Below are 57,671 nucleotides of genomic sequence, written 5' to 3'. Positions count from 1 at the left end.
ATATCTTGTGCATTCGCTGAATGTCACCAGTGCTTTCTTTTATCATTGTTGCATTCTCAATACCATCAACCATTTTCAACATGAACTCTGGTGACATGTCAACGCCGCAGGTTGAGGGGTTGTTATAGATCATTATGGGCAGCGGTGTAGAATTCGATACACTCTCGTAGTGAGAGTAGATCTCTTGCTCATTCAGCTTGTAATATGAAAATGGTGAGAGCATGATCACGTCCGCACCAATCTCATACGCATACTTAGCATAGTTGACAGCCTGTTCAGTGGTTAGCTGTGCAACCCCAATTACCACTGGTATTCTTCCATCAACATACTTCACCGTGTACTCGGCTACTTGCTTCCACTCAGATTCACTTAAGTAGGCTGCCTCACCTGCGCTACCTAAGGCGGCAATGGCATCGACCTTGGCTTTTAGTAGCACGTCAATGACTTTGCCTAGCTTGTTTAAGTCAACGCTTTTGTTGTCATGGCTAAAGGGCGTAACCGGATAACCGATAATTCCTGATAAGTTCATAAAATGCTCCTCATATACAGTCAGGGTGGTTTTTTAGGGCTTGTCTTGCGTAGTAAGCAAAATTGACTTTGTTTCGCTTGTCAGTAGAGGTCCAGTCATGCGCTTCTTTCGCTAGTTCCGGTGGTAGTGGTTTGATTTCTCCCACTGACATCGCCAAAACTTGTAGTTTTGCAGCGCGTTCAATCAGGATGGCAAGATTGCAAGCTTCTTCAATCGTTCTACCCGTCACGAGCTGGCCGTGGTGCGCTAGGAAAACCGCGCGGTTATTCCCTAGTGCATTAGAAATCAATTGCCCTTCTTCATTACCAACTGGTACTCCCGGCCAATCCGCTACAAAGGAGCAGTCGTCGTACAATCCACTTGTATCCATGTGAGAAATAACTAGCGGTACTCCCACCATAGATAATGCAGCGACATAGGTTGGATGCGTGTGGATAATGCAGTTAACGTCTGGGTGTTCTTTATAAATCCATGTATGAAAGCGATTTGCGGGATTGGGCATCCCTTCACCATCTATCGGCTTGAGATCTTGATCTACAACGATTAAGTTCTTAGCACTGATCTCATCAAAGCCCAGCCCAAATCTTTGCGTTAAGAAGGTGTTGGGTTTTTCAGCACGACAGGTAATCTGTCCGGCTAAGCCCGAATCATGGCCCTTATCAAATAAAATTCGGCAAGTGAGTGCTAATTTTTCTCTATCCGATAGACCGATGTCCTTTATAAGCTTCTGCATATCGCTCTCAGCGCTTTGTATCAGCTCCAGTTTTGTCTTGTTGGCTGTCTTCATGTGATTTCTCCTCTTAAAGCGGCATTTGACAATATGAGCATGCTATAGATAGACTGGTCCCAAAATAAGGACCAGATTTAATATGTTTAATGGTCCAGTTAGGGGGCGATATGCTTAGACCTTGGGAGACTCAATTTTGGTTGGAGAACAGCCCCGGCAAGACACTCCATTCAAAGCTGCTGAATAAGCTGACGAAAGATATAAAAGATGGCCGCTTAGCTCCAGGCTGCATGCTTCCAGGGTCACGGTCTCTGGCTGAGCAACTAAGCGTCAATCGGAAAACTGTCCAGCAGGTTTACGAAGAATTGGAGGTTCAGGGATGGCTGGTGACTCGCCCTAGATCAGGCACCTATGTTTCAGAGACACTACCCGAACAAGGACTAAAAAGGTCTGACGAAGATTTGGTCAATAGTACGCATAGAACCAAATCTCCGTCAGAGTTGGTTGAAGTGCTTTATCAAGATGCGGTTTGTTCCTATGGCAGTGTAGCCACGGCTAATGACGGTACACCTGACTCGCGACTGATACCTTATGAATTACTTGCAAGAACTTATCGAAGGGTTTGTATCAATTTGAGTCGCCATTCGAAACTTGGATATGGCGATCCCAGGGGTACCATCGAGTTACGCGAATCAGTCAGAAAAATGCTGTCAGGCGATAGGTTTATGAACTGCTCAGTTGAACAAATCTGTATTGTTAGAGACAGTCAAATGGGTATATACCTCGCTTCAAGAGTGTTAGATCCAAGCAAAGGCGCTATCGTGATGGAAGACCTTTGTTATCTACCGGCAAAAGCAGCGTTTGAATCCAATGGTTTTAAGGTCATAACCTGTAAGCTTGACGAACACGGTTTGGATATCAAGAATCTACGAGACATATTGGCCGAGCATACCATCGCTGCTATTTATGTAACGCCCCACCATCAATACCCAACAACTGTATGCTTACCTATGGATAGACGGCTTGCTTTGCTGGAGCTCTCCAAATCGTTCAAGTTCGCGGTGCTTGAAGATGACTATGACCATGAATTCCACTATGAAACCAATCCCATTCCTCCTCTGGCCAGTCTTCCTCATTCGGAAAATGTTGTGCATATCGGGTCTATGTCGAAAGTGTTCGCTCCAGGCTTAAGGCTCGGCTACATTGTGGCGGACTCACAGTTTATTGAAAGAGCAGCACAAGAGATTGTGCTGATCGATAGGCAAGGCAATACTGTCTCTGAAATTGTTCTCTCAGAGCTGATGGAGTCGGGAGAAGTGAGGCGACACATTCGTAAAATTCGCAAGCAATATCAAGCCAGAAGGGATTTTGCAGCTCAGGAGTTTAAGCGAATTTTTGGCGATAAAATTTCTTTTACATTGCCTAGTGGCGGAATGGCTATATGGATTGATATTTCAAAACTCGTTAACGGGAGATCTTTAGAAAAACTCCCTGGCAAAGACTCAACGTTAAGTACGCTCTATACAGATGACCAGATTACACCTACACATCTACGGTTTGGTTTTGGCGCATTACGCGAAACTGAAATTACACGATCAATAGAACAGTTGTCGAAAGCACTGAAGTGATCAATGCGACTTTTTATATACGACCGTGTTGCAGATATCGCTATGCCTAGCGCCAAATTTGCTTGAGCAGGATTTTAGCGCAAAAGGTCAGAACCAGAATGGGTCGGTGACATCATTTACCTGATGAGCAGTGAGGGATGTCTGTATCTGGTGGTAATCATTGGTCTGTATTCGCGTGCGGTGATCGTTCATAGTGATCGCGGCAGCCTATGTTGCTCGCATGATTATCGTGACTTGATTACAACGCACCAATTGGTGCAAAGGATGAGTCGTAAAGGCAACTGCTGGGACACTGTATTGCATGCGCTAGTATAGAAAATCTTTCGATACTTTGTATAGGTAACAAACGCGAAGGCATTAATTCACAAGAGTTTTGAAATTTTACGAGAAGTGATGAATCTAGTGATTGGTGGAGTCTAGGGGGATCGAACCCCTGACCTCAACGCTGCCAGCGTTGCGCTCTCCCAGCTGAGCTAAGACCCCATGTCTCTAGGACGGTGCAAATAATAAAGCGACGCTAAGGCGGTGTCAACACTTTTTATTAATTTTTTATGCTAAAAATCAAATTGTTAAGTGTTAACACCGAAAGGAGACAGTTAAACAGCTTGTGTTAAGTCTGCAAACTCTTTTTCCCAGCGCTTCGCTTCCTTCTTCGAAGGGCCGCCAACGGTATCTAGAGCAAAGCGAACGCGAGCTCGGCTCATGTCTGGCCCTAAGATTTGCATGGCGTCAACAACCGAAACGCTTTGTGCGGTACCAGAAATGGCGACGAACAACGGAAATAAGAAATCGCGGATTTTAATGCCCATGCCATCGGCAAGTGCCTTAAGTCCTTGGAATAAAGTGTCTTTATTCCATTCGCTTTGGCGATCCAGGTACCAGGACGCAAATTGTAAGATCTTTTTAATTTGCTCTTCGTTCAGCGATTTATGCTCGAAGGAGGCAGGCGTGATATTTAGCATTCCTGATAAGAAAAAGGATGCCAGTGGTGCAACGTCCGAAAACTTCTCAACACGAGGTTGGATTAACGGAATGATCTGCTTTAGATAAGTTGGGTTTAGCGCCCATTTCATCATCTCTGCAGCAAAGGTATCTGTATCGAGTTCCTCGCGAATCCACATACCATTGAGCCAGCTGAGTTTGACCTGGTCAAATACAGGGCCGCCAAGAGACACTCTGGATAAATCAAAATGCTCGAACATTTCTGCACGAGAGAATTTTTCGCGCTCATCAGGCATCGACCAGCCCATACGGCCTAGGTAGTTCAGTAGCGCTTCAGGTAAGTAGCCCATGCGCTGATAATAGAGAATGCTGGTTGGGTTCTTACGTTTCGATAGTTTTGACTTATCAGGGTTGCGCAGCAGCGGCATATGGCAAAGTTGCGGCATATCCCAACCAAAGTATTGATACAACAGCTTGTGCTTAGGCGCTGAGTTGATCCATTCCTCACCACGAATAACGTGAGTTATCTTCATTAAATGGTCGTCAACCACATTTGCTAAATGGTAAGTGGGCATACCATCGGATTTCAGCAAAATTTGAGCATCGACCTGACCCCAATCCATTTCAATTGGGCCGCGTAATAAATCATCTATAACGCAGATGCCTTCTTCTGGAACACACATTCTCACAACATATGGCATACCCTGAGCCATACGTGACTCAACTTCTTCAGCAGGGAGAGCAAGATCACTTTGCTTTAAGGCGGTGTGTTTGCCATCAGCCTTACGTAGTTCCCGGAGCTCGTCAAGTTCTTCAGAAGTGCGGAAGCATAAAAACGCATGACCTTCTTCAACCAAGCGCATGGCAAAGTCTTTATACATGTGTTTACGTTCGCTTTGACGGTAAGGGCCGTGCGGGCCACCGATATCCGGGCCTTCGTCCCACTCTAATCCGAGCCAGCGTAATGAGTCCAAAATGGCCTGTTCAGACTCAGGGGTGCTCCGAGTTTGATCGGTATCTTCTATACGAAGAATGAACTCACCACCATGCTGGCGAGCAAATGCAAGATTGAAGAGAGCAATGTATGCGGTTCCAACATGTGGATCTCCCGTTGGAGAGGGCGCGACTCGGGTACGAACTGTCATGGGTGCCTTACTCAAAAAATTAGGTCATTAAAATAGAATTATAACGTGTTTAACTAGGAGGGAGCTATGTTTGTTAACCTTCTCTCTATGAACCATAAATGCACTAATATGGTTCGCATTTATGAGCTAGTGGGATATATTGGTGCAAATGAAGGTGTGTTTTGTTCATTGAGAGTAAAGCTTAAAAATACTATATTATTGATTTTTAAAGGTTATTAAAAGTTGGCATCTTGATTGCTTTATATAAAACATGTATGAAACGATTTAAACCCAGTTTAAATGTGTTTCATAACGTTTTTCGCACTCGAGGGGCACTGCGAGACCGCCGCATTCAATGAATGCGGCGTTTTTTTTTGTTCTTTCTCAGTTATCTAGCGTTATTCCTGTGATTAAAGCATGAGTTTGATGTGCTCTCAATTTCAATATAGGTTAAATGATAGTTTAGCGTTCTTCTAGGGCATGCTAGATTGTTTTTGCCCTATTATGATGCACTGTTCAACGTTGGACGTTAATTCAATAAGTTCAGCTTAGCTTCATCCCCCGATAGTAAACTTAGAAAAAATGGAGGGTGCTATTATGCGTAAATACTTAATGACTGCGATGCTTGTTGTGATTCCTGGCCTGTCTATGTCAGCACAGGCAGATTCATCTGCTTTCAATCAAATCCTTGATGGGTTGGTGCAGTATCGCCTAGCTGAGCAGCAACGTCAGTCACATGTCGATTTGCCCATTGCATTAACATCGAGAGAGCGTGATAGGCTGTTAAACATTCTTTTAAATGATTATATGAGTGATAGAGAGCGATCTGAGCATCGCCATAGCAATCGTCATAACAATTATCGTGATCTGCCACCGGGACTGCAGCGCAAGTTGGCACGTTCTGAACGTCTACCAAGAGGGTGGCAGCGTAAGTTGGTCAGAGGCGAGGTGATGCTACAGGAGTTATATCGTTATGCGACGCCTTTGCCAGCAAATTATCGAACACGAGCAAGAATTGATGACCGCAATACGGAGTTGGTATTGCTAGGTGATAAAGTAGTCCGTCTAGTTGAGGGGCGAGGCACCATTGTTGATGTCATAGATATCGCCAGTATTCTATTGTAAATCTATAAGCCTCTAAGTTTAGAGGCTTATTTCTTTCAACGCTTCTGCTAAGGATTCACTTCGTTACATGAGATAATATTGCGAATCTTTTTGAACCAAACCGAATGGTATCCTTGTACTTTGCATTGGTAGGTTGCACCAAATTTGAGCCTGCCTTGCAAAGTGGATGAGTTGCGCTTAAGTCTTAACAAAGAATTTTGATTGAGAAAAATACCTTCGGAAGTGTAGATTTCGTAACGATCTTCCCCTGAAGAGTCGGCAATTCGGTCTCTTCCCTCCATCACAAACGTAACTTGACTGCGGCTAATGTTCCAGAGGAGTGAGGGTGCAAAGCTATACAGGATAATGGCTGCAATCACCGTATACGTGATGCGTCGTGTGCGTTGGCTAACCCGTTTCGCGAATTGTGTGTCGATAAAACGAATTTTACTTAGCAGCAGGTTAAAAATAACACTTACGCCCTTAAGTTTGAGTTTAAGAATTTTCAAAAAGGTTGAATCAGATTTACTTTCCATAACGAAACACTCCATTAATGTTGATCAGAAAAGCCTTTGCGAGGATCAAAGGCATCTCGTATGGCTTCACCGATAAATATCAGCAAGGTTAACATGATTGACAGACTGAAAAATGCAGTTAATCCTAACCACGGTGCATGAAGATTTTCTTTACCCTGTGCGACCAACTCCCCAAGACTGGGTGAGCCAGGTGGCATGCCAAAGCCTAAAAAATCTAAGGCAGTGAGCGTGACAATTGAGCCGTTAAAGATAAACGGCATAAAGGTGAGTGTTGCAACCATTGCGTTGGGTAATACGTGTCGAAACATGATGAGGCGGTTGCTGAGCCCTAGCGCTCTTGCGGCACGAACATACTCTAAGTTGCGACCACGCAGAAATTCAGCGCGCACAACGTCCACTAGGCTCATCCAAGAGAATAGCAGCATAATGCCGAGCAGCCACCAGAAATTGGGTTCAACGATGCTAGCTAAGATGATTAATAAGAAGAGGACAGGTAAGCCTGACCAAATCTCGATGAAACGCTGAAATAGTAGGTCAACTTTTCCGCCATAATAGCCTTGCACGGCGCCTGCTGCGACGCCGATAACAGAGCTTGCCAGCGTTAAGACTAAAGCAAACAGGACGGAAATTCTGAAGCCGTAGATGACTCTAGCCAGCACATCTCTTCCTTGGTCATCTGTGCCTAGCCAGTTTTGTAGGCTAGGGGGAGAGGGAGCCGGTGAGGGTAGATCGTAGTTGATCGTTTGGTAGTTGTAGCGTAACAAGGGCCAGATCATCCAGCCGTCCGCTTCTGCAATAAGATTTTGAATAAACGGGTCGCGGTAGTCGGTGGCGATGTCGAACTCCCCGCCAAACTCAAGCTCTGAGTAGTCCTTAAAGATAGGAAAGTAGAGCGAGCTATTGAAGCTTACGACAATCGGTTTATTGTTGGCGATCAGTTCCGCACAAAGAGAAAGTGAAAATAATGTTAAAAATATCCAAAAAGACCAATAGCCACGACGGTTTTTTCGGAAAATGGCGAGCCTGCGCTGCATGATAGGTGTCATGATTTAGTTTTCCCTACTCGAAAAATCAATCCGAGGATCAACAAGTGTGTAGGTGATATCGCTTATGAGTTTTAAGAGCAAACCGACAAGCGTAAAGATATAGAGTGTGCCAAAAATGACAGGATAGTCTCTGCGAATAACGGCTTCATAGCCTAGTAAGCCTAAGCCATCGAGGGAGAAAATCACCTCAATCAGCATTGATCCAGTGAAGAATATTCCGATTAGAGCAGCAGGCATACCAGCAATAATGAGCAGCATCGCGTTTCTGAATACATGGTTATAGAGTACTTTATTTTCAGTCAAACCCTTAGCGCGCGCCGTTAAGACATACTGTTTATGTATTTCATCTAAAAATGCATTTTTGGTCAGCATAGTCAGTGTGGCAAAGCTTGAAATCACCGAAGCTAAAACGGGCAGGGTGATATGCCAGAAGTAGTCTCCGATCTTTTGGAGCAGTGTCATTTCATCGAAGTTGGGTGAGGTTAAGCCACGCAGTGGAAACCATTCTAAGTAAGTACCGCCAGCGAATAGAACAATCAGTAAAATCGCAAATAGAAAGTTGGGAATAGCATAGCCAATAATAACCGCTGTGCTTGACCACATATCAAACGCAGTGCCATCTTTAACGGCTTTGCGTATTCCTAAAGGAATGGAGATCAAATAAGTTAGCAGTGTGGTCCAGAGCCCTAATGAGATAGAAACAGGCATTTTTTCGACAATTAACTCAATGACCGTTTTGTTGCTGTAGAAGCTGCTGCCAAAATCAAATCGTAAATAGTTAACCAGCATTTGAAAAAAGCGCTCGTGGGCGGGTTTGTCAAAGCCATACATGCGTTCAATTTCAGCGATTAAAGAAGGGTCTAATCCTTGTCCGCCGCGATAACCGGATGAATCAGACGCTGCCATATCAGTTCTTGCCGAACTGCCAATACGGTCACCGGCATCCACCCCAATACCTTGAAGTTGGGCAATGGTTTGCTCAACAGGGCCTCCAGGGGCGAGTTGTACTATCAAGAAGTTAAGCAGGAGAATCCCAAACAGTGTTGGAATAATCAGCAGTAATCGACGAAGAATATAAGCGCCCATTAAGGTTCAACCCACCAAGTGTCGAAGCCCAGTGCATACTTAGGACGGACTTCCGGAATGCCAAATTTGTTCCAATACGCTACACGGTAAGAGTTAATGTGATACTGCGGAATAACATAGTGATTCCATTGCAGAACACGATCAAGTGCCCGAGCTCTCAATACGAGTGATTCACGATCTGGCGCTTGGATAAGTTGCTCGACTAAATGGTCAACGGCGGGATTTTTAATGCCGATTAAGTTGCGGCTCCCTGGGCGATCAGCACTCTCGGAGTGCCAAAATTCCCTTTGCTCATTACCGGGCGAGTTGGATTGTCCAAAACTGCTCACAATCATATCAAAATCATAGTCCCTCAGACGGTTAATGTACTGAGAAATATCGACAACTCGAATGGTAACGCTGATACCCATGCGCTCAAGGTTGCGTATAAATGGATTCACAATCCGTTCAAACTCACGTTGAATAAGGAGGATTTCAAAACGAAATGGCTCCCCCCGAGCATTGCGCAAAACACCTTTATCAAGAGTCCAGCCTGCATCGGCCAGAAGGTGTAGGCCTTTTCGTACCTGAAGTCTCATCTGGCCATCGCCCTCTGTTTGCGGTGCTTGATACACTTGTTCAAACACTTCCGGTGGAACGAGGTCTCGTATAGGTTCAAGGATCTCTAGTTCTTCTGGTGTGGGTAGTTCTGTGGCTGCCATTTCAGAATTTGAGAAGAAGCTATGGCTGCGACGATAGGCACCATAAAATATAGCGCGGTTTGTCCATTCGAAGTCAAATGCATGTGCTAAGGCATAGCGTACTCTCGGATCGCTGAACTGTGAGCGGCGAGTGTTCATGATAAATGCTTGCATGCCTGTTGGGTTTTCGTGTTCTATTTCTTCACGAATAATCCGGCCTTGATCAAAGGCTGCGCCTGTGTAGCCTGTTGCCCAGTTCTTTGCGGCATGTTCTTGTCTGAAGTCATAGCGGCCCGCTCTGAAGGCTTCAAGCGCGATGGTCGCATCTCGATAGTATTCAAAGGTCCATAGGTCGAAGTTATTGCGTCCTTTGTTTACGGGTAAGTTGACTCCCCAATAATCGGGATTTCGGCGGTAGGTGATAGAGCGACCAGGGTCATAGCTATGAATTAAATAGGGGCCTGATCCGATTGGAATATCTAGGCTTGGCTCGGTAAAGTCACGATTTGCCCAATAGTGTTTAGGAAGTATGGGCACTTCGCCTACGATCAAAGGAAGTTCGCGGTTTTGGGTGTCCGCAAATTCGAATCGTACTGAGCGTTTATCGAGGGCGATGATGTCGGTAATGTCTGCATAGTAAGCTCTGAAAAAAGGGCTCCCTTGCTCTCTTAGCAGCTTAAAGGTATAAACAACGTCTTCTGCCGTAACGGGTAGACCATCGCTAAATTGGGCTTCTTCACGAATATCAAACTCTATCCAGCGTCGATCTTCTGGTAAGCGTATGTGTTTCGCGAGTAGGCCGTATTCCGAAAAGGGTTCATCTTGGGCCTTTGTTGTTAATCCATCGTAGATTAGGCCAATGCCATCTGCGGGTGTGCCTTTGACGATAAATGGATTAAAACTGTCGAAACTTCCCATTGCCGATTGAACAACTCGGCCGCCCTTGGGGGCATTGGGGTTTGTATAGTCAAAATGCGTAAAGTCCACTGGGTATTTAAGATCGCCATGCATAGCGATGCCGTGGACGGAATGGACTTGATTATGGGTTTCACTGTGGACTGGTAAACCCGTTAAAAAACAAATTAAAAGACATCCAACTAAGCGGTAAAGCGAATTTAACATTATAGACTAACTCGACCCAGACTGAATTGACTTTGACGCTAGAGTAGATGATGTTGAAGGAATCAGCAACGTTTGTCCCGCTCGAATCTGCGTATTTTTCAGTTTGTTAGCGTCGATAATGTTTTTTATGGATGTGCTGTGGCGATGAGCAATCCCCCCAAGCGTGTCGCCTGATTTAACCGTATAACTCGCATAGTCTATCCGTTCTTCAATAGGAAGATCGTCTAAAGCACTTTGTAAAATGTCTGCTTGAGTGGTTGGAATTAAAACCCGATGTGGGCCATCTGGAGGGGTGGCGCCTTGGCTTAAGCCTGCATTTAATTGCTCGAGTTCCTGAAGGTCAACCTCCGCTAACTCTGCGGCCTGTTGTAAGCCAATTGGGCTATCAACAATAATTTCAGTGAAGTAGGGTTCTGCAGGAATGTCAGATAAATTTTGTCCCAGATCGTCTGCATCGCGTATCGCACGTGCTGTCGCTAGTAATTTAGGAATATAGCGCATTGTTTCAGCTGGGAGATCTAAAGACCAAAAATCCGTTGGCAGGTTTTTCATTTCATTTTGTTTGATCGCGCGTGCAACGCGACCCTCACCAGCATTGTAAGCCGCAAGCGTGAGCAGCCAGTCCCCATCGAAAAGGTTGTTCAAGTAGTTTAAATAATTTAATGCGGCATCGGTGGATTCGATAATGTCACGACGGCCATCATACCAGCGTGTGCTTTTGAGGCCAAAATTTCGTGCAGTTGTCGGCATAAATTGCCAGTGACCAGCTGCATTTGAGGGGGAGGTTGCTTGAGGGTTGTAGCCGCTTTCGATCATGGGAATTAGCGCAACTTCTGCTGGCATTCCCCGCCCGATCACTTGTTCAAATATGTAGTAGTAGTAAGGTTGGGCTTGTTCGCTAATCTGGCTTAGGTGATTCGGATTACGGGTGAGCCAGTCAAGATGATCTGTGAATTCGGCGATATTAAGATCGAGGTCTAAGCGAAGGTTGTCACGCGTTTGGCCCCAAGCATCATCGGAGTTTTGAATTGCGCTTATACTGCTGCCTTTAAACCCTATGTAGTCTTCATCTGCTAACGGCGGGTGCGTTGCCATGCGTAGCTGGTGTAGCTGCATGCTCCTGGCATCGATACGCGTTTTATAATCAACATATTCAGTGGGCTTGGTTGGCGAGCAACCACTTAAGAGGAGCACTACAGGAATGCCCAGAATCCAGCCATATTTTCTCATATCCTAACCCAAAGCTTAACGTTAACTTAACGGCCTATCATAACAGCTTTATGTTTAGGGTTAAAAGTTGTTTTTCCACTCCCTTAGAGCAGCAAGTACTTCAACAGGCGAATTTAAGACTTTATCTTGGTGGCGAGTTGCCGCATGAACCACACTTGCGTGCAGCGTGCGCATAAAGGGATTAATCGCTTTTTCTAAGCCAATTTTAGAAGGCAAGGTTGGAATTGATGCGTCTCTTAGCGCAATGCATTTTTCTAGCATCATTTTGATATCGGCGTTATCAGGCTCGACCGAGAGTGCAAATGCCAGATTTGCAAGGGTGTATTCGTGTGTGCAGTAAACGCTGGTGTCATCGGGCAGCGTGGCAAAGTAGTTAAGTGCTTTGTGCATTTGTTCTGCTGTGCCTTCAAATAAACGACCGCATCCCGCCATAAATAGAGTGTCGCCACAGAGTAAAATTTGAGCAGAAGGGGAGTAATAGCTGATATGATCAAGGGTGTGAGCCGGAACTTCTTTAATTTCAAAGTCGGTGTCCAATAGGTACACTAAGTCGCCTTCATGGAGCGGTTGCGTGATGCCATCAAATGGGGAGTTGGCAGGTCCATACACTGGGCATTCATAGGTATCATGTAAAACTTTTACCCCTCCCGTGTGGTCATTATGATGATGTGTCAGCAAAATGGCAGTTAGGGTTTTGTTTTGATCAGAAAGCCATGTTTGAGCAGCTTCGGCACTGCCTGGATCAACAAGGATACAACTATTATCAGAGGCATCTTCACTGTAAAGAGCCCAAATATAATTGTCATTAAATGCAGAAATTGGGGTGATGCGTAGCATGCTAATCTCCAGAGAGTTAGGCCGGGAGCCGCTGTTTAAACACTATTACTGACGTGCAGTGTACTAGGCTAAGATTATTTTAAATACCCATAGTAATCAATTTTATAGATCGTTAAGGAGGCAATCATGAAAAAGAAAAGTGTCGTTCAGCCTCAAGAAAGTATCTCGAATTTATGTGATTGGTTTAAAAGCCCTTTGGGTAAAGAGATTGTTGAATGTGAGAAGGCACTGGTCGATGAGTTGGTTCCTTGGTTGTTTGGATATCATCTTGTACAAATTGGCTTTGATGCGTCGATTTGTTTGTTTAAGGCAAGCCCTGTTTCCAATAAAATCATGACAGTACCTTCGCTTACACTGGGCGTTCCGCAAAATAGTGTGATTGCCCAGCCGCATGAGTTGCCATTCTTAACGAATGAAATTGATGTTGTTATTCTCCACCATACCCTTGATTTTGCCGAACAGCCTCATCAGGTCCTTCGAGAAGCAGCAAGGATATTAAGACCTGGAGGTCATTTGATTATTGTTGGCTTCAATCCTGCTAGTTTTTGGGGGATTTGTCGAAGGATTCGTCGTGCGAAATCAGTACCTTGGAGTGCGAGGGGTCTGAGTCATTGGCGCTTGCAAGATTGGTTAAGTTTATTGGAGCTTACCGAAATCAAAGCAAAAAGTGGGTATAATCATCCGCCGTTATCATCGGCACGTTGGCGAAAGCGTTTTTCTTTTCTAGAATCGATTGTCCGAAAAACGCCAACACATAATGGTGTTGTATTAACTGTGCTGGCTCGAAAGGATGTGGTGGGGATGACGCCTTTAAAACCTGCCTGGAAGCGCCGTGCATTGATTACCTTTCCTGTGGCTGAGCCGACAACGCGAGGGTCGTCTGGTAGTCGGTCGATGAATTAATCTGAGTGGAAGCGTTTGTTTTTCATAATTAGGAGTTTGAGTGACAAGTCATTCTAAAGTTGTTGAGATATACACCGACGGTGCCTGTAAAGGGAATCCAGGTCCTGGTGGATGGGGGGCTTTGCTGCGCTATGCCGGGAAAGAAAAAGAATTGTATGGTGGTGCGGCCAACACGACGAATAATCGCATGGAAATGACGGCCGCCGTTGAAGCGCTGAGTCTCCTAAAGCGGCCATGTAAAGTCATTCTTACGACGGATTCAGAATATCTGCGTAAGGGCGTGACAGAGTGGCTGAAAGGCTGGAAAAAGAATGGTTGGAAAACAGCTTCCAAACAACCTGTTAAGAATGCCGATTTATGGAAAGCCTTGGATGAGGTAATTCAGAACCATGAGATCGATTGGCGTTGGGTTAAAGGGCATAGTGGCCATGTTGAAAATGAGCGAGCGGACCAGTTGGCTAATCGCGGCGTTGAAGAATTCGGGCAGTCAAGTTAAAGGGTAATAAAATGCGTCAAATCATTCTGGATACTGAAACGACCGGCATAGATCCTGCACAAGGGCACAATATAATTGAGATAGGCTGTGTGGAGCTGGTTAAGCGTCGTTTAACCAATAATTATTATCACCAGTACGTACGCCCTGATCGTGAGGCTGAGGCCGAAGCGATTGCCGTGCATGGAATCACCAATGAGTTTCTTGCCGATAAGCCCTCCTTTAAACTAATTGCAGATGAATTTATTGAATATGTTCGTGGGGCTGAGCTTATTATTCACAATGCGGCATTCGATATCGGCTTCTTGGATACCGAACTGGCCCGCAATGGTTATGATTTTAAAATCAAGGATATCTGTCCCAAAGTAACCGATACTCTTTTGGTGGCCCGGAAAAAATTCCCGGGTCAGAAAAATAGCCTGGATGCTCTGTGCCGGCGATATGGAATTGAGCATTTTGATCGAGAATTGCACGGCGCACTGTTAGACTCGAAGATCTTGGCCGAAGTCTATCTCATGCTGACGGGTGGCCAGACGGCTTTGCAGTTGGGTAGTGACTTGGATAATTCTGAAGAGGTTAGTGCCGCCATTAAGCCTGTGATTCAGGGTGTCACTTTGCCAGTTATTCAGCCAACTCTGGACGAAATCGAAGCGCATGAGAAAATGCTCGCCTTGTTGGATAAAAAATCAGGTGGGGCTTGTCTCTGGAAACAGTTGGAGGGCGCAGATGCAAATGGATGACGTGCGAACGGCCTTGTCGAATGCGGGCAGTGAAGACGAGTTTTCAGAAATTTCTCGCCAAGTGCAGTTGGAGCGATGGAATCGGCAAGTCACTTTTTGTTCCCTGTGTTCGGCAACCTTGCAGCCTCATGCTGAAGAAGAAATAGCTAAGGAATGTTCTGGCTGTGGTCACGTTCATTACCCGCCAGTTTCACCCTGTATTATCGTTTTAGTAAAGCGAGGCGAGTATTGTCTTCTGGCACACGCCGCTAAATTTAATGCTAAGCGCTACAGTACTTTAGCAGGTTTCATAGAGCCTGGTGAGACGGCTGAGCAGGCTGTGATACGAGAGGTTAAGGAGGAAGTGGGGGTTGACGTCTGTAATATTCGTTACATGGGAAGCCAGTCTTGGCCTTTTCCACATGCGCTTATGTTAGGTTTTTTTGCCGACTATGAATCCGGGGAAATAGTTCCTGATGGCGTTGAGATACTCGAGGCCGATTGGTTTCATCGCAACGCCTTGCCTGATATTCCAGCTCCTGTGTCAATTTCCAGACGTTTAATTGACACGTTCGTCGCAGGCAAGGAATCTTTTAGCGGCTAAAAAGTTTTCCGAGTCGCGTGGCCAGCATCACGTTACCTTCTGCTCGAAGCTGGCCCTTCATAAAAGCACTCATGCCATCTTGCTCGCCGCTAATAACACGAAGAAAGGTGTCTTCGTTGGTAATAATCGTAATATCCGGATCTTCATGTTGACCAAGATGGCTAGTGCAGGATTGGTCTTTAATCGTCAGGTAGAAAGCCTCGGCATCATCAAAGCTAAACTGAAAAATGGCATTCAAGTCAGATGCTTGCTCTGGCCTAAATTTTTGAGGCAGCTTCATCATAACGTTTTCAAGTGTAATATTCTGAGTCATTTGTTACATCCAGCGATCCAAAAACAATCCAATATGGTACATTACCCCGCCGGGAAAACGAACCCGTGCATATTGATACGTAAAAGCGGAGAGCAGAGTGATAGATTTCCTGACACAGTATGGTTTGTTTTTAGCGAAAACCTTAACCCTAGTATTAGCGCTTGTGCTGATTGTCGCTGGTATAGCGGCGATAGCTTCTAGGCGTAGACAGCTCCAGCATGAAGGGCATATTGAAGTTCGTAGCCTGAATGAAAAGTATGAAGACATGCTTCATGCAATGGAAGATGCTGTTCTTGATGAATTGATTATCAAACAAAAAATTAAGGCTGAGCGAAAAAAAGAAAAAGCTGAGCTCAAAGAACGAAAAAAAGCAGCCAAGTTAGGTGAGCTGGATGAAGACGAGGGCAAAAAAGTATTTGTTCTTGATTTTGATGGCGATATTGCGGCATCCGATGTCGATAAGCTACGAGAAGAAATCACTGCAATCTTATGCATCGCTCGTCCTGAAGATGAAGTGGTGTTGCGTTTAGAAAGTGCTGGAGGGATGGTGCATGCCTATGGGTTAGCATCTTCACAGCTAGAAAGGTTGCGTAGAAAAAATATTCCATTGACCATTTGTGTTGATAAAGTCGCTGCCAGTGGTGGATATATGATGGCTTGCATTGCGAATAAATTGCTCGCAGCCCCTTTTGCGGTCGTTGGATCGATTGGTGTTGTGGCTCAGTTGCCCAATTTTCATCGACTTTTGAAAAAAAATGAAATTGATTATGAGATTTTGACCGCCGGAGAGTACAAGCGAACATTGACCATGTTTGGCGAAAATACAGAAAAAGGCCGTGAGAAATTTGTAGAAGAGTTAGAAGAGACACATACCTTATTCAAAGACTTTGTTGTTGAGTATCGTCCAGAGTTAGATATGGCGGTGGTTGCAACAGGTGAAATTTGGTATGGACGTCAAGCAGTTAAGCAAAAGCTTGTAGATGATCTCATGACCAGCGATGAATACTTAGTAGAACAAGCACAGGAAGCTGATGTCTATGAAGTTCGTTATGAAGAGAAAAAGGGTTTGCAGGATCGAATAGGTGAGATGGCGGTAAACTCGTCGGATTCTCTCATGATGCGTTGGTGGCAACGACTTAATAACAGGCATTTTTTCACTCGTTAACCACCACGGCTGACAAAGAGTTGATAATCAGTATAATAGACTTATACATAGTTTCAAACGCTGGTTCATGGAATGGATACACAGGAGATAGTTTATGAAACGTCGTTCTGATACGGCATTGAAAATCATATTGGCAGCGGAAGCCCTCTTTGCAGAGCAGGGCTTTACTGAGACTACGATGCGTCAGATAACGGCCGCCGCTGATGTTAATTTAGCGGCAGTTAATTACCATTTTAGGTCCAAGCAGGGCCTAGTCAATGCCGTATGCGAGCGTTTGATGGAGCCTCTTTGTCAAGAAATAGAATCGGCTCTGGACGATCGTTTGGCCAGTTCAAATCGCATTGACCTTGGTGATTTGATCGAAATATTGATGCGCGCTTTGTTGAATATAAGCCAAATCAATACTCATTCTCTCGCTGTGTTTATGCGTATGCTTGAATTGGCCTACATGAAAAATCAAGAAGAGTTGCGAGAGTTTTTTAAGATGGAATACTCACATCGTCTTGATGCTTTTCTTCGGTATTTGCGCATGGACTCTGCACCGATGGAGGACAGTGAGTTCTTTTGGCGGTTGCACTTCATGTTAGGCTCGGTGGTGTTTACTCTGTCTAACTACCACATGTTGTTAACGTTAGAAAAAGAAAGTCTTAAGAATAACGCTGAAATTGAGCGTGTTTTGCATCGCTTGGTGCCCGTTTTAACTGCAGGTATGCAAGCACGGCCCGAAACTGAGCTTTTTTCACGTATATAATGACGCATATTGAAATATCGATCCCTGCCCAAACCTTGACGTTGAAGACAAGTGACGGAGTCTACCAATATCTTGTCTCTACAGCGCTACGCGGAGTTGGGCAGCAGATAAATACAGGCTGTACGCCTAAAGGTCGGCATTACATACGTGCAAAAATTGGTGCGGAGTTGCCGCTGAATGCGGTGCTGGTGGGTCGACGTCCCACGGGCGAGATCTATTCTCCTGCCTTGGCGGCAGAGTTTCCAAATCGAGACTGGATTCTAACGCGTATTCTATGGCTGTGCGGTTTAGAAAAAGGTCTTAATCGTTTGGGGTCGGTTGATACTCAGCGCCGTTATATTTACATACATGGCACACCGGATTCTGAACCTATGGGAGTTCCGCGCTCCCATGGGTGTATCCGTATGCGAAATGAAGATCTAGTCGATGTGTTTGAAAAGATTCAGGTGGGTTGCCTGGTTGATATTATCGCGAATGAGTAAAAAAGAATGGCGTTAGGAACACTTATGCTTGACCTGGTCGGAACAGAATTGTCGGCCAATGAAGCTTCTTTGCTAAAAAATCCACGTGTGGGTGGATTAATCCTTTTCAGTCGTAATTTTGTTAATCCTGATCAGCTTAAGCAACTTGTCGCGTCAATCAGAGCAGTTGCTCCCAATATTATCATTGCCGTTGATCAAGAGGGGGGGAGGGTTCAGCGATTCAAAGAAGGCTTTACTCGTTTGCCTGCAATGTCGGCTCTTGGAAAAATGTATGATTCGTCTCCAGATGAAGCGATTCATGCGGCGCGTGAGCTAGGGTGGCTGATGGCGCTAGAGCTGAGAGCGTTTGATATAGATATTAGTTTTGCACCCGTCTTGGATTTAGATTGGCAGCAAAGTTCTGTTATTGGTGATCGGGCTTTTTCTACCTCGGCTGAGCGGGTCGCTTTGTTGAGCGGTGAATTTCTAAAAGGCATGCACGAAGCGGGTATGGCCGCTACGGGTAAGCATTTTCCGGGTCATGGTTGGGTGCAAGCAGATTCACACTTAGAGCTTCCCTTTGATGAGCGTCTTGAAAGTGCTATTCGCCAAGATGACTTAAAGCCTTTCGTAGACTTGATTCAAGGTGGGCTGGATGCAATCATGCCGGCGCATGTGGTCTATAGCCAAGTTGATTCAGCCCCGGCGGGTTTTTCCAGCTATTGGTTGAAAGAGGTCTTACGGCAGGAGTTGGGTTTTAATGGGGTCATTTTTAGCGATGATCTCACGATGGAAGGCGCCAGTATTGCGGGTGATTACGCATTGCGTTGCCAGAAAGCCTTGACGGCGGGGTGTGATATGGTATTGGTGTGTAACCAGCCGGAGGCGGCTTTGCAGGTTTTAGATTATTTAGGCACTTTACCTGAGTTGGATAGCCCGCGTATTGCTAAAATGCGTGGTAAGCCTTGTGTAAATCGGGATGCCATTCGAGAGGACGCCGCCAGAGCCATTGCTGCCAAGCTTTGTCAGTAACAGCCAGTCACATTAATTTTGCTCGTTGAGTTTCTACGGAACTGATATATGCAGCCCTTATCACGCGAAGTCGCGCGAGAAAAGTCCAAATGGCTAAAGGCCCTCCTTGGTGAGGATAAAATCTGGTTAAAGCTGAGTGTGCTGGCTGGGTTGGTTGCGGGGCTGATGCTGATTTTACAAGCGCATTTGCTCGCACGTGCAGTTGATGCAACGCTGTTTCATGACGCTAGCATCGCGGATCTTACACCGCTTTTGATTGGTGTTTTTGTTGCGCTGTTGATTCGAAGCGCCATGGCGATATTGCGAGAGTGGGGAGGGCAAAAGGCATCGTCTGGTGTTAGGACGCGTTTGCGGGTTGTGCTACTAAGCCGGCTTGCTGAGTTAGGGCCGTCTTACACGCGCAATCAGCGAGCAGGTGAAATCAGCAGTCTAGTTATTGAGCAAACAGAAGCCTTGGATGGCTTTATCGCCCGCTATCTTCCGCAGATGTCTCTAGCGGCGTTGTTGCCTTTGGTTATTCTTGCATTTGTCTTTCCAATCAATTGGGTTGCAGGTTTGGTGTTTCTTTGTACGGCACCCTTAATACCCTTAGCCATGGCATTGGTTGGCATGAAGGCGGCTGATGCCAACCGTCGAAATTTCAAAGCATTAGCGCTATTAAGTGCATACTTCCTAGATGTTGTGCAGGGGCTAACGACCTTAAAGCTCTTTTCTAAAAGTCGTGAGCAAGGGCAAATTATTGGTAAAAATGCAGAAGAGTTTCGTATTCGAACGATGCAAGTGCTGCGCCTTGCCTTTTTATCATCGGCCGTTTTAGAGTTTTTTGCATCCGTTTCAATCGCTATTTTGGCTGTCTATCTTGGTTTTAGCTTTTTGGGGTTAATCGACGTTGGTACTTGGTCGGGAGGTGTTACCCTTTATCATGCCTTGTTTATATTGATTCTAGCGCCTGAGTTTTATCTGCCCTTAAAAGAGTTGGGCACGCATTATCATGCAAAACAAGAAGCCATTGCAGCCGCTGAGCGTTTGATGGATTTGTTTGATGAGTTAGATCGCGCCGAAATAGGGGGCGATCAAGAGCCGCCCATCGGGGCGCCTAGTATTCACTTGTCCAATATTGGCTTTAGCTACGCAGCGCATTTGGCTCCTGTTTTACAGAATCTTGATTTAACGCTTCGCTCAGGTGAGTGTGTGGCACTGGTGGGTCCCAGTGGCGTTGGTAAGTCAAGTTTGTTGAGTGTCTTGGCAGGTTTTGACCGCCCACAACACGGATCAGTGTTGGTTGAAGGGATTCCACTATCCGCACTCAAGCGCTCATCTTGGATGAAGCGTATTGCGTTGGTAAGTCAGCATACGACCTTATTTCCTGGCAGTATTCGTGATAATTTGCTCATGGCACGGCCTGAGGCTTCCGACTCGCAGATAGATATGGCCTGTGAGCAAGCCGCATTAACAGGCTTTATTGAGCAGCTTCCCAAAGGACTGGATACGCCTGTTGGTGAAGCGGGTCTTGGGTTTTCGGGTGGGCAGATTCAGCGTCTTTCTTTGGCCAGAGCCTTCTTAAAGGATGCGCCGATTTTATTGCTGGACGAGCCTACAGCGAGCCTTGATGCAGAAAGTGAACAAAAAGTATTGGAAAGCTTAAGGCTTCTATGCCGGGGTAGGACAACCTTATTGGTAACGCATCGCCCTGCGTCGATGGCCATTGCAGATCGAGTGTACCGTTTGGTTGATGGGCGTTGCGAAGAAATCAACGAAGTGAATATGGCTAAGGGGGGAGTATGAAGTCTTTGTTACCCTTTATTCGCTTAATGAAGCCTCACCTAGGCTGGGTGGTTTTGGGCAGTACCTTGGGATTGCTGACGCTTTTATCTAGCATAGGTTTATTGGCCCTGTCTGGCTGGTTTATTGCGGCTGCCGCTTTAGCTGGCGTCTCTCTTGCTAGTGCGCAGGCGTTTAATTATTTAACCCCGGGTGCGGGCGTTCGGGCCTTTGCTATGGTCAGAACTGCAGGGCGATATTTCGAACGGATTGCGACGCATGAGGCGACGTTTCGATTATTGGCTCAGTTGCGTGTTTGGTTTTATCAGCACTTAGAGCCACTTAATCCAGCACGTTTGAAACAATATCGTTCCTCGGATTTATTAAATCGTATTATTTCAGATATTAATTCACTCGATAATTTGTATTTAAGAGTGATATCCCCCACCTTGATTGCATTGATCACATCCGTTTTAGTCGCAGGCTTTCTGGCGTGGATTTCACCGGTATTGGGATTGCTGCTGCTAATTTCTTTGTGGGTAGCAGGATTTGTGATTCCGTGGATTGGTTATCGTTTGGCGGCAGGTGTTGGTGAGTCGCAGGTTTTTGCGACGTCTAAGTTGCGTCAACGAGCGATTACCTATGTTCAGGGGATGAGTGAGTTGCATGTGTATTCGGCGCTCAGTACCGAGCAAGAGAAATTTGCGCAGGAACAGCGAGTGTTAACGGATGCACAATTGCGCATGAGTTTAATTTCTGGCTTGACCTCTGGAATGATGTCGTGGGTGGCAGGAGTTGCTACGCTGCTTGCTTTGATTGTTGCGGTCAACATGGTGCAGGCTGAAGTGTTAGCGCCAGCATGGTTGGCTTTAATTATTTTTTGTGTCCTGGCCAGTTTTGAAGCTGTCGCTCCTTTACCCGTTGCTTATCAGTTTTTAGGTAAAACCCGAGCGTCAGCCGCCAATTTGCTTGAAATTTCTCAGCAAACCTCTGATATTAAGTTTGCTGACGCGCAGGTGTCCGTGGTTGAACCTGGAGCTTTTTCTTTTAAGCAGGTTAGCTTCGCCTATGATAATCGTGCTGTTCTTGACGACTTTAGTTTGCATGTTAACGCTGGGGAGCGAGTTGCGATTATGGGCCATACTGGCAGTGGCAAGAGTTCGTTGATTAATTTGTTGGCACGCTTTTGGGAGGCCCAGGCCGGAGAGATTGAGGTAGGGGGTGTCAATCTTCACGCCTATCCTGAGTCACAGTTGCGGGCTCAGTTTTCAGTGCTGTCTCAGCCTGTTCAATTGTTTGCTGGGAGTGTCCGCGATAACTTAAAGCTCTCAGGCGAAGCCGTGAGTGATCAAGACATGTTAGATGTGTTGGAGCGCTTGGGGTTGCTGGAAATGCTGGGTTCTGAAGGGTTGCAGCGCGAAGTTGGTGAAGGTGGTAGTAAGTTGTCGGGTGGTCAGCGTAAGCGATTAGGAGTCGCAAGGGCCTTGCTGCGTTCGGCACCTATTTTGATCTTGGATGAGCCAACTGAAGGGTTGGACGAGGCAACTGAGAAGCAAGTGCTTGAGGTCATATTGACCTATCGCCCCGAGCAAACGCTTCTGATGATTACACATCACGACCTGTTTTTAGATAGATTTGATCAAGTTGTACGAATTGGACCCCCAGTGAATTAGGAGAGTGACAATGTCATTGGACACTTCAAATGATCTACGTGTGACCCTCGTTCAGTGTGATTTGCGTTGGGAAGATCCAGCCACTAATTGTGCTCATATCGATAGGCTTTTGGGTGATTTGGGTGCTGAAGAAACTGATTTGATCCTTTTGCCAGAAATGTTTGCCACTGGCTTTACCATGAATTCGCAGCAAATGGCTGAGAATTGGGGGAGTAGTCCTGTGACAGATTGGATGTTATCGCAGGCACAAAAACGTAAGTGTATTGTCACTGGCAGTGTTGCCATTAAAGACAAGGGGGAGTGCTATAACCGTTTGGTTTGGGCGCTGCCTTCCGGAGACATGCAGATCTATGATAAACGCCATCTTTTTAGAATGGCGGGTGAGCATCTGCGTTATGCGATGGGGCAGGAGCGAATTGTCGTTGAGGTCAAAGGGTTCAAAGTACTCTTGAGTGTTTGTTACGATTTACGTTTTCCCGTTTGGATGAGACAACAGCCCGTGGCAGATGCCGCCACTGAGTATGATGTGATAGTCTGTGTCGCGAACTGGCCCGCGCCTAGACGCACACCTTGGCGAGTGTTGCTGCGTGCACGTGCTGTTGAAAACTTAGCCTATGTTGTGGGTGTGAATCGAGTCGGTGAAGATGCGAAAGGGAACCAATACTCAGGTGACTCTCTGTGTGTTGATTTTAAAGGAGACATCCTGTGCGATCACCCACAAAACACAGCGTTTATTGAAACCTGCACATTGTCTTTGGGTGCGTTACAGTCTTTTCGTGAAGCCTTCCCAGCTTGGCAGGATGCAGATCAGTTCTCACTCCGTTAAGTGCTAAGAAAAAGTGTTCAGCATGTATCAGTTGCTGAACACCTGCTCTCTAATCCCCACTGCGAGCCATGGGGGGTGTGTCACTCCCCTAAATGCTCAATTAATGCCTCCAAGTGCTTGAAGCGCTCTTCCACTGAATTCATGGCTAAGGTGAAGCGCAGTCCTGATGAGCCGTCTAGCTTGAACACCTTCGGTTGGCGTTGAATCATGTTGATTAGCTTCATTGGTTCGACTTTCGGTTCGGCCTCAAATTCAATCTTGCCACCTTTTGCACCTGCCTCAAGCTTTAAAATCCCTAGTTTTTCGGCGCGCAATTTCAGTTCTGTTTGACGAATCAGATGTTTTGTTGGTTCTGGGAGAAGTCCGAAGCGGTCAATCATTTCCACTTGTATTTCGTGCAGTTGATTGGCGTCCTTTGCATTTGAAATTCGTTTGTAAAGCATCAAACGGTTATGTACATCAGGTAAGTATTCATCAGGAATGATGGCCGATAGATTTAAATTGACTTCGCAGCCATGTCGAAGCGGTTTATCCATGTTAGGTGTTTTGCCTTCACGGATCATTTGTACGGCTTGCTCAAGCATTTCCATGTAAAGGCCAAAGCCTATCGTTTGCATTTGGCCGCTTTGCTCTTCCCCGAGTAGCTCGCCAGCACCTCTGATTTCAAGGTCATGGGTTGCGAGAGTGAAGCCTGCGCCTAATGTTGAGGCTTCGCTAATGGCTTCAAGGCGTTTTTTGGCATCCTCTGTCATATTACGTGGGTCTGGCGTCATCAAATAGGCGTAAGCTTGGTGATGCGAGCGACCGACGCGTCCTCGAAGTTGATGCAATTGTGCTAAGCCAAACTTATCCGCCCGTTCAATAATAATGGTGTTGGCATTAGGGATGTCGATACCTGTTTCAATGATGGTTGTACACACCAGTAAGTTAAAACGTTTGTGATAAAAATCACTCATCACTTGCTCAAGCTCTCGTTCACGCATTTGGCCATGACCAACGGCAACTCGCGCTTCGGGAACCATAGCATCCAGTTCCGCAGCCACTTTTTCGATGGTTTTTACTTCATTGTGAAGGTAGTAAACCTGCCCACCCCTTAGTAGTTCACGCAAAATGGCTTCTTTGAGTAGTGCAGGGTCTGATTGGCGCACAAAGGTTTTCACTGAGAGGCGGCGAGCAGGCGGTGTGGCAATGATCGACAGATCGCGCATACCTGACATTGCCATATTGAGCGTTCTGGGAATAGGGGTCGCCGTCAGTGTCAAAATGTCGACTTCTGCACGTAATGCTTTTATTTTCTCTTTTTGTTGAACACCAAAGCGGTGTTCTTCGTCGATGATTAACAGACCTAGGTTTTTAAAACTTAAGCTGCCTTGAATGAGCTTGTGGGTGCCAATTAAAATGTCAACCTGCCCCTCAGCCAACTGCTTGGCGATAAGCGTTTGCTGTTTCGCGCTACGAAAACGAGAGATCAACTCAACATTGACGGGCCAGTCCGCAAAGCGGTCACAAAAATTATCATAGTGCTGTTGAGCCAGTAGAGTTGTTGGCACTAGAACGGCAACTTGCTTGCCCGATTGAGCTGCAATGAATGCGGCGCGCATAGCCACTTCTGTTTTACCGAATCCAACATCCCCGCACACCAAACGATCCATTGGTTTAGAGGCGCGCATATCGCGAATAACGGCTTCAATCGCATTGAATTGATCCGGTGTTTCCTCAAAGGGGAAGGTGGCCGCAAACCGAGCATAATCCTTTTCTGGAAACTCGAATGAAAATCCTTCTCGCGCATCACGTCTCGCGTAAATATCGAGCAGTTCGGCAGCGGTATCTCGAACTTTTTCAGCTGCTTTTTGGCGAGCCTTGCTCCATTGCTCAGTTCCTAAGCGATGCAGAGGGGCTACGTCATCGCTGGCGCCAGTGTAGCGGCTAATTAGCTGCAAGGATGAAACCGGGACATAGAGTTTGGCTTCATTGGCATATTCCAGTGTTAGAAATTCGTTGATCTGACCTTCAACCGAGATGCTTTGCAATCCACGATAGCGACCAACACCATGGTCGATATGCACAACAGGGGCGCCTTCGGTCAACTCAGACAGATGTCGTATGGCTTGGTCGGATTGGTCTTTTTCGCGTTGACGGCGTCGCCTCTGGAAAATCTGGCGGCCAAATAACTGAGTCTCGGTGACTAAATGCAGAACATCTGGGATGGAAATGCCACGATCCAGTGGAAATACCGTTAATCCTAAGGGAGCCGGTGCAGCACAAAAAGCATCCCAAGAGTCAAACTCTTTGGCTTTGAGTTGGCTGCGACGCAATAGATCCGATAGTGCTTCTCGTCGGCCTGCGGATTCTGCGCAAAGAAGAATTGGTGTTGGATCATGCTTCATCAGCTCGATTAGCTTTTCAAGAGGAGATTCGCTGCCATGAACGGAGGTTAGGTCGACCGGAGCGACGCAGGGTAAATTGTCACGCCCTGGTTTAAGGGTTTCAGCGGCTTCTTGAATACGAATGCGAGGGTAGTTGTTTAATGTGCCAAATAAATCATCTGGTAGTAAATAGAGTTCCTGTGGAGAGTGGAGTGGGCGGCGAGTGTCATAGGCACGCTCTTCGTAGCGGACATCAATTTCCTTTTTGAAATGCTGCGCTGCCTCAAAGACACCAGCCTCTTCAACAATTAGTGTCGTGGAGGGCAGGTAGTTAAATAGTGTTGCCAAGGTTTCGAAGAATAAGGGTAAATGGTATTCGATGCCAGCAGGTGTCACACCATCAGATACATCTCTATATACAGGGCAAAGAGTAAAGTCTACATCAAACCGTTCGCGCCAACGTTGCTTAAATTGGCGTATTGAGTCTGTATTAAATGGAAATTCTTTGGCTGGAAGTAAACGGATGCGCTCAATATGTTCAATTGAGCGTTGCGAGTCGGGTTCAAACGTTCGTAGTGTATCAATTTCATCATCTAATAATTCGATACGAAATGGAGTGTCGCTGCCCATGGGAAAAATATCAATGATGGCACCACGAACAGCAAACTCCCCATGTTCATACACGGTATTGACGGCTTGGTAGCCTGCGGCAATCAGTTGATGACGAAGTATTTCCGGGTCTAGTTGCTGGTTTTTTTCAAGATGAAGGCTGTGGCCAGTAATGAAGTTCTCTGGCGCGATGCGTTGCATTAGGGTGGAGATGGGGACGATCAGAATGCCCCGTTTTAAGCTGGGTAGTCGATAAAGCGTTTCGATTCGCTGTGAAATAATGTCTTGGTGAGGTGAAAAATTATCGTAAGGAAGTGTTTCCCAGTCAGGAAAAAATAAAATATTGTCGGATGTGCCAGAAAAAAATTCCGTTTCTTGACGAATACGAAGCGCCATCTCATTATCGCGGCAGATCATCAGAATAGGCCCCTGAGTATGCCTAGACGAGAGTTGTTGCAGGATTAGTCCTGTGCTGCTACCACAGACTTGTCCAAGCCGCTTTATATCGCCTGCACTGTGAGGCAAGGGATGCGAAAAGGTTGCCAGCAAAATGGATCTCCTTAAAAGGGTCAAACTAAACTTGCCAGTTTGAATATTACTTCTCAGTTAACTAAGGCAAGATTAGAAAATCTAAAAAATAAAAATACGTAAATAATCTACATTGGGTTCATTCATAGTCTAATCTTGCGGCTTGTTCGGACGAAAGTCTATCCATCTTCGTTTGATCCGAAGGAAAGAAATGGGGATAATGCGCGCACGCAAATTGAGCCTTTACAATTTCGGAGTGAACTGTGAGCCAAGAACTGATTTTAGCGGACTGGAATGCGCGTGAGTCTATTACAGAGGCAATGATCCCACTGATCGGCCGTATGTATCGTGAACGCAATGTAGAAATATCTGTTTACGGTCGTGTGATCGTTAAACGCTCTGTCATTGACATCATCAAGGCACACCGCTTTGTACGTCAAGTAGAGGGTGAAGAGCTGTCAGTTGTTGACACCTTTCCTGTGCTTGAGATCGTAAGTGAACTGGATGTTCATAATGCCCATATTGACATTGCTAAATTAGCCATTAAGTATCGTGCTGATGCGCAAGGGCGTGATCTGAAACAGTTTGTATCAGACGAGCTCGCAGTGACGACAGGCCCTGCGGATGACCGTAATCCAACAGACGTGGTTCTGTATGGTTTTGGTCGCATAGGTCGTATTTTGACGCGCCAATTGGTTGATCGTGCGGGTGTTGGTCACAGCTTAAGATTGCGTGCGATTGTTGTGCGCAAGGGTAAAGCGGATAATGATCTTGAAAAGCGTGCAAGCCTATTGCGTCGTGACTCTGTCCATGGCTCTTTCAAAGGGACGATTCACGTCGATGAAGAGAACCAGGCCATTGTTGCCAATGGTGTCTCTATTCAGGTGATCTTCGCAGATAAGCCTGAAGATATCGATTACACGGCTTATGGTATCGACAATGCGTTGGTTATCGATAACACGGGTATGTTCCGTGATGCTGAGGCAATGTCGCGCCATTTGCAGGCAAAAGGGGCTGCTAAGGTTCTTCTGACAGCACCTGGCAAAAATATGAAAAACGTTGTGATGGGCGTTAACCACGGTGATATCGTACCAGAAGATACGATTCTGTCTGCTGCATCCTGCACAACAAATGCGATTGTTCCTGTCTTAAAATCGCTTCAGGATAAATATGGTATCGAGAATGGCCATGTGGAAACTGTTCATTCATATACCAACGATCAAAATTTAATTGATAACTACCATAAAGGTAGCCGTCGTGGTCGTGCTGCTGCGCTTAATATGGTTTTGACTGAAACAGGTGCTGCCAAAGCGGTTGCGAAAGCCTTGCCTGAGCTTGAAGGTAAGTTGACCGGCAACGCTATTCGTGTACCCACTCCGAATGTGTCGATGGCGATTCTTAACCTGAACTTGAAGTCTGAAACCAACCGTGACGAGTTGAATGACTATCTGCGCTATATTGCTCTGCATTCAAGCTTGCAAAAGCAAGTTGATTACAGCAACTCACCAGAAGCTGTTTCAACTGATTTTGTTGGTTCGCGTGCGGCTGGTGTTGTCGATGCGCTTGCTACCATAGCCGAAGGCAATCGTTGCGTACTTTACGTGTGGTACGATAACGAATACGGTTACAGCTGCCAGGTTATTCGTATGGCACAGCATATTTGCCAGTGCACATTGAAAACCTTCCCAGTTGAAGCTTAGTAGGTTTTTAGTTTAAGAGCCGGCGTAGGATAGGGATGCTTTTTTATATCACCCTGTTTTGCGTCGGCTTTTTGCACTGTATCCCGCCTAAATATCCTCAATTCCATTAAGTTATAAGTATATTCTAACTTCTTCTATGTCTTTGCCTTCATTTAACACTTAAGAAGGGTTTATCCATCTAAGTGTTTGGTAGAAAAACTACACGTCTCTCAGGTATAATAAAAAAGTTTTTAGGTGGGTTTTTTGTTTTTTCTGTAAATGCGAATCACTCTTGTTTTAAAACAGGTTTTTGTGCATTTGCACGATCAGATAATAATAAAAATCCTAAAATTTTTAGTTAGATTGGGTGAGGCGAATGATCAAGATCAAAAAGGGTCTGGATCTACCAATTACGGGTGAACCAGAGCAGGTGATTCACGATGCTGCGAAGGTGCGTTCTGTTGCCTTGATTGGCTATGATTATGTGGGGTTAAAACCCACCATGGCGGTCAAAGTAGGCGATCGTGTTAAGCTCGGACAGGTGATCTTTACCGATAAAAAAACAGAGGGTGTTCAGTACACTTCTCCCGGTGCTGGTGTTGTTAAAGAAATTAATCGTGGTGATCGTCGCGTACTGCAATCGGTTGTGATAGAGCTAGATGAGCAAGAAGAATCATTAGAATTCGCTCGTTATGAAGCTTCGCAATTAGGTTCATTATCACGTGAGCAGGTCCAGGATAATTTAATCAAGTCTGGCTTGTGGACTGCGTTCAGAACGCGCCCTTATAGCAAAGTACCTCAATTGGGCTCAGTTCCCAATTCTATATTTGTAACGGCGATTGATACCAACCCCTTGGCTGCAAGCCCGGAAGTGGTGTTGGCGGGTCAGGAGGCTTTGTTTCAGCAAGGTCTTGAATTGCTGACTAAATTGACAGACGGAAAAGTCTATCTTTGTAAAGCAGCGGGTTCTGCAATTACAGGTATTGCAAACGTTGTAACTGAAGAGTTCAGTGGGCCTCACCCAGCAGGTAATGCGGGAACCCACATCCACTTCCTTGATCCGGTTTCTCAGAAGAAAACGGTTTGGAGTATTGGTTATCAAGACGTTGTTGCCGTAGCAAAACTATTTACAACTGGCTTCTTGTCTGTAGAGCGTGTTGTTGCTTTAGCTGGCCCTCAAGTTGAAAAGCCAAGTCTAGTTCGTACTCGTTTAGGTGCCGATTTAACTGAGCTAACAGCTGGTAAATTACGTACGGGTAAAAACAGAGTCATTAGCGGATCCGTCTGGAAGGGCTTTGCTGCGAACGGTCCTCTGGCCTATCTTTCTCGCTATGCTAATCAAATTAGCGTGTTGCTTGAAGGTGACAACCGTGAGTTTATGGGTTGGGTTGTGCCGGGAACAGAGAAGTTCTCTGTGTTGAATATGTTCGCCTCAAAGCTGAATCCTGCTAAACGTTTCAACTTTACCACGACGACCAATGGCTCGGAGCGTGCAATGGTCCCCGTAGGGCAGTTTGAAGAGTTGATGCCTCTGGATATATTACCCACACAGTTGATGCGTGCACTGGTAACTGGCGATATAGTTTTGGCTATGCAGTTAGGTTGCCTTGAATTAGATGAAGAAGACGTGGCGCTTTGTAGCTTTGCTTGTACTGGCAAATACGAGTATGGCCCAATTCTTCGCGATAATCTAACGCGCATCGAGAAAGAAGCGTAAGAGAGGCTGTCATGAGTTTAAGAACTGTTCTCGATAAAATGGAACCGCATTTTCACAAAGGCGGTAAATATGAAAAATGGTATGCGCTTTACGAAGCCGTTGATACAATTTTTTATACACCAGGGCAAGTGACACGCGCTGGCGCTCACGTCCGTGATGCGGTCGACCTGAAACGCATGATGATTCTTGTGTGGATGTGTACGTTTCCAGCTATTTTCTTCGGCCTTTATAGTGTGGGTTTACAAGCCAACACGGCGATGGCTGATTTGGGAATCACAGCAGCGCCAGGCTGGCGTGGAGCGATCCTCTCAGCCCTGACAAGCTACGATGCCAGCAGTGTTTGGGATAATATCCTGCACGGTGCCGCGTACTGGCTGCCAATCTATGCAGTCACCTTTATAGTGGGTGGCTTCTGGGAAGTTCTGTTTGCCATGAAGCGTGGGCATGAAGTGAACGAAGGTTTCTTCGTGACCTCCATACTTTTCTCACTCATCCTTCCCGCAACCATACCCTTATGGCAGGTCGCCTTAGGTATCACCTTCGGTGTGGTCATTGGTAAGGAAGTGTTTGGCGGTACAGGTAAAAACTTCCTAAACCCTGCGCTGACAGGTCGTGCGTTCCTTTACTTTGCGTATCCTGCACAAATATCAGGTGATGCAATCTGGACGGCGGTTGATGGCTTCTCTGGAGCGACACCCTTAGGTCTTGCTGCAATGGGTGGTGTGGATGCAATTTTAGCAACTGATATCAGTTGGTTCAGCGCATTCATAGGCACGGTTCAAGGCTCTGTGGGTGAGGTATCGACTCTGGCGATTATGATTGGCGGTGCCATTATAATGTACGCCAAGATAGCGGCCTGGCGAATTGTTGCGGGCGTTGCACTGGGTGTGATTGGTACCACTTTGCTGTTTAATGTTATCGGGTCTGATACTAACCCCATGTTTGGTGTTCCTTTCTGGTGGCACTTTGTTATTGGCGGCTTGGCGTTTGGTATGTTCTTTATGGCAACCGACCCTGTTTCAGCTTCAATGACCAATACAGGCAAGTGGGTGTTTGGTGCTCTGATTGGTGTGATGACCATCTTGATTCGCGTCGTCAACCCAGCATTCCCAGAGGGGATAATGCTAGCCATTCTGTTTGCCAACCTGTTTGCACCGCTCATTGACAACTTTGTTGTTCAAGCGAATATCAAGCGGAGGATGTTACGCAATGTCGTCTAATAATGACTCGATTAAAAAGACAGTCACGGTAGCCGTTGTACTCTGCGTAGTATGCTCGGTTGTCGTGTCAGCGGCTGCGGTTTTGCTCAAACCCATGCAGCAGTACAACATGGATCAAGATCGTAAGTCGAATATACTCAGAGCGGCGGGTATTACCGATCCGAGTAAAACAGTTGATGAGTTATTCAGTCAAATTACCACGCGTATTGTTGATATCAATACGGGTGAGTTTGTTGATGCGCCTGAAGCTGAAGACTTCCGCCGTGCAGCGGGTGATCCGTCGCGTTCGATGGCTTTGGATCGTCGCACGGATATCGCGTCCATTAAGCGTCAGCCAAACCTGATGCCTGTTTACATGGTTGAAAGCGATGCAGGCGGTATCGAAACTCTGATTCTGCCAGTGTACGGCTACGGTCTTTGGTCAACAATGTATGGCTTCTTAGCTCTAGAAGGCGATCTTAATACGGTTGCTGGGCTGGGTTTCTATGAGCACGCTGAAACACCAGGCTTGGGTGGAGAAATTGACAATCCTTCGTGGAAGGCATCTTGGATAGGTAAGCAAATTTATCCTAATGTTGAAGCCACACAGCCTGCGTTGCGAGTAGTGAAAGGTTCCGTTGATACGAGTGTTGCTGGTGCAGAACACCGCATTGATGGTTTGGCGGGTGCAACTCTGACGGCGAATGGTGTTACTAACATGATTCAATTCTGGCTGGGTGAAACTGGCTATGCGCCTTTGATTGCTAACTTGCGCGCTGAAACGCAAGCCGTTGAAGAAGTGCAGTTGAATGATGATGCAGCTGAGCTGGGCTCAGCGGAGGAGGTGTAAGCATGTCGAACACTAAAGAAATTGTCATAACGCCGATCTTTAAGAACAACCCAATCGCTCTACAGGTGTTAGGGGTGTGTTCAGCTCTGGCGGTTACAACCAATATGAACAATGCAGTTGTCATGACCTTAGCGGTTATGGCGGTTGCAGCCTTCTCGAACCTGTTTGTATCAATGATTCGGAGTCACATTCCAAGTAACATCCGTATCATAGTGCAAATGACCATTATCGCTTCGTTGGTTATTGTTGTTGACCAAATCCTAAAAGCGGTTGCTTACGATGTATCGAAGCAATTATCCGTTTTCGTAGGGTTAATCATCACAAACTGTATCGTTCTTGGGCGTGCAGAAGCCTTTGCAATGAAAAATCCACCAATGCCAAGTTTTATCGATGGATTGGGTAATGGGTTGGGTTATGGCATGGTATTGCTGTTTGTTGCCTTTTTCCGTGAGCTTCTAGGTGCGGGTTCTTTATTCGGTTTCGAGATCCTGCCTTTGGTGACGAACGGTGGTTGGTACTACAGTAACGGTATGTTATTGCTGCCGCCGAGTGCGTTCTTCCTGATCGGTATCTTGATTTGGGGTATTCGTACTTGGTATCCAGAGCAGGTTGAAAAACCTGAGTTTGTGATTGCACCCAACACCAGTAAGGAGGCGGTGTAAACTATGGAACAATATATTAGCCTTGCCGTACGTGCCATTTTCATTGAGAACATGGCCTTGGCGTTTTTCTTGGGAATGTGCACCTTTTTGGCAATTTCCAAGAAAGTACAAACCTCTTTTGGCTTGGGTGTTGCAGTTGTTGTGGTGCTGGTCATTACAACACCGGTCAATAACCTCATCTATAACTATTTGCTACGTGAAGGGGCATTGAGCTGGGCGGGTTATCCTGATGTGGACTTAAGCTTTTTGGGCTTTATTTCCTACATTGGTGTAATCGCGGCGCTGGTACAAATCCTGGAAATGTTCCTAGACAAATATGTACCCGCACTTTACAACGCGCTGGGTGTATTCTTGCCATTGATTACCGTTAACTGTGCCATCATGGGTGCTGCGCTGTTTATGGTTGAGCGTGATTACAGCTTTGGTGAAAGTATTGTGTACGGTGCAGGTGCTGGTATTGGTTGGGCATTGGCGATTACCGCATTAGCGGGTATTCGTGAAAAGCTCAAGTACAGCGATGTTCCTGCGGGTCTGCGCGGTTTAGGTATCACCTTCATCATTGTTGGTTTGATGTCATTGGGCTTTATGTCGTTCTCCGGCGTATCGCTTTAATCCGCTGGGTATGAATAGCAGAAGGGTGGAGTAAGCTGATGAATGCAGAAATTATTCTGGGCGTGGTGATGTTTACAGCGGTGGTGCTTGCACTGGTTGCTGTAATCTTGGCCGCTCGCTCAAAACTGGTCAGTTCCGGGTCTGTCACCATTGATATCAATGGTGACCCGGAAAAGAGAATTACTGTTCCTGCGGGCGGTAAGTTATTGAATGCTTTAGCTGATAAGGGTGTTTTCCTAGCATCAGCCTGTGGTGGCGGTGGAACGTGCGCACAGTGTAAATGTCAAATTCTTGATGGCGGCGGTTCCATGTTGCCGACAGAAGAGTCACATTTTACGCTGCGCGAAGGTAAAGAGGGTTGGAGACTTTCTTGCCAGGTTGCCGTTAAGCAAGATATGAAAATTCATGTAGAAGATGATGTCTTTGGCGTGAAAAAATGGACTTGTACAGTCGACTCTAACCCGAACGTGGCTACCTTCATCAAGGAATTGACGTTGCGTTTGCCTGAAGGCGAAAACGTTGACTTCCGTGCAGGTGGTTATGTGCAGTTGGAGTGTCCTCCGCACGTTGTTAACTACAAAGACTTCGATATTCAGCCTGAGTATCGCGGAGACTGGGATAAGTTCAACATGTGGCGTTATGTTTCGAAAGTGAACGAAACAACGATTCGTGCATACTCCATGGCTAATTATCCTGAAGAGCGCGGCGTTGTTAAATTCAATATTCGTATTGCATCTCCACCGCCGGGCACTGATCTACCGCCTGGAATCATGTCATCTTATGTGTTTAACCTGAAACCAGGTGACAAGATTGATGTGTACGGCCCATTTGGTGAGTTCTTTGCTCGTGAAACTGACAATGAGATGGTTTTCATTGGTGGTGGTGCGGGTATGGCGCCAATGCGCTCTCATATCTTTGACCAGCTGATGCGCTTGAAGTCAACTCGTAAGATTACCTTCTGGTATGGTGCTCGTTCACTGCGCGAAGCCTTCTACGTTGAAGAGTTTGATAAACTAGCCGAAGAAAATCCAAACTTCACATGGCATTTGGCTCTTTCAGATCCTCTTCCAGAAGACAATTGGACGGGGTACACAGGCTTTATTCACAATGTGTTGTATGAGCACTATTTACGTGATCATGATGCGCCTGAAGATTGTGAGTACTACATGTGTGGACCGCCAATGATGAACTCAGCTGTCATTAAAATGCTGTTGGATATGGGTGTTGAGCAAGAAAACATCCTGCTGGATGATTTCGGCGGCTGATTGAGCTGATTAATTAGCCAAACAACCCAATAGTTCGTTAAAATGGTCGGTAATTTAGGTTCCGGCCATTTTTTTTGATGCGCTAAGGAGGATTTATGGAAACATTTGCAATTACACTGACGGTTCTTTTGGTTTTAACACTGGCAATGTCGGTGGGAGTGTTGATGGGGCGTAAACCTATAGCGGGTTCCTGTGGAGGAATGAGTGCTTTAGGTGTTGTTAAAGACTGCGATATTTGCGGTGGCGATAAAACAATTTGTGATGAAGAACAATTAAAAAAATCGACAGTTGAAAAAGCGGCAGTAGAGGATTTGGCTTACGAGGTTAAGTCTAAAGATTAAGGTCCATTTACTTGCATCTAACACTAGTCTGAAAGATGCTGTACGCGTTTTGATAGCTGTCCTAAGTGCATACACTAATGATTAAGGGGATAAGAATGGCTGAGTATGACTACGACGTCGTAGTAATCGGTTCTGGACCGGCAGGCGAAGGTGCTGCGATGAATGCAGCAAAAAAAGGGCTGCGGGTTGCGGTGGTTGAAGAGCAGGATACCGTAGGTGGTAATTGTACACACAAAGGTACCATTCCTTCCAAAGCGCTTAGACATTCAGTCAAACAAATCATTGAATTCAATACCAACCCTATGTTCCGGGATATCGGTGAGCCACGTTGGTTCTCCTTTCCCAAGGTTCTACGTCGTGCTGAAAAAGTCATTTCAAATCAGGTGATGTTAAGAACAAATTTTTATGCTCGTAACCGTATTGATGTTTTTTTCGGTATAGCGCGCTTTGAAGAAAAGGGCGTGATCATCGTTAAAAGCAGTAAAAGTGAAGGTGAGGTTCTTCGAGCTAAGAATGTGATCATTGCCACTGGCTCAAGTCCGTGGTGTCCTGCAGATGTTGATTTTAAACATCCTCGCATTTATAACTCTGATTCAATTCTGAAACTTAACCATACCCCACGGACCATGGTCATTTATGGTGCGGGGGTTATCGGCTGTGAATATGCATCTATCTTTAGTGGCTTGGGGGTTAAGGTTGATTTGATTGATAATCGTGATCGCCTTTTGTCCTTCTTAGATGCCGAAATTTCAGATGCGCTCAGTTATCATCTTCGTAATAACGCCGTTAAGATTCGTCATAACGAAGAGTATGCATCAATTGTAGGTGACGCGAAGGGCGTAACGATTGAGTTTAAGTCAGGAAAGCGTATGCGCGCAGATGCATTTCTCTGGTGTGCCGGTCGGACAGGCAATACGTCTGATTTGGGGCTGGAGAAAATAGGGCTTAAAGCGAACTCGCGTGGTCAGTTGGAAGTTAATGACCATTATCAGACCGAGTGCGAAGGTGTGTATGCGGTAGGTGATGTGATCGGATGGCCAAGCTTGGCATCGGCTGCCATTGACCAGGGCCGTGCCGCTGCCTCTGATTTACTTCAGGCGGATGATTTCCGTTATATTAATGAGGTCCCAACGGGCATCTACACCATTCCTGAAATCAGTTCGATTGGTAAAACAGAAGAAGAGTTGACTCGTGATTGTGTGCCTTACGAAGTGGGTCAGGCCTTCTTTAAGGATACTGCGCGTGCACAGATTTCGGGTGAGCCGGTCGGTATGTTGAAAATTCTCTTTCACAGAGAGACATTTGCAATACTGGGAATTCATTGCTTTGGTGATCAGGCATCAGAAATCATTCATATCGGTCAAGCGATAATGAGACAAGACGGCGCTGCAAATACGTTAAAGTATTTTGTAAACACAACCTTCAACTACCCGACCATGGCCGAAGCTTATCGAGTTGCTGCAATTGCTGGCATTAATCGAGTTTCAAATCTGTAAGTGGGTTAGAGTATTCTGATTGCATGACCCCAGTCTTTTGGCTGGGGTTTTTTATTAGGACGGGTCTTTAGTTTTCTTGTTATCTTTTGTAGGGGCAGCCGCAAATGCGCCGTCTTCATAATAGCGTCCTGTAATCTTCAGCTTTTGTTCGATATAACGGTTAGCAAGTTTCCAAATAAAGAAAGCGGGCGTCATCATGAGCATGATGGCCAGCATTAGAAATGCGCCTGCATGGCTTTCTGGAGAAAAACTGACAAACCAGTCTAAGAAGCCTAAGCTACGTCCCAGATAAAACCAAAAAATCAAAAAGCCAAATAAAATGCCGCTGGCGATATGATGCAGAATTTTTGCTTGTTGAGGTTTAATCGACATGTTGATGTGTCTTTATCTCGTGTGTTTGCGACTCAATAATGAGTCTTGCTAATTGAGTTCGGCAGGTCTCTGGCATACGTAAGAATGAGATACCTATATCAAAACCTTCCTCAATCGCTTCACAGCGTTGAACATTTGCGTGTAATAAAAGTCCAAGACAAGCATCTGGGAAAATGAGCTTAACCAACATTAGTGTGTCTTTTGCAATGGCGGATGAGTTGGTAAAGGACAGTCCTCCCTCGCTTAGATTAACCAGTTCAGTCTTGACGTCTTCGCCCATGCGATTATTAGCAGCGAGTGTTTGGCCAATAATGTCGATTTTTGTGTTCATTAATTTCAGACAAGCGGCGACGGAAGGTGCCGTTTTGGTTAAGACTTTGAGCAATTTGTTTGCTTCGGCATCAATTTCCCGAAGTTGGGTTTGAAGCATGAAGTAAGGAGAGACTTTAAATGCCGACGGGGGTTGAGACGCAAAATCGTCATCGTTTTCCAGAATGCGGAACTCAAGTGCAACGCGCTTCTCTATGCGGTAGAATTGCCGACGATCTTGATTCACTGCTGTTCTCCGTTGTACTTGTTAAATATATGATGGAATTATAGCGAATTTCTTCTTTAATCTGTTAGGGGCTGTACTCTTAAGAGTGTAGATTTCTGCCAAATATGTTTAAACCTTTTTCAATTTTTGTTGGTTTACGTTACACCGCAGCAAAACGAGGCAATCATTTTATTTCATTTATCTCAATGATATCGATTTTGGGATTAATGTTAGGGGTTGCGGCCTTAATTGTTGTCTTGTCGGTTATGAATGGTTTTGATCGAGAACTCAAGCAGCGCATTTTGGGGATGGTCGCTCATGCTACCATCACTGAGTATGGCGATGCCATGTCCGATTGGCAAAGTGTGTCCGAGCAGATTGAACTTTCGCCTGAAGTGGTAGCAACAGCGCCCTTTGTTCAAGCTCAAGGCATGCTGACGCATAATGGGCAAGTACAGGGCGTGATGATCAATGGCGTGGATCCCGAACTCGAAAAACGAGTTTCTATTATTCAAAACCACATTAAAGAAGGTCGCTTTGAGTCTTTAGAAGCGGGTGAATACAACATCATGTTGGGTGAATTACTGGCGCGCTACCTTGGCGTGACGGTCGGCGATAAAATTACGCTCGTATTGCCTGAAGCATCTGTCAGCATTGCTGGTATTATGCCCAGGATCAAACGCTTTAATGTCTCTGCCATTTTTTCGGTGGGGGCTGAGTTAGATGCAAGTCTTGCGTACATTCATATTGAGGATGCAGCTCGCATTAAGCGTATGCCGGCTCAGCATGTGGATGGCGTACGCTTGCAGTTTAAAGATCTATTTGATGCGCCTCTACTGGTTCGCGGTTTGGCCATGGGTCTAGAGCGTCCTGTGCAAATCTCTGACTGGACACGCACTCAGGGCAATCTCTTTCAAGCGATTCAGTTAGAAAAGCGTATGATTGGCCTTTTACTGTTTTTGATTGTTTTTGTCGCTGCATTTAACATCGTGTCTACCTTAGTGATGGTGGTGACGGATAAGCGTGCCGATATCGCTATTTTAAGAACGATGGGCGCAACCCCCTCCATGATTATGAGAATTTTCATGGTTCAAGGTATTGTGATCGGTACGATAGGTACAACCTTGGGCTTAATTTTGGGTGTTATTCTTGCATTGACGATCAGTGATTTAGTCGAAGCATTTGAGCGTATGGCGGGTATACAGTTTTTGTCAGCGGATGTGTATTTTATTAGCTATTTGCCATCGCAGCTACAGCTTAACGATTTGGTGACCATTGTATCAACAGCTTTTTTAATTAGCTTTTTAGCGACTCTCTACCCCGCATGGAAAGCATCCAGAACACAGCCAGCGGAGGCCTTACGTTATGAGTAAGCTAGATTTCGTATTGCAGGCTCAGCAGGTGTGTCGTTCTTATAGCGAGATTGGACAAACTATTCACGTTCTGAATCAGTTGGATTTGACGGTAGCGGCAGGAGAAAGAGTTGCAATAGTTGGCAGCTCGGGGAGCGGAAAAAGTACATTGCTTAACATTCTGGGTGGCTTGGATAAGCCAGACAGTGGTGATGTGATTCTGCGAGGCGAGTCTTTATACAGTGTTTCAGAAAAGAAGCGTTGTGTAATGAGAAATCGATTATTGGGCTTTGTCTATCAATTCCATCATTTGTTAAATGAGTTTACAGCGCTTGAAAATGTGGCAATGCCCTTGTTGATTGGCGGTGGAAGTGTGGTAAATGCGCGTGATGAAGCAAGGTTTCTGCTTAAGCAGGTGGGGCTTGAACAACGTTTGCAGCATAAACCAGGCCAGTTGAGTGGTGGTGAACGGCAGCGAGTCGCGATCGCCAGAGCGTTGGTGACGCGACCTGCTTGTGTGATGATGGATGAGCCAACCGGGAACCTAGATCGTCATACGGCTGATGATGTGCAGGGGTATTTGGATCATTTGAATCAGGAGTTGGGTATTGCGTTTATTGTGGTAACCCACGATTTGCAGCTTGCAAATCGTATGGATCGTGCCTTGCAGTTAATTGATGGTGTGCTTGAACCTGTTCAGTCAGATTTTTGATCACGACGTTTACGAAGTTTGGAGCGTTTGCTCCAGCTTCGTCTCACGCTGATAAGCCATGCAAGTCGCAGAGTGATATAGCCAACCGAACCCGCACTCACGCCGCAAATTAAACAGCCTAAAATTAGAGGTTTCCAAATTGCTTTTGAGTTTTCGTACAGGGTGTCTAAATGCCAAGACACTAGGTTGTGTGATGCTTCAATCCCTAAAATCCAGAGCCCAACGCGATAGCAAAAATACAGAATTGCAGGCATGGTGATGGGGTTTGAGATCCACACTAACGCAACCGAAACGGGTAAGTTGCATCCGACAATGACAGCGATAATAGCCGCAACCACCATTTGAAATGGCATGGGTAAAAACGCACAAAATATACCGACAAATGCAGCAATAGAAACAGATCTATGCGATAGATGCCATAAATTAGGATTTTTGATATGTTCACCCAGCCAATTAAGATTCGGATGGTTTTTAATCCAGTGAGGATCAGGTAAGAACTTCTTCAGCGTTTTACGGGGCATTTAGCACTTTATTGTGAGGGTTTAGAGGCCGCTATTATGCCTTTAGGGAAAGATTAAACCAAGTCATAGAGATCAAGGATGATCGTATATTCTTTAGGGATACTGGCTGTGAGCCAGTTACCAAGCTTACGTTGGGTGCTTTTGCTATTTGCATGCTTGCCCCTTGTGTATTTTCCTCGTTTTCGGCGCTTGTTTATTGCGCTGACATTGGGTGTTGCCGTTGCATCTATTTATGGGGCTTGGCAATTGCATCATCAGTTGCCAGACTCTTATGATCGCAGAGTGGTTGAAGTCACTGGGCGCGTCATAGGGTTGCCGAAAACGACTGAGCAAGAAGCTCGTTTTTTTCTTCAATTGACAGGTGTACAGCATTTTTCATCGGATGCCCGTCAACGCCTAAGGCGTCTTAGTCTTGTTGATTATCAACCGGAAACACACTATGCCGCGGGCGAAATGGTCACACTTAGCGTGAGTCTTCGTGCCCCAAGATCTTTAAAAAATCCCTATGCCGCCGATCTTGAGGCGTATTATCTTCATTCGGGTATTGATGCGCGCGGTGTTGTGCAGTCTTTTGTGCGTAGAGAAGGCCAAGCATTTACCTTATCAGCTATACGAGAGGCGTTAAAGCGAGCTATTTATCAGCAGATTGAAGACGAAGTATCCGCTAAGTTATTGGTTGCGGTTGTGCTCGGCGATAGAAGCGATTTGCAGCCAGAGGATTGGTTGGTTTTGCAGCGCACGGGAACGGCGCACTTGCTGGTTGTAAGTGGGTTGCATATAGGGGTTGTTGCGGCGTTGGGGTTGTTGATAGGGCGGGTCTTAACGTCTGTGCTTATTTTGCTGCGTTGCTCTTCATCTTTATCTCGTGGCACGCCTTTGTTATTCGCTTTTTTATTGGCAATAACCTATGCCTGCTTGGCAGGCCTGAGCTTACCTGTTCAGCGAGCCTTGATCATGGTGTGTGTGTTTCTAATAGGCGAGTTTCGTTTTTTGCAATTGAATGCTTGGCAGCGGCTAAAGTGGGCCTTAATTATCATCTTAACCTTGCAGCCATTGTCCGTTGTGCAGGCGGGCGCTTGGCTGTCTTTTGTTGCTGTTGCTTTATTGTTATGGGTTGCGGATAGTTGGAGGTCGTCAGGAGGATCCAAGCTTATCATGCTGGTCCGTGTGCAAGGGTATATTTTTGTCGGAATGCTGCCTTTGGTTGCTGTTTTCTTTCAGCAGATCAGTCTTACTGCGCCCATTGTTAATTTTGTCGCTGTTCCCATTTTTTCGTTGTTTATTATGCTATTGCCCGTTTTGATACTCTTGCAAAGTGTCGAAGTTCCCTTTGTGTCTGATTCTGTCCAGATGTTTCTTGGTGGTTTTTGGTGGCTTTTAGCCTTTGTCGCGAGTTTTGATTTTTCGGCAGTTGTTCTTCCTGTGGCGAGTGAAGGAGTAATCACCTTAACCGTTGCTGCGGTCGGGTTGTGTCTTTTGCCCATGCGAGTGGTTTGGAAGCTGCCTTTAGTCATGATTACTCTAGCGCTCTTCTTTCCAGACCCTAAGCGACCCGAACAAGGTGAATTTCGTGTAACTGTGTTTGACGTAGGGCAGGGGTTGTCTGTTTTGGTGAAAACCCATTCTCATCAGCTCCTATTTGACACAGGCCCTGGTTTTTTTAGTGGAGGCAGTGCGTGGTCCTACACGGTGTCACCTTGGTTTAAGGCAAATAAGATCGACCATCTGCATCATTTGGTGATTAGTCATAATGATCTTGACCATTCAGGTGCGCTCGAAGACCTCTTTACCGACTTGAGTGTGTCTACTAAAGAGTCAGGCAGCCCATATTTACAGACTCAGGGCTTTGATTCATGCCACACAGGTCGTTCTTGGTCGTATGATGGTGTTGATTTTCGCTACTTAACGCGTGAACCTAATGATGAGTGGAGTGAAAATGATCGTTCTTGTGTTCTAGAGGTGAGAACGCAAAACTGCTCCCTATTGTTGACAGGAGATGTATCTAAGCGGGTCGAATATGATTTGGTGCGTCGTTCAGAGATAGAGCCAGTCACATGGTTAGTGGCTGGGCATCATGGCAGTGATACTTCTTCCTCAGATGTTTTTATTGAGCGAACACAGCCGAGAGCTGTCATTTATACAGCGGGTTTTAATAATCGTTATGGGCATCCAGCTGCTGCCGTCCGTTCACGTTTTCAAAGCCTTTCCATAAAAGAGTTGAATACGGCTTGGAATGGAGCATTGCATTTACACTCTGAGCGTGGAGAATGTCACGAAGATTCCGAACGTCAGCGTAAAAGACGTTATTGGACAAGGCATTGAGTGACTACTTTAGTACTCGGTGGTGTGGTAAAGTTAGACCCTTTAAAGGGAGGTTTAGGCAGTGTTTGAACTGATACGATCTGGCGGCTGGTTGATGGTTCCTATCATCTTGTGCTCAGTTGCGGCAATGGCAATATGTTTTGAGCGCTTATGGTTTTTAAAGCGAAGTCGAGTGCTGCCGTCTGGTTTGCTTTCCGAGACGCTGGAGCTTATTCGCAGTGGTGAAATGACACCCGAGCATCTCAGAGTTATTAAAGCGGGCAGTCCGTTAGGCACCATAATCGTTGCGGGCATCAATAATTCCCGAAGTGGTCGTGTGATCATGAAGGAAAGTATCGAAGAGGCAGCAGGTCATGTTGTGCATGATTTAGAGCGCTTTTTAACCAGTTTAGGCACTATTGCCGCAATTACACCTTTGTTGGGGTTGTTGGGCACGGTTGTTGGAATGATCAAAGTTTTTACTGAAATCATGATTTTGGGCACTGGTAATGCGAGTGTGTTGGCAGGTGGTATTTCAGAAGCCTTGATTACAACAGCTGCGGGCTTGTCGATTGCCATCCCAGCACTTGTAATGCATCGTTATTTTCAGCGTAGAGTGAATACGCTCGTTCTGACCATGGAGCAAGAAGCGGTTAAGTTGGTTGAAGTTATTCATGGTGAGCGTGAGGTTAACTATGAATAAAGAGATGCTCGTATGAAATTTCCTCGGCAAGTGCAAGAAGAGGTGAATATCAACTTAACGCCTCTGATCGATGTGGTATTTTTACTGCTTATCTTTTTCATGATTACGACGACCTTTACACGTGAATCACAACTAACAGTTGAGCTCCCCGAGGCAGCATCTGCCGCTCAATCGAATATGGAAGACGTTGAGCGCATTGATGTAGTGATTACGGCTGAGGGGTTGTACAGCGTTAATGGACAGCATCTCGTCAATACTCAAGCACTTACGTTGCGTCGCGCGATCATTGAGCTGGTTCAGGATCAACGCAACATGCCATTTGTTATTACGGCAGATGCTAAAACTCCACACCAGTCCGTTGTCACAGCGATGGATGTCGCAGGTCAGTTAGGATTTGCGCGTTTGAGTATTGCGACACAGGAAGGCGGTCAGGTAGAGTTTTAATGAGTGGTGTGCTTGAGCGTGCTTGGTATAAGTGTTCTAAGTGGTTAGTCCTTTTCCGGCCCTTATCACTTTTTTATACTGCGATGGTGAAACGGCGCAGAGCCCAGTGGTTGTCTGGTGCGCGTACTGTGTATCAAGCACCAGTGCCCGTGATCATTGTTGGCAATATTAGTGTGGGGGGAACAGGTAAAACCCCCGTTGTACTGGCCTTAATAGAACTCCTTCGTGAGCGGGGCTACTGTCCTGGGGTTGTCAGTCGTGGTTACGGCGGACGTGCTATAGAGTACCCACTGCTGGTGACCTCATCGACTCCGTCCGAACAGTCAGGCGATGAGCCTTTACTTATTGCTTCTTTGGCAGGGGCTCCAGTGGTCGTTGATCCTGATCGGCCTCGGGCGGTGCGAGCTTTATTAGAGCTCACCGCTTGTGATGTTGTGATTAGTGATGATGGTCTGCAGCATTATCCCTTAGGTCGTGATATTGAAATTGCCGTGGTAGATGCGGCGCGAGGCTTGGCAAATGGTCGCTGTTTACCGGAAGGGCCTCTTCGAGAGCCCCCAGAGCGTCTTGAGTCGGTGGATTTTGTGCTTTTAAATGGCGAGTCTGCGTTGCCTGTCTGGCAGAAGGCGCATCACTTCATTTTGCAGCCACGCCGTATCGTTTGTTTGTCTGATGCTCAAGTGCTGAATCTTTCTGATGCCTTGGTTGTCTTGAAAGCGAGTCCTGTGCATGCTATTGCAGGAATTGGCAATCCACAGCGTTTTTTTAACACGTTGAGCGCGCTCGGCTTAGAGATTATCCCTCATGTTTTTCCTGATCATCATGCGTTTTTAGAGCAGGATTTCGAGTTTGCTGATGATTATCCGATGATAATGACCGAAAAAGATGCCATAAAATGTAAAGAATTTTCGTTACAGAATGCGTGGGCCTTAGGTGTTGAGGCCTGTTTTAGTGAACAATTTTTGATGCATTTTCTGTCTCGGCTGGACAGGGTGCAAAAACGAGGTAAAACATAATGGATCATAAACTTTTGGATATTCTGGTATGTCCAGTGTCTAAAGCTCCTTTAGTTTGGAATAAAGAAACACAGGAGTTGATTTGTTACACCAGTGGTATGGCTTATCCTATTCGTGATGACATACCCGTGCTGCTCGAAAGCGAAGCGCGTACCTTGACAACAGAAGAACGTTTGAAAGAGAAGTAGATCATGGCATTTACCGTCGTAATTCCGGCGCGTTTTGCGTCGACCCGTTTTCCAGGTAAGCCACTTGTCGATGTGCTTGGCAAGCCTATGGTTCAGCATGTGTATGAGCGCGCCCTAGAGAGCGATGCTCAGCGTATTATCATAGCGACAGATCATGAGCAAATTGCTGAAGTCGCAGCCAGTTTTGGTGCAGAGGTCTGTATGACGTCTACGCAGCACCAATCTGGGACAGATCGGCTGCAAGAAGTGGTGAGTAAGTTAGGATTTGATGATTCTGAGGTGGTGGTGAATGTACAAGGTGACGAGCCCTTGATTCCACCTAGAATCATTAATCAGGTTGCAAAAAACTTGATCGAGCATTCCGATGCGGGCATCGCGACTTTGTCGGAGTCGATACATTTGGTCGATAGTTTAATGAATCCAAATGTTGTAAAAGTGGTTTGTGATGAGGCAGGGAGAGCATTGTACTTCAGTCGTGCAGCAATGCCTTGGCCGCGCGATGCCTTTATGCAGGGCGTCACGGCTTCCATGCCATCTGGTTTTGCTTGGCAGCGCCACATTGGGCTCTATGCTTACCGAGTGAGTTTGTTGAATGATTTCGTAACCTGGCCTGTTGCGGCCATTGAGGCAACCGAATCACTTGAGCAACTCAGAGCGCTTTGGAAGGGCGTGCGAATACAAGTCTCGGTTGCTGAAGAAGCTCCGCCGACAGGGGTTGATACCCCTGAAGACTTACAGCGCGTGATCGAAATTTTGAAGGCTAAGAGTCGTTCTTAATGGCGGAATTGCTACAAAATGTCTCTTTGACGGCATCGAACACCTTTGGCTTTGAGGTTGAAGCAGAAAGGTATGCTGAAGTATCGAATATTGCCGAAATCCCCCCTTTGTTAGCGAAAATTGAAAAGCAAGGCTGGCCTTTGCTTATTTTGGGTGGTGGTAGTAATTTGGTGCTGTCTTCAAAGTTACCCGGCTGTGTATTGCAGATCGTTTTGCGTGGCTACGAGGTGCTAGAGGAGCAAGCAGATCATGTCATTGTCAGGGTTGCGGCAGGTGAAGAGTGGCATCAATGTGTTACTCAGTGTTTACAAAGCGGATGGTATGGTCTTGAAAATTTGGCGCTGATACCCGGAAGGGTCGGCGCAGCGCCTGTCCAGAATATAGGTGCCTATGGCGTTGAGTTGAAAGACGTTGTGTCTAGGGTTGATGTGTATGACCGCATCGCTAAGCAATTCGACTCCTTAACATTGGATCAATGTTGCTTTGGCTATCGTGATAGCGTTTTCAAATCCGTTTACCCTGATCGCTATCTAATTACACATGTGTGCTTTAAATTGTCAAAAGTACCCAGTGTTAAGGTGGCGTATGCGGCTCTAGAGAGTGCCTGTAGGCATTTATATCCAAACGTTGAGTCCTTTTCACCTCAGCAGGTGTTTGAGGCCGTGTGCTTTGTACGTCGTTCTAAATTGCCAGATCCTGGTAAGCTTGGTAATGCGGGTAGTTTTTTTAAAAACCCGGTTGTTTCCTCAGACGTCTTCTTTGAGTTGAGGGCAGCCTTTCCGGAGCTGGTTGCTTACCCAGACCCACAGGGGTACAAGCTGGCTGCTGGATGGATGATCGATTACCTTGGGTGGAAAGGGCGTCTGCTAGGGAGTGTGGGTGTATATAAAGACCAGGCGCTGGTGCTTGTGAATCATGGCGGGGGCTCGCGGGAAAATATTGAGTCTTTGTCTGCGCAAATTCAAGATGACGTGATGAAGAATTTTCGTGTGTTTCTTGAGGTTGAGCCGCGATTCTACCCTTGAAATGTCATTGCTTCTTTAATATGACCGTCCATCAAGTTTCACCGTTGAGTAATAAAAAACCCGCTTAGGGCAGCCTAAGCGGGTTTTTTTATAGCAATACTGGTTTATTCTTGATTTTCTTGAATATCCAATGATTGTTGCGATGCGAGTAGCTCTAGACGTCGTTTCTCGCGTGGATCGTTAGGTGCACGACGAGAGCGTTTCACCTTAGTTGGTGCACTTGTATCGGTTTCTGTTGTGGTTCCAGCAACAGATTCGGTGTTTTTTGTTTCAGCTTCATCCTGTCCAGTTGAGAACGGCAGTTCAGATTGATGCCTTGGTGCTTGAGAAGGAGTTGGTTCTGCGCTTTCGGCTTGTGAGGCCTGCTCTACTTGTGCTTCCGTGGTTTGCGAAGCATCTAAAGTACCTTCCGCCTCAGGTGTCGCTGTATCCACTGATGTTGGTGTTGCATCAGCTGCGATATGTGACGCGGCATCCCTAGTGGGCAGTGCCAAATCTTGCTCTTTTACAGTCTCTACAGGCATTTCTTGAGCTAATAGCTCTTCGGATGGAGTGGGTGCGTCTTCAATGACCTCTGGGATGGCCATTTCGGGTACGTTTGCACCTGCATCTGAGGCAACGGCTTCGCTTGCTGCTGGCGCGTCGCTCGCATCGGTGTTATCAACTGTTATCGGGTTAGAGGGGGTGTTGTCCGTCTCTAACTCGAAATGCCTGATGTCCTCAGTTGCTGGCGCTACAGTATTAGCTTCGGCTTCAGGCGTAGTGTCTACAGCATCGGCTTGGTGCGAGTCCTGTGCTTGCTCAAATGAACTTTCGGCAGGGATGATAGCTGGGGTTTCAATAAGCTCAGATGCGGGTGTTTCGCTCAGGGCGACAGCGGCAACAGTCGCCGCAGCAGGCTCAGCTTTGGTTTCGCTAGCTTGCTTAGCATGGCGTTTCTGGCTTGGCGCTTTCTCTTCTTTAACGAGTGAGGATGCTTCAGATGAGCGCTCATCGTTTAGTGTAGATGCAGCCGTATTTTCAGTGGCATTGGTTGCTGCGCTTGTTGGGATAACACCACTGCGCAGGGCTTCACGCTCGTTACCGCGACGACGGCGACCACGGCCTTTTGGCGCGGCGTTGTCGTCTACTGGCTCTACAGGGCGCGGAGTTTCGATTACTTCTTGTTCAGTGATGGGTGTTTCCACCTCACTGCTGGCGTTGTCCGCTTTGCCATCGTTGCGGCGACGCTCATTACGGCGACGGCGACGTGAGCGGCCGTTTTCATTCTGTGATTCGTCTTTAGCGCTCTTTTCACCAATGGGTGGTAAGCTCTTTTCAGTATCAACTGTAATGATTTCATCTTCACGCGGGTCACGTTTACGGTCATCTTGATTGCGGCGACCGTTGCGGCGCTTATCTTGGTTCCCAGTAGAGCTGCGGTTAGATGAGCTGCGTTGCTCTGGCGTGCGCTCTTGACGTGGATTGACAGGTGGCTTAAGTGTTTGCTTTTCTGCAGCAGGTTTTGCTCGTGGCTCAACAGCAACGGGTGCTGGGCTAGAGAAGAGTGAGCGAATCCCCGTCACAAGATTGCTCAGCAGAGACCGTGGCTGCTCCTGAGTATTTGTGCTTGTGGGTTTTGCAGAGGGTTTTGCGGCCGCGGGAGCAGGTGTTTCTGCAACACCTACGCTTTCAGGTGCGTTTTGGCGCTCAGGAAGAGGGAGGCTTTTGATAGCGGCTTCTTCGCGTTTTGCTGACTTGGCAGGCGCTGCTGTATGTTCTGGTAAAGGTGTTTCTGCCTTGATTTCGTAGCTCATGCCATCAGGTGTTGCGACAGTATGGTCGTCACGCAGGCGAACTACTTCGTAATGAGGCGTTTCCATATTCGGATTAGGAATGATCACGACGCGTACATTGTGTCTTAGTTCGATGTCGTGAACTTCGGCACGTTTTTCATTCGACAAGAAGGTTGCGATGCTAACGGGTAAAATCGCTCGAATTTGAGCGGTGCGGTCTTTTCCAGACTCTTCCTCGATTTGGCGCATGATGGCTAACGCCAAAGATCCTGTGTCACGAATGACGCCAGTTCCTTTGCAGCGAGGGCATACGTTTCCGCGTGTTTCGCTTAAGGATGGACGTAAGCGTTGTCTTGACATTTCAAGAAGGCCAAAACGTGAGATTCGACCCATTTGAACGCGTGCGCGATCAACTTTTAAAGCGTCTCTTAAGCGGTTTTCAACCTCACGCTGATTCTTAATTGGGGTCATGTCGATGAAATCTATGACAATGAGTCCGCCAATATCACGTAATCGCAATTGGCGAGCAATTTCATCGGCCGCTTCGAGGTTAGTATTTAGTGCAGTTTCCTCAATATCCCCGCCGCGGGTGGCGCGCGCAGAGTTGATATCAATTGAGACGAGTGCTTCTGTTGGGTCAATAACAATTGATCCACCTGAAGGCAGTTGAACTTCGCGCTCAAAGGCTGTTTCGATTTGGCTTTCGATCTGAAAGCGGCTGAAAAGCGGTGTTTGCTCTTTATACAGACGAATTCTAGATTCATAGCTTGGAATAACATGTTTGACGAATTGGAGTGCTTGCTGATACACCTCGGGATGGTCGATTAAGACTTCACCGATATCCGCTCTTAGGTAATCACGGATAGCACGAATCACAACGCCGCTTTCCTGGTGAACTAAGAAAGGAGCTGGACGGTTATTAAAGGCGAGAATTGCATCCCACACCGTGGTTAAAAAGTCTAAGTCCCACTGCAGTTCTTCACTGCTGCGACCAATGCCTGCGGTACGGATAATGACGCCCATGTTGTCAGGAATATTGACGCCCGACAGTGCTTCTTTTAATTGAGTTCTGTCATCACCTTCAATACGGCGAGAAATACCGCCTGCGCGCGGATTATTTGGCATTAAGACCAAGTATCGACCAGCAAGGCTGATGAATGTCGTGAGGGCTGCACCTTTATTTCCACGCTCTTCTTTATCGACTTGAACAATGACTTCGGTGCCTTCTCGAATGACTTCTCGAATATTGGGGCGTTGGCCACGTTCAGGCGATTTGACAAAGTACTCGCGTGAAATTTCTTTAAGGGGGAGGAAGCCGTGTCGTTCAGCGCCGTAGTCAACGAAAGCTGCTTCTAAGCTGGGCTCAACTCGTGTGATTCGGCCTTTATAGATGTTGGCTTTTTTTTGCTCACGACTGTCTGATTCCATATCAAGATCAAACAGGCGTTGTCCATCGACAAGTGCAACACGCACTTCTTCAGGCTGTGTTGCATTGATTAGCATTCTTTTCATGTTGTTATGCGTTCTCTAAAACGCAACGTATTTCACCACGTATCGCTGTAACGATTCGTGCTTGTAAAAGTCCAGTCTTTGCGATCGGCTGTCGCTACCGGCGATGCAGCCGTAGGGCAGAAGGGTCTATTCTGCCAGATTAATCGGCGGTGAAGGAAACGTTGACCAATGTGATTATTCTCAATGGCTTGTGTCTACAACAGCTACGTTGCAGTTTCTGGGTCAACGTGCATCTTCACCTCCAACCGGACCTTCGCTGAGGCAAAGGTGGTGAAAGCGTTACTTAAAATTCGGGTTAATTTAACTATTTGTATTCATTCAATTGCTGCGTGTCTGTGTGTGACAATTATGATTCAAGGTCTGTAAAATCCTGAGCTATTGTTTTTGATTTGAAAATAGCTAAAGCCAACAGCGAGCAGCAACGCTACAATATAGCAGTAAAGCGATAGTGCATCAATCAGGTAGATAGAATCCCAGCATGACAGAATCCCACGAAAAAAGCCGCCCTGTAGTTCGTTTTGTAGTCATCGAGCCCGATCGAGAAGGGCAGCGAATCGATAATTTTCTTAGAACCGAACTGAAAGGCGTGCCAAAAACTCTGTTGTATCGAATTTTACGTAAAGGTGAAATTCGAGTTAATAAAAAACGAGTAAAAGCCGATTATAAGCTGTGTGCAGGTGATGAGGTGCGCATTCCGCCGGTGAGAGTTGCCGAGCAAGGTGAGCCGCTTCCTGTAGGTATTAGCCTTGCCAACCATTTGGCCGAGGCTGTTTTGTACGAAACGGATGCGTTGATTGTGATTAATAAGCCGTCAGGCCTTGCGGTGCATGGTGGTAGTGGAATCAACAATGGCTTAATCGAGGCGCTACGACAATTGCGTCCTGAGGCGCGTTTTTTAGAGTTGGTTCATCGATTGGATAGAGATACATCGGGTTGCATTATGGTGGCCAAAAAACGCAGTATGTTGCGTTACCTGCACGAGGCGTTGCGAGAAAAGCGTGTGCGTAAGATTTATCATGCGCTGGTGTGTGGACGTTGGCCGAATCGTAAACAGCGGGTCAATGCGCCTTTGTTGAGGGATGAGCTAAAGTCTGGGGAGCGAATGGTAAGAGTTGATGCCAGTGGTAAGGAATCAATCACAGATTTTCGTGTTTTAAGGCGCTTTAATGATTTTTGCACTCTAATTGAGGCGAGTCCCTTAACGGGCCGAACGCACCAAATACGTGTTCATTCTCAGTTTATAGGCCATCCAATTGTAGGTGATGTTAAGTATGGGGTAGATGCTGATAATGCGCTAATGAAGTCCAAAGGTCTGCGTCGTTTAATGCTGCACGCGGCTGAGTTGAGTTTGACCTTGCCTGATGGTACGGCCTTAAACGTTAAAGCGGATTATGATTCAGAGATGCAGGCTGCACTGCAGATATTGACGTCAGAGTTCGTTGATTCTTGAAGGTTAATTCGTCGATTTAAGTGAAAGTATGTATTTGACAATCAAAACTAAGATGATGATTCTTATAGGGTCTTTGGTTACAGTTGTGCTGTTGCTGCAAGGAATTTATTTGAATCTTAATAAAGCAGAGCTGATTAGTGATCAGATAGGGCTGCGGGCATTAAACTTGGCAAAAGCGGTTGCTGTGATCCCTGAGTTGATACATGCCTTTGATCTGGAAGACCCTGCAGTGGTTATCCAGCCTTTAGCTGAGTCTTTGCGTCAGGCAACTGGTGCTGAGTATGTCGTGGTGGGTAATCGAGAAGAGATACGTTACTCGCATCCCGTTCCAGAACGGCTAGGACAGCGCATGGTCGGTGGCGACAATTATGCGGCTCTCATGGAAGGCGAGTCCTATGTCTCTCGAGCGACGGGTACGCTGGGTGAGGCTATGCGTGGTAAAGTGCCTATTGTTGACGCTAATGGCGATATCATAGGCGTCGTCTCCGTCGGCTTCATGCTTGATAAAGTCGCGAGCGATGTTGATCGTATGCTTTATTTAGGTTGGTTGTTTATTGCTTTGTCTTTACTTGTTGGTTTTGCAGGAGCTGTTTGGATTGCCAATCATGTCAAAAAGCTTATTTTGGGGTTAGAGCCTCATGAGATTGCTCGATTGGTTCATGAAAAAGAGGCGATTTTGCAGTCGATTCATGAGGGCGTGGTCGCAATCAATCGCGAGGGTCGAATTACGGTTCTAAATCAATCTGCAAAACGTACGTTGGGTGTTGAGGGTGATCAACCTTGCCAAGGAGTGCCTGTCGAAGATCTAGTACCAAACTCGCGTTTGCTGGATGTACTGGTCAGTGGTGAGCGCCAGTTTGATCGTGAGCTTTGGATAGGTGACGTCCCTGTGGTTGTTAACCGAGTACCTATTTTAAACCCTGCTGGTGAAGTCGATGGCGCTGTTTCGACGTTTAGAAGCCAAAAAGAGTTGCTTGATGTTTATAGAGCCTTAAAAGAGGCAAGTGCCGACGTCGATCAATTGCGAGAACAGGCCCACGAATTCTCAAACAAACTCTATACCATATCTGGATTGTTACAGCTAAATCGTCCTGAAGAGGCTTTGGCACTCATCCATCAAGAAAGTTTGGTAGCGCAAAATCAAGTGGCCTTCTTAGTAAGGCATTTAAGTGATCCCGTTATTAGTGCAATGCTGCTTGGAAAAATTATGCGAGCTCAGCACATGGGGATACAGTTTGATATTGAAGACAGCAGTTCTATTGCAATGTACTTATCCTTTGAAGGTCAAGATGTCTTGTTGAAAATTATGAGTAACTTGCTTGATAACGCCTTCGATGCTGCGACACTTTTACCAGTGGCTGTACCCCAGGTTCGGTTGTTTTTTACAGACTTAGGTGCCCAGTTATTGATTGAAGTGGAGGATAATGGGCCTGGCTTACCTGCGGATCAATTTGAGCTTATTACACGACGAGGTTACTCGACTAAAGAGGGGCGGCATCGTGGCATAGGTTTGACGTTAGTCAGACGTTTAGCCGAAGCAAAAGGTGGTAATATCTATTTAGAAGAGTCTGAGTTAGGCGGCGCGTGTTTCGTCGTCAGTATTGATAAATCACTCATTAGCCAAAAAGATAATAATCTATGACTGATCGTTCTTATAAGGTACTCATCATTGAAGATGATTTCAGGGTTGCCGAAATTAACCGACACTTTATTGAGCAGGCCCCTGACTTTGAAGTGATTAAAACCTGTTATTTAGGAAAGGATGCACTTGAATTCCTAAAGGATCATTCCGATCAAGTCGATCTCGTACTTTTGGATGCTTATATTCCTGATGTGCTAGGCTTAGAGCTGTTATGGGAAATGCGCAAAGAGTATCGTTTGATCGATATTGTCATGATTACAGCCGCGAAAGAGGTCGAAACCATTCAGGAGGCATTGAAGGGTGGGGTGTTTGATTATTTGATCAAGCCGATCGAGCAAGCCCGAATGCAGCAGATGCTGTCACGCTTCCGGCAGGAGCGAGTGCTGCTCAAAGATAAGACTGAACTAAGTCAAGATGAGTTAGATCGTCAATTAAATCGAAAAATTCGACCCGACGCAACATTGGATCCACAGGATAAACTGCCTAAGGGAATAGACCGTTTGACGTTAGAAAAAGTCTTTAAGGCATTGCAAGAATCTACTCAGGCTCAAACAGCGACAGGTTTATCGAGTCAGACAGGGGTGAGTCGATCAACTGCGCGCCGATATTTAGAATACTTGGTGACGGATGGAAAGGTGGTGGCTGAGCTTGATTATGGCGAGGTGGGTCGTCCCGAGCGCCGTTACCGCCTGCTTTAGTGTTCGTGAACAAAATGAACAAAATGACACTAATGAACATATTTATATTTATGATCAGAAGGTTGTTGAAATAGAAATCTCCGACTAAATTAACTTTTATGTGTTAAATAATGATAAGAAATAGTTTGGAGATTCTACATGAATGCTATGTTAAAGCGTCCGATGAAAACCCTGATGGCTGTTGGTGTGTCCTTAGGTCTTGCGGTTGGTTTTTCTGCTACGGTTTCTGCAAGTGACTGGAAGCCGACAAAGGCGGTTGAGTACATTGCGCCAGCAAATCCGGGCGGTGGCTGGGATACTTTAGTTCGTACAACAGCTAATGTGATCCGTGCTGAAGGGCTTTCAGATCAAAATTTCGCAGCCATTAACGTTCCTGGAGGCGGTGGTGCAATTGCTTGGGCGCAAGTTGCTCGTGACAGTAAAAATGATCACAAGCTGTTTGCAACAAGTCCGCCAATCATACTTGTTCCTTTATCTGGAACATCTCGTTTCAATCACAAAGATTTTACACCCATTGCGCGCTTAATCACTGACTACTCAATTGTTTTAGTGCGTGCAGACTCTCCATATCAAACAGTGACTGATCTGTTTGATGCAATTAAAAGTAACTCTCGGTTGAGCGTAGGTGGCGGTTCTGCAGCAGGTTCTATGGATCATATTGCCATTGCTGGTGCAGCTTCTGTTGCTGGTCTGAAAGCAAGCGAGGTTAACTACATTGCTTTTTCCGGTGGTGGTGAAGCTATGACTAACCTGCTAGGTGGACATGTCGAAGCCGTAATTACTGGTGCTGGTGAGTCGCTCGGTCAACTAGAAGGTACTCAGTTGCGAGCTTTGGCTGTGTCTTCGCCTGAGCGTATTCAAGGTGCGTTGTCCTCGGTTCCTACATTTCAAGAACAAGGCGTTGATTACACCTTTGACATATGGAGAGGGGTCATGGGCCCTAAAGATATGTCTCCAGAAGCTGTAACTTACTATCAAGACCTGTTCGCCAAAATGATGGAGACTGACTCTTGGACTGAAGCAACAACTCGTTTAGGTTGGTTGGATGCTTATCAAAACAGTGAAGAGTTTGGTGTTTTCCTTGATGAGCAGTTAGAGCAGTTCAGTGCTGTTCTAGGTGAGTTAGGTCTTTTGCGTCAGTAGTTCGATAACTCATCAATACCGATACAGGGTGACCTGTATCGGTTATGTCTTTATGCTCGGGTGATTTTATGACTCAATTAAATCCAAACCGCATTATTGCGATTCTCATCTTTTTAATGTCGATTGGCTATTTATGGATGGCTTTTCAGATACCGACTTTTCCAATACCAAGGCCAGTTGATTCAGATGCATTTCCAAAGATACTGGGATGGACGTTGATGCTGCTGTCCATTTTTTTGTTCTTCGAAAAGTCAGCTGTGTCGGCGGAAAAAGAAGAAGAGCCTGCACAGGTACTCAGTTTTTCTAAGAGACCCGCTGTACAGGTTGCAGTCACTGGATTAGCTATTGTTATTTATGCTTTCTCAATTGAACCCTTAGGTTTCTTACTTTCATCCATTCTTCTGGGATTTGGTCTCGCCTATTGGTATGGGTATCGTAAGCATTTCGTTAACCTAGGCACTATGGTGACCATCGTACTTTCTTTATATCTTCTGTTAAACAAGGTGATGGGTATTCATTTGCCACAGGGTATTTTACCACTGTAAGCCAATGCCTGTTGTATGACTTTAATTCAGGTGGACATCTTTCATCATGGAATCACTTAACGATCTTATCTATGGGTTTAGCATTGCGCTAGATCCAATGAATTTAATGTATGTGTTCATTGGCGTTTTTGCTGGAACACTTATAGGTATGTTGCCCGGTTTAGGGCCCATCAGTGCGTTGGCTTTGATGATCCCGATTACGTTTAATATGTCGCCTGCAAGTGGTCTCATATTAATGTCGGGTGTGTACTATGGCGCAATCTTTGGCGGTTCGACATCATCTATCCTATTAAATGCTCCTGGGGTTGCGGGTACCGTTGCGACATCATTTGACGGTTACCCTATGGCAAAACAGGGCTTAGCAGGAAAAGCGCTGGCAATTGCCGCATATGCATCTTTTGTTGGTGGGACAATATCTGTTGTTGGTTTAATGTTAATTGCCCCATTATTATCAAAAGTAGCTGTTAGCTTTGGTCCTGCTGAGTACTTTGCCTTGATGGCGTTGGGGTTAACTGCAGTTGTGAGCCTTTCTGACAAGTCATTGGTGAAAGGATTAATTGCAGCAGTTATTGGCGTCATGATTTCTATCATGGGAATTGACTTACAAACGGGCACCGAACGTTACACATTTGATAGCCTGAACATGCTTGAAGGTATCGATTTTCTAGTGGTGGCATTGGGTATTTTTGCGCTTGCAGAGGTGTTTTATATGCTTCTGAAGGCCTCCAATAAACCGCAAGAGCGAAATGTGATCGGTTCTTTAAAGCTATCTAAAAATGAAGTTAAAGAAATTGCAGCCCCGATCGGCCGTAGTTCTATTTTAGGATTTTTCACAGGTGTTCTACCTGGAGCGGGTGCAACCATAGGCTCTTTTCTTGGCTACAGCATGGAGAAGCGTCTGGCAAAAGACGGTGATACCTTTGGTAAAGGTAATATTAAAGGTGTTGCAGCCCCAGAAGCAGCAAACAATGCAGCGTGTGGTGGTTCATTCGTACCTTTATTGACGCTAGGTGTGCCCGGTTCAGGAACAACAGCTGTTCTTCTAGGCGCTTTACTAGTCATGGGCGTAACGCCGGGTCCAATGATGCTTGAGCAGCGTCCAGATGTATTCTGGGGGGTTATTGCCAGTATGTATATTGGTAATATCTTCCTGCTGGTGCTAAACCTGCCATTGATTCCTTACATTGCTCGTATACTGGATGCGCCAAGACCCTTGCTCTTAGCCTTGATTCTGATCTTCTGTATGATAGGTGTTTATGGTATTAGCTTTAGTACCTTCGACCTGTTAATGCTGCTGCTGTTTGGCTTGGTTGGCTTGGTCATGAGACTCTATGGTTTTCCGGCAGCTCCATTGATTTTAGGCTTGATTTTGGGAGCCTTGATGGAGGAGTCGATGCGTCGTGCCTTGCAAATTTCAGGTGGTGAGTGGTCAATTTTTATTGATAAGCCTATATCACTTTCCTTACTTGCCATTGCGCTGTTTTCATTAACAGCACCTTTGATTAAGTCAGCAATTAAACGCGCTCGCTCTGCATAACTGATCTAACTCAATAGAAGAACCTTTCTCTTGGCGTTATAATAACGCCATATGGAGAAAGGTTTTTTTATGACAATGAAATCCGCTTTAGACGAAATTAATCAGTTTTTATCTTGTGAAACTCCCGATGCTTGGATTGAAGAGGCCGCAAAGCCGGAAAATCTAGCCTTGCTTTTAACCGATCATGCACATTGCGAGAAAAAAGCCGCTTCAACAGCCATGACGCTAATGTTTCGTTATGTTGATCGCCCTGATTTGCTCAACAAAATGTCACGTCTTGCTCGTGAAGAATTAATTCACTTCGAACAAGTATTGGCTATCATGCATGAGCGGGGGTTTGAATACGGTCACATGACTCCGGCTCGTTATGCAGCAGGCTTGAGACAACATGTTAGAACCTCGGAGCCTGGGCGCTTAATTGATGTGCTGATTATTGGCGCTTTCATTGAAGCAAGGTCATGCGAGCGGTTCGCTAAATTGGCACCTTATTTAGATCAGCCTTTGGCAAAGTTTTATCGGTCTTTGCTCAAATCTGAAGCGCGTCATTATCAAGACTATCTATTTTTGGCAGAAAGCTATGCAGGTCAACCGATTGATGAGCGAGTGGCTTTTTTTGCACAAGCTGAAAAAGAATTAATCGAGACGCCTGACGAAGAATTCCGCTTTCATAGCGGACCACTTATTCGTCAGGACGCCGCTTAACTCAAATCGATGCCGGAAATTCAAAACGGATGAGTTGCAATTCGTGCTCATCCACTTCTAAATACCATCCGGCTTGATCCCAGTCTCCCAGTACCCAGCGCTCAC

The 57,671-nt window shown here is 46.0% G+C and carries 54 protein-coding genes, 1 tRNA gene and 1 pseudogene (2 of these 56 cut by a window edge); 39 read left to right on the top strand and 17 right to left on the bottom strand.

Annotated features, from left to right (window positions below; all coding sequences use genetic code 11):
* Together DN062_RS14110 and DN062_RS14105 are read right to left on the bottom strand one after the other, a co-directional pair.
* Positions 1-529: the 5' portion of a dihydrodipicolinate synthase family protein gene (locus tag DN062_RS14110; RefSeq protein ID WP_112159946.1), read on the bottom strand. Its footprint begins 350 nt before the window's first position; the window shows 529 of its 879 coding nt (coding positions 1-529); it begins with the start codon at positions 527-529; its stop codon lies off the left edge, out of view.
* A 10-nt stretch (positions 530-539) separates the two neighbouring features.
* Positions 540-1,316 carry an aldolase gene (locus DN062_RS14105; protein ID WP_112159945.1) on the bottom strand — a complete coding sequence of 259 codons (777 nt, stop codon included), beginning with the start codon at positions 1,314-1,316 and terminating at the stop codon, positions 540-542.
* Positions 1,317-1,426: 110 nt separating this feature from the next.
* Between DN062_RS14105 and pdxR the strand changes: the two genes are divergently transcribed.
* Positions 1,427-2,884 (top strand): MocR-like pyridoxine biosynthesis transcription factor PdxR, encoded by a 1,458-nt coding sequence (gene pdxR, locus DN062_RS14100; RefSeq protein ID WP_112159944.1) that lies wholly within the window; start codon positions 1,427-1,429, stop codon positions 2,882-2,884.
* A gap of 10 nt (positions 2,885-2,894) precedes the next feature.
* Positions 2,895-3,175 (top strand): annotated as a pseudogene (locus DN062_RS14095) (IS3 family transposase); the annotation flags it as partial.
* Between the two features lie 116 nt (positions 3,176-3,291).
* Here DN062_RS14095 and DN062_RS14090 read toward each other — a convergent pair.
* Together DN062_RS14090 and gltX are read right to left on the bottom strand one after the other, a co-directional pair.
* A tRNA-Ala gene (locus DN062_RS14090) sits at positions 3,292-3,367 on the bottom strand.
* A 113-nt stretch (positions 3,368-3,480) separates the two neighbouring features.
* Complete coding sequence (gltX, locus tag DN062_RS14085) at positions 3,481-4,971, bottom strand: glutamate--tRNA ligase (RefSeq protein WP_112159943.1); 1,491 nt, start codon at positions 4,969-4,971, stop codon at positions 3,481-3,483.
* A 576-nt stretch (positions 4,972-5,547) separates the two neighbouring features.
* Here gltX and DN062_RS14080 point away from each other — a divergent pair.
* Positions 5,548-6,075: a hypothetical protein gene (locus tag DN062_RS14080; protein WP_112159942.1), complete on the top strand. Its 528-nt coding sequence runs from the start codon at positions 5,548-5,550 to the stop codon at positions 6,073-6,075.
* 47 nt (positions 6,076-6,122) lie between these two features.
* On the opposite strand, the gene DN062_RS14075 is transcribed toward DN062_RS14080, so the two are convergent.
* The 6 genes from DN062_RS14075 to gloB are packed head-to-tail and all read right to left on the bottom strand — an operon-like array spanning position 6,123 to position 12,591.
* Positions 6,123-6,590, bottom strand: a complete 468-nt coding sequence (locus DN062_RS14075) for a hypothetical protein (protein ID WP_112159941.1) — start codon at positions 6,588-6,590, stop codon at positions 6,123-6,125.
* Positions 6,591-6,604: 14 nt separating this feature from the next.
* The gene (locus DN062_RS14070; RefSeq protein ID WP_112159940.1) at positions 6,605-7,636 is read right to left on the bottom strand and encodes an ABC transporter permease; all 1,032 of its coding nucleotides are present in this window, start codon (positions 7,634-7,636) and stop codon (positions 6,605-6,607) included.
* A 3-nt stretch (positions 7,637-7,639) separates the two neighbouring features.
* On the bottom strand, positions 7,640-8,722 hold the full coding sequence (locus DN062_RS14065) for a microcin C ABC transporter permease YejB (RefSeq protein ID WP_112159939.1): 1,083 nt from the start codon (positions 8,720-8,722) through the stop codon (positions 7,640-7,642).
* Positions 8,722-10,524 carry an extracellular solute-binding protein gene (locus DN062_RS14060; protein ID WP_112159938.1) on the bottom strand — a complete coding sequence of 601 codons (1,803 nt, stop codon included), beginning with the start codon at positions 10,522-10,524 and terminating at the stop codon, positions 8,722-8,724. Before DN062_RS14060 ends, DN062_RS14065 begins: the two co-directional genes overlap by 1 nt.
* 6 nt (positions 10,525-10,530) lie before the next feature.
* Complete coding sequence (locus tag DN062_RS14055; RefSeq protein ID WP_112159937.1) at positions 10,531-11,754, bottom strand: transglycosylase SLT domain-containing protein; 1,224 nt, start codon at positions 11,752-11,754, stop codon at positions 10,531-10,533.
* Positions 11,755-11,814: 60 nt separating this feature from the next.
* A complete protein-coding gene (gene gloB / locus DN062_RS14050; protein WP_112159936.1) occupies positions 11,815-12,591 on the bottom strand; it encodes a hydroxyacylglutathione hydrolase in 777 nt (258 codons plus the stop codon).
* Positions 12,592-12,717: 126 nt separating this feature from the next.
* Between gloB and DN062_RS14045 the strand changes: the two genes are divergently transcribed.
* The 4 genes from DN062_RS14045 to nudC are packed head-to-tail and all read left to right on the top strand — an operon-like array spanning position 12,718 to position 15,310.
* Complete coding sequence (locus DN062_RS14045; RefSeq protein ID WP_112159935.1) at positions 12,718-13,494, top strand: class I SAM-dependent methyltransferase; 777 nt, start codon at positions 12,718-12,720, stop codon at positions 13,492-13,494.
* A 40-nt stretch (positions 13,495-13,534) separates the two neighbouring features.
* Positions 13,535-13,990 (top strand): ribonuclease HI, encoded by a 456-nt coding sequence (gene rnhA, locus DN062_RS14040; protein ID WP_112159934.1) that lies wholly within the window; start codon positions 13,535-13,537, stop codon positions 13,988-13,990.
* Positions 13,991-14,001: 11 nt separating this feature from the next.
* Positions 14,002-14,727, top strand: coding sequence for a DNA polymerase III subunit epsilon (gene dnaQ / locus DN062_RS14035; protein WP_112159933.1), 726 nt, complete (start codon positions 14,002-14,004; stop codon positions 14,725-14,727).
* Positions 14,714-15,310 (top strand): NAD(+) diphosphatase, encoded by a 597-nt coding sequence (gene nudC / locus DN062_RS14030; protein WP_239995795.1) that lies wholly within the window; start codon positions 14,714-14,716, stop codon positions 15,308-15,310. The genes dnaQ and nudC overlap by 14 nt, the downstream gene beginning before the upstream one ends.
* Here nudC and DN062_RS14025 read toward each other — a convergent pair.
* Entirely contained in the window at positions 15,300-15,623 is a 324-nt protein-coding gene (locus DN062_RS14025) for an SCP2 sterol-binding domain-containing protein (protein WP_193483898.1), read from the bottom strand. The genes nudC and DN062_RS14025 overlap by 11 nt on opposite strands.
* Before the next feature lie 97 nt (positions 15,624-15,720).
* Here DN062_RS14025 and sohB point away from each other — a divergent pair, with 97 nt between their 5' ends.
* The 7 genes from sohB (at position 15,721) to DN062_RS13990 (ending at position 23,292) form a co-directional block, all read left to right on the top strand.
* Complete coding sequence (sohB, locus tag DN062_RS14020; protein ID WP_205126741.1) at positions 15,721-16,788, top strand: protease SohB; 1,068 nt, start codon at positions 15,721-15,723, stop codon at positions 16,786-16,788.
* A gap of 94 nt (positions 16,789-16,882) precedes the next feature.
* The gene (locus DN062_RS14015; RefSeq protein ID WP_112159931.1) at positions 16,883-17,539 is read left to right on the top strand and encodes a TetR/AcrR family transcriptional regulator; all 657 of its coding nucleotides are present in this window, start codon (positions 16,883-16,885) and stop codon (positions 17,537-17,539) included.
* Entirely contained in the window at positions 17,539-18,021 is a 483-nt protein-coding gene (locus DN062_RS14010) for a L,D-transpeptidase (protein ID WP_112159930.1), read from the top strand. Before DN062_RS14015 ends, DN062_RS14010 begins: the two co-directional genes overlap by 1 nt.
* A 24-nt stretch (positions 18,022-18,045) precedes the next feature.
* Positions 18,046-19,032, top strand: coding sequence for a beta-N-acetylhexosaminidase (gene nagZ, locus DN062_RS14005; protein ID WP_112159974.1), 987 nt, complete (start codon positions 18,046-18,048; stop codon positions 19,030-19,032).
* Positions 19,033-19,080: 48 nt separating this feature from the next.
* On the top strand, positions 19,081-20,817 hold the full coding sequence (gene cydD, locus DN062_RS14000) for a thiol reductant ABC exporter subunit CydD (RefSeq protein ID WP_112159929.1): 1,737 nt from the start codon (positions 19,081-19,083) through the stop codon (positions 20,815-20,817).
* Positions 20,814-22,466: a thiol reductant ABC exporter subunit CydC gene (gene cydC / locus DN062_RS13995; protein WP_112159928.1), complete on the top strand. Its 1,653-nt coding sequence runs from the start codon at positions 20,814-20,816 to the stop codon at positions 22,464-22,466. The genes cydD and cydC overlap by 4 nt, the downstream gene beginning before the upstream one ends.
* 10 nt (positions 22,467-22,476) lie before the next feature.
* Positions 22,477-23,292, top strand: a complete 816-nt coding sequence (locus tag DN062_RS13990; RefSeq protein WP_112159927.1) for an amidohydrolase — start codon at positions 22,477-22,479, stop codon at positions 23,290-23,292.
* Positions 23,293-23,372: 80 nt separating this feature from the next.
* Here DN062_RS13990 and mfd read toward each other — a convergent pair whose 3' ends face one another.
* Positions 23,373-26,813 carry a transcription-repair coupling factor gene (mfd, locus tag DN062_RS13985; protein WP_112159973.1) on the bottom strand — a complete coding sequence of 1,147 codons (3,441 nt, stop codon included), beginning with the start codon at positions 26,811-26,813 and terminating at the stop codon, positions 23,373-23,375.
* A gap of 245 nt (positions 26,814-27,058) precedes the next feature.
* Between mfd and DN062_RS13980 the strand changes: the two genes are divergently transcribed.
* The 9 genes from DN062_RS13980 to sthA all read left to right on the top strand — a co-directional run bounded on the left by DN062_RS13980 (position 27,059) and on the right by sthA (position 36,616).
* A complete protein-coding gene (locus DN062_RS13980; protein WP_112159926.1) occupies positions 27,059-28,495 on the top strand; it encodes a glyceraldehyde-3-phosphate dehydrogenase in 1,437 nt (478 codons plus the stop codon).
* Positions 28,496-28,850: 355 nt separating this feature from the next.
* Entirely contained in the window at positions 28,851-30,191 is a 1,341-nt protein-coding gene (locus DN062_RS13975) for a Na(+)-translocating NADH-quinone reductase subunit A (protein WP_112159925.1), read from the top strand.
* Positions 30,192-30,202: 11 nt separating this feature from the next.
* Entirely contained in the window at positions 30,203-31,411 is a 1,209-nt protein-coding gene (locus DN062_RS13970; RefSeq protein ID WP_112159924.1) for an NADH:ubiquinone reductase (Na(+)-transporting) subunit B, read from the top strand.
* Entirely contained in the window at positions 31,401-32,240 is an 840-nt protein-coding gene (locus DN062_RS13965) for a Na(+)-translocating NADH-quinone reductase subunit C (protein WP_112159923.1), read from the top strand. Before DN062_RS13970 ends, DN062_RS13965 begins: the two co-directional genes overlap by 11 nt.
* A 2-nt stretch (positions 32,241-32,242) precedes the next feature.
* Positions 32,243-32,902: an NADH:ubiquinone reductase (Na(+)-transporting) subunit D gene (locus DN062_RS13960; protein ID WP_112159922.1), complete on the top strand. Its 660-nt coding sequence runs from the start codon at positions 32,243-32,245 to the stop codon at positions 32,900-32,902.
* 3 nt (positions 32,903-32,905) lie between these two features.
* The gene (nqrE, locus tag DN062_RS13955; RefSeq protein WP_112159921.1) at positions 32,906-33,514 is read left to right on the top strand and encodes an NADH:ubiquinone reductase (Na(+)-transporting) subunit E; all 609 of its coding nucleotides are present in this window, start codon (positions 32,906-32,908) and stop codon (positions 33,512-33,514) included.
* A 38-nt stretch (positions 33,515-33,552) separates the two neighbouring features.
* Positions 33,553-34,779: an NADH:ubiquinone reductase (Na(+)-transporting) subunit F gene (nqrF, locus tag DN062_RS13950; protein WP_112159920.1), complete on the top strand. Its 1,227-nt coding sequence runs from the start codon at positions 33,553-33,555 to the stop codon at positions 34,777-34,779.
* Positions 34,780-34,874: 95 nt separating this feature from the next.
* On the top strand, positions 34,875-35,120 hold the full coding sequence (gene nqrM / locus DN062_RS13945) for a (Na+)-NQR maturation NqrM (RefSeq protein WP_112159919.1): 246 nt from the start codon (positions 34,875-34,877) through the stop codon (positions 35,118-35,120).
* 95 nt (positions 35,121-35,215) lie between these two features.
* A complete protein-coding gene (gene sthA / locus DN062_RS13940) occupies positions 35,216-36,616 on the top strand; it encodes a Si-specific NAD(P)(+) transhydrogenase (RefSeq protein WP_112159918.1) in 1,401 nt (466 codons plus the stop codon).
* Between the two features lie 54 nt (positions 36,617-36,670).
* Here the strand turns inward: sthA and DN062_RS13935 are convergent, their stop codons facing one another.
* Positions 36,671-36,988, bottom strand: coding sequence for a hypothetical protein (locus tag DN062_RS13935; RefSeq protein ID WP_112159917.1), 318 nt, complete (start codon positions 36,986-36,988; stop codon positions 36,671-36,673).
* Positions 36,978-37,544, bottom strand: a complete 567-nt coding sequence (locus tag DN062_RS13930; RefSeq protein WP_112159916.1) for a PilZ domain-containing protein — start codon at positions 37,542-37,544, stop codon at positions 36,978-36,980. Before DN062_RS13930 ends, DN062_RS13935 begins: the two co-directional genes overlap by 11 nt.
* A gap of 104 nt (positions 37,545-37,648) precedes the next feature.
* Here DN062_RS13930 and DN062_RS13925 point away from each other — a divergent pair, with 104 nt between their 5' ends.
* Positions 37,649-38,896: a lipoprotein-releasing ABC transporter permease subunit gene (locus DN062_RS13925; RefSeq protein WP_112159915.1), complete on the top strand. Its 1,248-nt coding sequence runs from the start codon at positions 37,649-37,651 to the stop codon at positions 38,894-38,896.
* On the top strand, positions 38,889-39,587 hold the full coding sequence (locus DN062_RS13920; RefSeq protein ID WP_112159914.1) for an ABC transporter ATP-binding protein: 699 nt from the start codon (positions 38,889-38,891) through the stop codon (positions 39,585-39,587). Before DN062_RS13925 ends, DN062_RS13920 begins: the two co-directional genes overlap by 8 nt.
* Here DN062_RS13920 and DN062_RS13915 read toward each other — a convergent pair.
* A complete protein-coding gene (locus DN062_RS13915; RefSeq protein WP_112159913.1) occupies positions 39,572-40,108 on the bottom strand; it encodes a DUF2062 domain-containing protein in 537 nt (178 codons plus the stop codon). The genes DN062_RS13920 and DN062_RS13915 overlap by 16 nt on opposite strands.
* 78 nt (positions 40,109-40,186) lie before the next feature.
* Here DN062_RS13915 and DN062_RS13910 point away from each other — a divergent pair, with 78 nt between their 5' ends.
* The 7 genes from DN062_RS13910 to murB all read left to right on the top strand — a co-directional run bounded on the left by DN062_RS13910 (position 40,187) and on the right by murB (position 46,562).
* Positions 40,187-42,430 carry a DNA internalization-related competence protein ComEC/Rec2 gene (locus DN062_RS13910; protein ID WP_112159912.1) on the top strand — a complete coding sequence of 748 codons (2,244 nt, stop codon included), beginning with the start codon at positions 40,187-40,189 and terminating at the stop codon, positions 42,428-42,430.
* Positions 42,431-42,491: 61 nt separating this feature from the next.
* Positions 42,492-43,112, top strand: a complete 621-nt coding sequence (locus DN062_RS13905) for a MotA/TolQ/ExbB proton channel family protein (RefSeq protein WP_112159911.1) — start codon at positions 42,492-42,494, stop codon at positions 43,110-43,112.
* 12 nt (positions 43,113-43,124) lie between these two features.
* A complete protein-coding gene (locus tag DN062_RS13900; RefSeq protein WP_112159910.1) occupies positions 43,125-43,556 on the top strand; it encodes an ExbD/TolR family protein in 432 nt (143 codons plus the stop codon).
* A complete protein-coding gene (lpxK, locus tag DN062_RS13895) occupies positions 43,556-44,572 on the top strand; it encodes a tetraacyldisaccharide 4'-kinase (protein ID WP_112159909.1) in 1,017 nt (338 codons plus the stop codon). The genes DN062_RS13900 and lpxK overlap by 1 nt, the downstream gene beginning before the upstream one ends.
* The gene (locus DN062_RS13890) at positions 44,572-44,760 is read left to right on the top strand and encodes a Trm112 family protein (RefSeq protein ID WP_112159908.1); all 189 of its coding nucleotides are present in this window, start codon (positions 44,572-44,574) and stop codon (positions 44,758-44,760) included. Before lpxK ends, DN062_RS13890 begins: the two co-directional genes overlap by 1 nt.
* A 3-nt stretch (positions 44,761-44,763) precedes the next feature.
* Entirely contained in the window at positions 44,764-45,537 is a 774-nt protein-coding gene (kdsB, locus tag DN062_RS13885) for a 3-deoxy-manno-octulosonate cytidylyltransferase (protein ID WP_112159907.1), read from the top strand.
* The gene (gene murB / locus DN062_RS13880) at positions 45,537-46,562 is read left to right on the top strand and encodes a UDP-N-acetylmuramate dehydrogenase (RefSeq protein ID WP_112159906.1); all 1,026 of its coding nucleotides are present in this window, start codon (positions 45,537-45,539) and stop codon (positions 46,560-46,562) included. The genes kdsB and murB overlap by 1 nt, the downstream gene beginning before the upstream one ends.
* 104 nt (positions 46,563-46,666) lie before the next feature.
* On the opposite strand, the gene rne is transcribed toward murB, so the two are convergent.
* A complete protein-coding gene (rne, locus tag DN062_RS13875; RefSeq protein WP_112159905.1) occupies positions 46,667-49,849 on the bottom strand; it encodes a ribonuclease E in 3,183 nt (1,060 codons plus the stop codon).
* A gap of 478 nt (positions 49,850-50,327) precedes the next feature.
* Between rne and rluC the strand changes: the two genes are divergently transcribed.
* The 7 genes from rluC (at position 50,328) to DN062_RS13840 (ending at position 57,566) form a co-directional block, all read left to right on the top strand.
* Complete coding sequence (gene rluC / locus DN062_RS13870; RefSeq protein WP_112159904.1) at positions 50,328-51,299, top strand: 23S rRNA pseudouridine(955/2504/2580) synthase RluC; 972 nt, start codon at positions 50,328-50,330, stop codon at positions 51,297-51,299.
* A gap of 109 nt (positions 51,300-51,408) precedes the next feature.
* A complete protein-coding gene (locus DN062_RS13865) occupies positions 51,409-52,941 on the top strand; it encodes an ATP-binding protein (protein ID WP_239995793.1) in 1,533 nt (510 codons plus the stop codon).
* Complete coding sequence (locus DN062_RS13860; protein ID WP_112159902.1) at positions 52,938-53,639, top strand: response regulator; 702 nt, start codon at positions 52,938-52,940, stop codon at positions 53,637-53,639. The genes DN062_RS13865 and DN062_RS13860 overlap by 4 nt, the downstream gene beginning before the upstream one ends.
* 138 nt (positions 53,640-53,777) lie before the next feature.
* Complete coding sequence (locus DN062_RS13855) at positions 53,778-54,782, top strand: Bug family tripartite tricarboxylate transporter substrate binding protein (protein ID WP_420811675.1); 1,005 nt, start codon at positions 53,778-53,780, stop codon at positions 54,780-54,782.
* 68 nt (positions 54,783-54,850) lie between these two features.
* Positions 54,851-55,327 (top strand): tripartite tricarboxylate transporter TctB family protein, encoded by a 477-nt coding sequence (locus DN062_RS13850; RefSeq protein ID WP_112159971.1) that lies wholly within the window; start codon positions 54,851-54,853, stop codon positions 55,325-55,327.
* Positions 55,328-55,373: 46 nt separating this feature from the next.
* Complete coding sequence (locus tag DN062_RS13845; protein ID WP_112159901.1) at positions 55,374-56,864, top strand: tripartite tricarboxylate transporter permease; 1,491 nt, start codon at positions 55,374-55,376, stop codon at positions 56,862-56,864.
* 75 nt (positions 56,865-56,939) lie between these two features.
* Entirely contained in the window at positions 56,940-57,566 is a 627-nt protein-coding gene (locus DN062_RS13840) for a MiaE family protein (protein ID WP_112159970.1), read from the top strand.
* A 1-nt stretch (position 57,567) separates the two neighbouring features.
* Here DN062_RS13840 and DN062_RS13835 read toward each other — a convergent pair whose 3' ends face one another.
* Positions 57,568-57,671: the final stretch of a UDP-2,3-diacylglucosamine diphosphatase gene (locus DN062_RS13835; RefSeq protein WP_112159900.1), read on the bottom strand. Its footprint extends 643 nt past the window's final position; the window shows 104 of its 747 coding nt (coding positions 644-747); its start codon lies off the right edge, out of view; the stop codon is at positions 57,568-57,570.

This window comes from Nitrincola tibetensis, from assembly GCF_003284585.1.
Lineage (GTDB): Bacteria > Pseudomonadota > Gammaproteobacteria > Pseudomonadales > Balneatricaceae > Nitrincola > Nitrincola tibetensis.
Note: the sequence above shows the minus strand (reverse complement) of the source record. Positions and strands in the feature narration are given on the sequence as shown.

Coding starts and splice junctions, on each gene's coding strand:
- DN062_RS14105 (WP_112159945.1), bottom strand. CDS start 1,316: ATGAAGACAGCCAACAAGACAAAACTGGAGCTGATACAAAGCGCTGAG.
- pdxR (WP_112159944.1), top strand. CDS start 1,427: ATGCTTAGACCTTGGGAGACTCAATTTTGGTTGGAGAACAGCCCCGGC.
- gltX (WP_112159943.1), bottom strand. CDS start 4,971: ATGACAGTTCGTACCCGAGTCGCGCCCTCTCCAACGGGAGATCCACAT.
- DN062_RS14080 (WP_112159942.1), top strand. CDS start 5,548: ATGCGTAAATACTTAATGACTGCGATGCTTGTTGTGATTCCTGGCCTG.
- DN062_RS14075 (WP_112159941.1), bottom strand. CDS start 6,590: ATGGAAAGTAAATCTGATTCAACCTTTTTGAAAATTCTTAAACTCAAA.
- DN062_RS14070 (WP_112159940.1), bottom strand. CDS start 7,636: ATGACACCTATCATGCAGCGCAGGCTCGCCATTTTCCGAAAAAACCGT.
- DN062_RS14065 (WP_112159939.1), bottom strand. CDS start 8,722: ATGGGCGCTTATATTCTTCGTCGATTACTGCTGATTATTCCAACACTG.
- DN062_RS14060 (WP_112159938.1), bottom strand. CDS start 10,524: ATGTTAAATTCGCTTTACCGCTTAGTTGGATGTCTTTTAATTTGTTTT.
- DN062_RS14055 (WP_112159937.1), bottom strand. CDS start 11,754: ATGAGAAAATATGGCTGGATTCTGGGCATTCCTGTAGTGCTCCTCTTA.
- gloB (WP_112159936.1), bottom strand. CDS start 12,591: ATGCTACGCATCACCCCAATTTCTGCATTTAATGACAATTATATTTGG.
- DN062_RS14045 (WP_112159935.1), top strand. CDS start 12,718: ATGAAAAAGAAAAGTGTCGTTCAGCCTCAAGAAAGTATCTCGAATTTA.
- dnaQ (WP_112159933.1), top strand. CDS start 14,002: ATGCGTCAAATCATTCTGGATACTGAAACGACCGGCATAGATCCTGCA.
- nudC (WP_239995795.1), top strand. CDS start 14,714: ATGCAAATGGATGACGTGCGAACGGCCTTGTCGAATGCGGGCAGTGAA.
- DN062_RS14025 (WP_193483898.1), bottom strand. CDS start 15,623: ATGACTCAGAATATTACACTTGAAAACGTTATGATGAAGCTGCCTCAA.
- DN062_RS14015 (WP_112159931.1), top strand. CDS start 16,883: ATGAAACGTCGTTCTGATACGGCATTGAAAATCATATTGGCAGCGGAA.
- DN062_RS14010 (WP_112159930.1), top strand. CDS start 17,539: ATGACGCATATTGAAATATCGATCCCTGCCCAAACCTTGACGTTGAAG.
- nagZ (WP_112159974.1), top strand. CDS start 18,046: ATGCTTGACCTGGTCGGAACAGAATTGTCGGCCAATGAAGCTTCTTTG.
- cydD (WP_112159929.1), top strand. CDS start 19,081: ATGCAGCCCTTATCACGCGAAGTCGCGCGAGAAAAGTCCAAATGGCTA.
- cydC (WP_112159928.1), top strand. CDS start 20,814: ATGAAGTCTTTGTTACCCTTTATTCGCTTAATGAAGCCTCACCTAGGC.
- DN062_RS13990 (WP_112159927.1), top strand. CDS start 22,477: ATGTCATTGGACACTTCAAATGATCTACGTGTGACCCTCGTTCAGTGT.
- DN062_RS13975 (WP_112159925.1), top strand. CDS start 28,851: ATGATCAAGATCAAAAAGGGTCTGGATCTACCAATTACGGGTGAACCA.
- DN062_RS13970 (WP_112159924.1), top strand. CDS start 30,203: ATGAGTTTAAGAACTGTTCTCGATAAAATGGAACCGCATTTTCACAAA.
- DN062_RS13965 (WP_112159923.1), top strand. CDS start 31,401: ATGTCGTCTAATAATGACTCGATTAAAAAGACAGTCACGGTAGCCGTT.
- DN062_RS13960 (WP_112159922.1), top strand. CDS start 32,243: ATGTCGAACACTAAAGAAATTGTCATAACGCCGATCTTTAAGAACAAC.
- nqrE (WP_112159921.1), top strand. CDS start 32,906: ATGGAACAATATATTAGCCTTGCCGTACGTGCCATTTTCATTGAGAAC.
- nqrF (WP_112159920.1), top strand. CDS start 33,553: ATGAATGCAGAAATTATTCTGGGCGTGGTGATGTTTACAGCGGTGGTG.
- nqrM (WP_112159919.1), top strand. CDS start 34,875: ATGGAAACATTTGCAATTACACTGACGGTTCTTTTGGTTTTAACACTG.
- sthA (WP_112159918.1), top strand. CDS start 35,216: ATGGCTGAGTATGACTACGACGTCGTAGTAATCGGTTCTGGACCGGCA.
- DN062_RS13935 (WP_112159917.1), bottom strand. CDS start 36,988: ATGTCGATTAAACCTCAACAAGCAAAAATTCTGCATCATATCGCCAGC.
- DN062_RS13925 (WP_112159915.1), top strand. CDS start 37,649: ATGTTTAAACCTTTTTCAATTTTTGTTGGTTTACGTTACACCGCAGCA.
- DN062_RS13920 (WP_112159914.1), top strand. CDS start 38,889: ATGAGTAAGCTAGATTTCGTATTGCAGGCTCAGCAGGTGTGTCGTTCT.
- DN062_RS13915 (WP_112159913.1), bottom strand. CDS start 40,108: ATGCCCCGTAAAACGCTGAAGAAGTTCTTACCTGATCCTCACTGGATT.
- DN062_RS13910 (WP_112159912.1), top strand. CDS start 40,187: ATGATCGTATATTCTTTAGGGATACTGGCTGTGAGCCAGTTACCAAGC.
- DN062_RS13900 (WP_112159910.1), top strand. CDS start 43,125: ATGAAATTTCCTCGGCAAGTGCAAGAAGAGGTGAATATCAACTTAACG.
- lpxK (WP_112159909.1), top strand. CDS start 43,556: ATGAGTGGTGTGCTTGAGCGTGCTTGGTATAAGTGTTCTAAGTGGTTA.
- DN062_RS13890 (WP_112159908.1), top strand. CDS start 44,572: ATGGATCATAAACTTTTGGATATTCTGGTATGTCCAGTGTCTAAAGCT.
- kdsB (WP_112159907.1), top strand. CDS start 44,764: ATGGCATTTACCGTCGTAATTCCGGCGCGTTTTGCGTCGACCCGTTTT.
- murB (WP_112159906.1), top strand. CDS start 45,537: ATGGCGGAATTGCTACAAAATGTCTCTTTGACGGCATCGAACACCTTT.
- rne (WP_112159905.1), bottom strand. CDS start 49,849: ATGAAAAGAATGCTAATCAATGCAACACAGCCTGAAGAAGTGCGTGTT.
- rluC (WP_112159904.1), top strand. CDS start 50,328: ATGACAGAATCCCACGAAAAAAGCCGCCCTGTAGTTCGTTTTGTAGTC.
- DN062_RS13860 (WP_112159902.1), top strand. CDS start 52,938: ATGACTGATCGTTCTTATAAGGTACTCATCATTGAAGATGATTTCAGG.
- DN062_RS13855 (WP_420811675.1), top strand. CDS start 53,778: ATGAATGCTATGTTAAAGCGTCCGATGAAAACCCTGATGGCTGTTGGT.
- DN062_RS13850 (WP_112159971.1), top strand. CDS start 54,851: ATGACTCAATTAAATCCAAACCGCATTATTGCGATTCTCATCTTTTTA.
- DN062_RS13845 (WP_112159901.1), top strand. CDS start 55,374: ATGGAATCACTTAACGATCTTATCTATGGGTTTAGCATTGCGCTAGAT.
- DN062_RS13840 (WP_112159970.1), top strand. CDS start 56,940: ATGAAATCCGCTTTAGACGAAATTAATCAGTTTTTATCTTGTGAAACT.